The organism is Roseibium sp. RKSG952 (assembly GCF_009711355.1).
Window position 1 is genome coordinate 1 of record NZ_SMMF01000937.1, and the last position, 57,671, is coordinate 57,671.

Here is a 57,671-nt window from a genome sequence, read left to right on the forward strand (position 1 = left end):
AGAAAAATACCTGCTCCGATTGGGATCAGGGCATCCGGAAAATCGTAGTCTGGATTGTGCAGCTGAGGATGGTCCTTTCCAGAGCCTAACCAGAACATGGCTGATTTGGCACCTTTCCCGAATTGACCAAAATCTTCAGAGAACCTTTGAGGTTCTGAAACCATTTGGCACGGAACACTCTGTGCGGCACAGGCTTGAGCTAAAACCTCGGTAGCCTCGGCATTGTTGGTGCAGGCTTCGAAAATATCATCGTACGAAATGTCCACTGCCAATCCTTCAGATTTGGCAACAGACTGCACCAGGTTTTCGGCATCCTGAATCAGGCGAGACATGCGGTTGTCAGACACTGTTCTCAACGTCACCCAAAGCTCTGCGTGTCCCGGTGCAATTCCAAAGGTTGCTTCGCCCAAACTGGCGTGAGTGACTGTCGTCAGCGCAAAATCTGCGTCAAGCGCCCCACCCTTACCAAGATCTGCCAAAACAGGAATGAGCTGGGACAATGCACCCGCGGGCGAAACACCATCCTGGGGTGCCGCAGCGTGAGAGGTCTTGCCCTTCAACACAATTCGCATCCCACGCGATGCGCAATTGGCTGGCCCCTGGCACAGCTCAACCTCACCTAGGTCGAGTCCTGGCAGGTTATGCAGTGAAAACATGTAATCAGGTGCGATCTCAGCGAACTTAGGATCAGCACGATAAGCAATCGCTCCCTGCCCGGTTTCCTCGGCCGGTTGGAAAATCAGCACCACTTTTCCGTCTGGTGGCCGTGATTTCCCCAAGGCCTCGGCAACACCCAGCACCATTGTCATGTGACCATCGTGACCACACAGATGCCCCTTCCCGGGAATGCGCGAGACATAGGGTGCATCAGAGATTTCCTGAATCGGCAAACCGTCAAGCTCGCATCGGATACCAACCGTTGGCCCCGCCTGTCCGCTGTCAAACAGGACAGCAAGACCGTGGCCACCGATATCCTTCAGGATCCGGTCGGGTGAATGTTGCTCCAACAACTCCGCAATCTGCGCAGCAGTGTTTTTCTCTTCACCGGAGATTTCAGGTGATTGATGCAGCTTGTGGCGCAGCGATGTCAGCCGCGCCAGAGTTTCAGGGGTCACGCCTGACCCAGCTTCTTCTGCCGCGCCTCGCGCAAGCGCGCAAAGTCATCGCCCGCGTGATAGGAAGAGCGGGTCAGCGGTGTTGCCGAAACCATCAGGAAACCCTTGCCATAAGCAGCCTTTTCGTAGGACGCGAATTCCTCGGGCGTAACGAAACGATCCACTCCGTGGTGCTTGGGCGTCGGCTGCAAATACTGTCCGATGGTCAGAAAATCAATGTCCGCAGCCCGCATGTCATCCATGACCTGACGAACTTCCTGCTCTTGTTCGCCCAGTCCCACCATGATGCCGGACTTGGTAAAGATCGAAGGATCAAGCTCTTTGACGCGCTGCAACAGTCGCAATGAGTGGAAGTAGCGCGCGCCTGGACGAACTTCGGGATACAACCCCGGAACCGTTTCAAGATTGTGGTTAAAGACATCTGGCTTTGCATCAACCACGATTTTCAGAACCGACGGATCGCATTTCAGAAAATCTGGAGTGAGAATTTCAATCGTTGTTTTGGGCGAACGGTGCCGGACCGCGCGGATGGTCTGCGCAAAGTGTTCCGCCCCGCCATCCTTAAGGTCATCGCGGTCGACCGAAGTGATCACCACGTGATTCAGGCCAAGCTTTTCAACCGCATGTGCAACGCGACCCGGCTCAAACGCATCCAGCGTATCCGGGCGACCGGTGGCGATATTGCAGAAAGTGCAGCCGCGCGTACAAATCTCGCCCATGATCATCATCGTGGCGTGACCCTGGCTCCAGCACTCACCCACATTCGGGCAACCTGCCTCTTCGCAGACTGTCACCAGATTGTTTTCGCGCATGATCTTGCGCGTATCGGCATACCCTTTGCCGCCCGGCGCCTTGACGCGAATCCAGTTTGGCTTTTTCGGCTGAGCATTGTCGGGCCGATGGGCTTTTTCCGGGTGCCTTTGCTCCGGGATTTTCAGATCACGCACTGAAGAACTTCCTGACTTTGGGTCAATTCGGTTTACCCATAACATAAACTGATCAGGCTGATTACGCTACCCGTGCATACCTGCTATGCACACCCACCTTGCAATCGCAGAAATCAAGTCAAAAACAATAGACATTTGCCCGGTAAACTCATTGCGTTCCAACGGTTATTGGGAAATTTGCACACGCGGCATATCAGTCATTGAAGCACTTTTAGAATCCTTTTAAATCGCAACTCAAACGCATGTGATTCACAGGAGTTTGAACATGAAGACTGGCGCGAAACTGCCCGAAGTGACCTTCCACACCCGCGTACGCGACGCATCGATCGAAGGTCCCAACCCATTCCGTTGGGAAGACAAAACCACTGCTGACTATTTTGCGGGCAAGCGGGTAGTCCTGTTCTCGCTGCCAGGTGCGTTTACACCGACCTGCTCGACCTATCAGCTTCCGGGTTTCGAGAAGGGTTTTGACGACTTCAAAACTCAGGGCATCGATGAAATCTACTGCATGTCGGTCAATGACAGCTTTGTCATGAACAAATGGGCGCAAGATCAGGAACTAAGCAACGTCAAAGTCATACCCGACGGTTCGGGCGAATTCACCCGTAAAATGGGCATGCTGGTCGATAAAGACAATCTGGGCTTTGGCATGCGTTCCTGGCGTTATGCAGCCATCATTAAAGACGGTGTCGTCGAAGCCTGGTTTGAAGAGCCCGGCCTGATGGATAACTGCCCCGAAGATCCATATGGCGTTTCTTCGCCCGAAAACCTGAAGAAGTATCTGGACGAAGCCAAGGAACCGGCACTCGCCTGATCCAGTCGTTCAAATGTCAGGAAGGCCCGCATGATTGCGGGCCTTTTCTATATCTGTGTGCCTCCGACAATGTCTTCGCCAACCTGACGAATGACCTGAGCCAGCTTTTCAAACCAATCCTCATTTGCGGTCGATGCACGTCGCACAAGTCCAACTGTACGAGCAGGTTGCGGCGCGCCAAATCGCAACAAACGCAAACCCGGAACTGCGTCGGATTCGGACTGCGCGGCAATCTCTGGCATGAGCGTCAGCCCAAACCCTTCGGCCACAAGACGCGACAGCGTGGCAAGCGACGATGCCCCCATGTTGATCTGAGCACTGGTGCGGTCCTGACCGCACACTTCCAGCGCCTGGTCGGTCAAACAATGGCCGTCTTCCAACAGCATTAACTGTGCAGAACCCAAGTCGATCGGTCGCAACGCTTCGGGGCTGATTGACAATCGGCTCAACCGAGCTTCGCTTCCGGCCAGTAAAAATCTGTCCTCGAACAGAGGGAGCTCTTCCAGCTCGCTTCCACCTACTGGCAACGCTAATACTGCGGCGTCAATCTCCCCCCTGCGTAGCATCGACAACAGACGTTCGGTACGCGCTTCGCGTATCTGAACACGAAGCGAGACATCCGCGGCACGTAGACCAGCCAAAACTCCCGGCAGCAAATATGGTGCGACGGTCGGAATGACGCCAATTGAAAGAGATCGATGTCCACCCGAATGGTCACGAGCGAACCGGTCCAGGCGATCCGCCGCACCAAGAACACCCCGCGCGTGTTCAAGTACGTCACGCCCAAGTGGCGTGAGCAGAATATCCCGAGCCTGCCGCTCAAAAAGCGGCCCACCCATTGTTTGCTCTAAAGCTTTGATCTGCACCGAAAGAGCGGGCTGTGAGACATGGCAAACTTGCGCAGCGCGCCCAAAGTTACGCTGCTCGGCAACCGCTCTAAAGTACTGGAGTTGTCTGAGGGTGAAATTCATAACCCTTGATTATCACTCACCCACAAAATCGCAAGATCGGCAAATGAATGATTGGGCTAGATCAGCCGATCATTCGGTCTTTCTCAGCTTGATCCTCGTAATGCCGTTTTAGGCGTTGCAGTGCGATGCGCAGTACAATTTTCCCCGACCGGGCAGACCAACCCATTCGCTTTTCGGCTAATTCCAGGCCTTCAAGGTAGCAGCAACAACGCAATGCCACATCGCTCAAACCCGGACCTAGATCTGAAAGCGCATTCGCGACCCGATCCCGAGCGTCGGAGGATCCGCGCCCCACATGCGCATCCGCCACGAAACTACCCCGACCGCCCCCGGTGAGAAACTTGTCCCAGTTTTGGGTGACCTGAGGCCCAATCTGCGCGAGTTCAAAGTCCTCGCGCAACCGCTCGCCCGCTGCTACAAGCGCCTCGTCAAGAAATGGGTTCCCATCTCGATCCCGGCGACGAGACAAAGCAATCAGAGGACTTTCTGCGGCACTGTAGCGGATACGTCTTTGCCGATTTGGTTGTGCGCTAGCCCCCGCCTTAACCCTTTGATCTGCCTGAAAGGGTGTCTGCGCTTCGGCCATGCCAAACTCATTGCGAGCCCGCGCCCGGTTTTCTGCCTCGGCAATCAGTCGACCCAATGCAGATCGGCCCGTAGTCGAGATACGATAGCGAGAGATGCGCCCCGGGTTGTCGCAAGTAATCCAGTCTTGCAGCGCAAGCGCCTGCGCGATCTTGCAATCCACTACTGCTGTACGAGTTGCGCCAGCATCCCCGCTATCACGTACAACAACGGCTTTATCCATGTCCTCTGCAACGGCAAGTACCGAACCCGTTTCGCACAGCCTGCGCAGAACTCGTAAAGCTTCACGATCAAACTCATTGTCTTCGTTGCTCGGCTGCAGGACAAAGTCTTTGGTGCCTTGCGATGCGAAAACCCTCCTCCCTTGCTGATCTTCGGAAGGAAAATGGGTCTCGGCCAAGGATTGCAGCGCGGCATCAACCAGCGGGTCATCCCGACGCATTTCGATCCGCCTGATCTGTCTAAGAATTGTCGAGGCATGGCACCCGGCCGATCGCGCAAGATCTCGGATCGACCTACCAGCCTCGGTGTGGGCCAGATACCTTTGCGCGCCCTCAGGAACCCATGCCGGAACGGTGAAAGCCAAGCTGTTTTCCATATTTATTTGCCCTCGTCGACAACAACAAACTGTCAAATTTCGCCGTCAGATTTTTCGTTAACCAAATCTAACTAGAGCCGCTTTCGTTACTTGTTCGTTAACCACAAACGGCGTGAACCAGAATTGATTCAAAAAGATAAACAGTCGTGAAACCATCGTTCGGGGAGAACAGAAACAAGGCAACACCCGCAATGGTTGTGTGACAAATATCGCGTTCAATTCAGATAACAAGGAACGCTTTGATGCATGACCTGTCGACCATGATCGCCTCACTTCGTCGCCCTCGCTTGCTGACGCGAGCAGCCAGAATCGGGGCACAAGATTATGATCGGGAACGACATTTACAACGCATCCTTGGCTTTGGCGCTCTACCAAAACCAAGTGCGTCATTGATCCGCCTGATGGAGCTTGAGCGCGAGGTCAACGCCATGAGGAAGGAGTCAGATGCCGCATACTCATTGGTGCGGCATCTGGATTTGTTAATCGCAGTGATCGGTGAGGCGCAGCTGTACCGGGCCAGCCGAGCTTCACAATATCAGTGATCAGGTGAAGGCGTCTGGAACGGACGCCTTCTTTTCCGCAACATATGCGTTCAGTGCTTCGTTGACAGCAGGGTCGAGCTGCGGCTGCTGGTAATTTGCCAACAGATGTTCGACCCGTGACGTGGCCAACTGACGCGTGTCGCGGCCGCCCTCGTCTTCCCAAGTCTCGAAGGGTTTGTAGTCGAGAACCTCAGATTTCCAGAATGCTTCCTTGAAATTCGCCTGGGTATGCGCGCAACCTAGGTAGTGACCACCCGGACCAACTTCGCGGATCGCGTCCATCGCCTGCGCATTTTCGTCGTACGCAACGCCTTTGGCCAGACCGTGCAGAACACCCAACTGATCGGCATCCATGACGAACTTCTCGAAGTCGGCAACCAGACCGCCCTCGAGCCAGCCACATGAGTGCAACATGAAGTTTACACCCGACATCAGGCCCATATTCAGCGAGTTTGCGGTTTCATAGGCAGCTTGTGCGTCCGGCAGTTTCGAGCCGCAGAACGACCCGGCCGAACGGAAAGGCAGGTTCAGACGACGCGCCAGCTGACCCGCGCCATAGGTAACCATTGACGCTTCGGGCGTGCCAAAGGTCGGCGCGCCCGAGTTCATGTCGATCGACGAGACAAAGGCACCAAAGATTGCTGGTGCACCCGGACGGATAATCTGGCTGTAGGCAACGCCTGCCAGAACCTCGGCCAGAACCTGAGTCAAAGTCCCTGCCACCGAAACCGGTGCCATCGCGCCACCCACGATAAAGGGCGAGATGATGCATGCCTGATTGTTTGCAGCATATACTTCAAGCGAACCCATCATCACGTCGTCGAAAGTCATCGGCGAGTTGATGTTGGTCAGCGATGTCATGACAGTGTTTTCCTGCACGAACTCTTTGCCGAACAGGATCTCGCACATCTCAACCGAATCCTGCGCGCGGCTGGGATCGGTGACCGAGCCCATGAACGGCTTGTCCGACAGGGTCATGTGCGCCATCAGCATGTCCAGGTGACGCTTGTTCACCGGAATATCCGTCGGCTCACACACCGTTCCGCCCGAGTGGTGCAGCCACTTGGACATATAGGCCAGTTTCACGAACTTGTTGAAATCATCCATGGTCGCATAGCGACGGCCGCCCTGCGCATCCCGCACGAACGGAGGGCCATAGACCGGTGCCAGCACCAGATTGCGACCACCGATGACAACAGATTTTTCGGGGTTGCGTGCATGCTGGGTGAACTGGCTGGGTGCCGTCTTGATCAGTTCGCGGGCCAAACCGCGAGGAATGCGCACACGCTCACCGTCGACATCGGCACCAGCATCTTTCCAGCGCTGCAACGCACCGGGATTGTCAACAAAGTTGACACCGACTTCTGCCAGCACGGTTTCTGCATTTGCCTCGATAATCTCCAACGCTTCTTCGTTGAGGATCTCGAAGTTGGGAATGTTGCGTTCGATGTATTTCGCCGTTTCGATGCGAACCGCGGTGCGCTCGGCCCGGCGGGCGGCGCCACCGCCACCTCGTGCTCTGCGCCGGGTGTTTGCCTCTGCCATGAGATAATCCCGTCTGGATGGTTAGATTTGCAAGTTTGTTACAGGAAGCTCGGACCTGACCAAATGTAGATTACGTCGCAATAGGGGTAAAAGCGACATGAATAGCCTGACGTGCGCCAGTTACCCCGCGTTCGGTCAGTCCAGCGATTTGAACATCCAGACTTTGTTGCCCTCAGTTTCTTCTTCGCGCCACCCCAAATGACGATAAACTGCCCGCGTATCCTGCATCTGTCGATGGGTCGCCAACCGAAGTACGTTGCACCCCTGCTCTCGCCCAGTTCGTTCTGCAATCTCCAATAGCTTCCGCGCCACACCTTGCCCTTGGGTCTCTGTAGACACAGCAATATTAAAGACTATGATCGCCTGGTCGATCCGGGCAAAGACTATGACACCAACAAGAGCGTCACCTATCTCAGCGACACTCACCCAATGATCTCGAATATCCTCTTCGATGCCCGCCGAAACATCGGGCAAATCCGGAATGTCACGCCGTGCCGCGGCATAAGCTTGGTCGATACACTTCCTGATTGCTTGCGCATCACCCACACTTGCATTTCGGAAACGAATATCAGCCATTGCGCCTCTTCCCTTCGATTGACTGGGCCACATCTCCGCCAATTGGTGTCATTGCGCTTGCACATGCAAGGCTTGCAACCTAAGAGCCGGGTATGACCCAGACATCCCACGACCGCCTTCTGATCATCGACTTCGGCAGCCAGGTTACGCAGCTTATCGCCCGCCGCCTGCGCGAGCTGAATGTCTACTGTGAAATCCACCCTTACCAAAACGTCACGATGGACTTCGTGCGAGACATGGCACCCCGCGCCGTGATCTTTTCTGGCGGGCCCGACAGCGTGACGCGTGACGGATCCCCCCGCGCCCCGCAGGAGATCTTTGACTACGGTGTGCCCATACTGGGCATCTGCTACGGTCAACAGGTGATGATGCACCAGCTGGGCGGCAAGGTTGAAAGCGGCCACGGCACCGCCGAGTTCGGACGCGCTTTTGTCACGCCGAAAGGGCAACTGGATATTCTGAACGGCTGGTTCACGGATGGCGACGAACAGGTCTGGATGAGTCACGGTGACCACGTCAGCGAGATTGCACCGGGTTTTGAGGTTTTCGGAACCTCCCCGAATGCGCCTTTTGCTATCACTGCGGACACTGAGCGGCATTTCTACGCGGTCCAGTTCCACCCGGAAGTGCACCATACTCCCAAAGGTGCCAAGCTCTATGAGAACTTCGTCAGACTGGCGGGGTTCAAGGGCGACTGGACCATGGGAGCCTACCGTGAGCAGATGATCGAGAAAATCCGCGAACAAGTAGGCGATAAGAAAGTCATCTGTGGCCTGTCCGGCGGTGTCGACAGCTCAGTCGCGGCTATCCTGATTCACGAAGCCATCGGTGATCAGCTAACTTGTGTGTTTGTGGACCATGGCCTTCTTCGAAAGAACGAAGCGCAGGAAGTCGTCTCGATGTTCCGCGACAACTACAACATCCAGCTGATCCACGCAGATGAGAGCGAGTTGTTCCTCGGAGAACTGGATGGGCAAAGCGATCCGGAAACTAAGCGCAAGATCATTGGCAAGCTGTTCATTGATGTGTTCCAGAAACATGCGGACACGATTGATGGTGCCGAATTCCTTGCTCAGGGCACTCTATATCCTGACGTCATCGAATCCGTATCCTTCTCGGGCGGTCCCTCGGTAACGATCAAATCGCACCACAATGTAGGTGGCCTACCCGAGAAAATGGGCCTGAAGCTGGTCGAACCTCTTCGCGAGCTGTTCAAGGACGAGGTCCGCGCACTTGGTCGCGAGCTGGGATTGCCCCAGAGCTTTATTGGCCGCCACCCCTTCCCCGGACCAGGACTGGCGATCCGTTGCCCTGGCGAGATCACACGCGAAAAACTGGATATCCTGCGCGAAGCCGATGCGATTTACATCGATCAGATTCGCAAACACGGCCTGTATGACGAGATCTGGCAGGCCTTTGTGGCGATTCTTCCGGTTCGCACGGTCGGTGTAATGGGTGATGGTCGCACCTATGACTACGCTTGCGCACTTCGTGCCGTAACGTCAGTAGATGGCATGACCGCTGATTATTACCCTTTCAGCCATGAATTCCTTGGTGAAACGGCAACCCGGATCATCAACGAAGTTAAAGGCATCAACCGGTGTACCTATGACATTACGTCAAAACCACCGGGAACGATCGAGTGGGAATAAGTTGAAAAGCCGGGCTTTGTCCCGGCTTTTTTGTTGTATGTTCGGGCCAAAAAGAGATTACTCATCAATGCTATAGAACGAGACTTCATCGGAGTTCGGTGTGACCGAAAAGAAAGCTGAAATCGGTAAGGCCGCCCTCTGGATGACGGGTGCCATTGCATCATTCTCATCCATGGCGGTTGCCGGGCGTGAGCTCAGCCTTTCACACGATACCTTTGAAATCATGATGTATCGCAGCGTGGTCGGGGTTTTCGTAGTGTCCCTGATCCTGTCATTCACCGGAAACTGGCACCAGGTATCGACGAATAGATTAGGCCTGCACGCAGTCAGAAACACGCTCCACTTCACGGGGCAAAATCTCTGGTTTTACGCCGTAGGCGTCATCCCTTTGGCTCAGGTTTTTGCGCTGGAATTCACTCAACCGATCTGGGTCATCCTTCTCTCCCCACTCTTGCTTAAAGAGCGTCTGACAGCCCTGCGAATGACGTCGGCGATTATTGGATTTGCTGGAATTCTCATCGTCGCGCGCCCCGGGGTGACGGCGATTAGCCCGGGTGTGATCGCGGCAGCCGCATCTGCCATTTTCTTCGCTTTAACAACGATTTCCACAAAAACACTTACGCGTCATACCAGCATCGCCTGTATCGTTTTCTGGTTGACGGTGATGCAGGCCATTCTTGGACTTGCCGCAGCTGGATTGGATGGTCAGATTGCACTGCCGACAGTGGAAACTGCTCCGTTCCTGATCCTTGTTGGGCTGGCTGGTTTACTTGCACATTTCTGTATCACAAACGCTCTGGCCATTGCGCCTGCAACCGTTGTGATACCCTTCGATTTTGCACGCCTGCCTACAATCGCGATCGTCGGAATGATCCTGTATCACGAGCCATTGGATCAATGGACCCTGCTGGGGGCTGCTGTAATCTTTTCGGGAATATTCCTGAACGTCTGGTCTGAAAATCGTATCAATTCCGCAACACAGCCGCAGAACACTCGCTGAAACTAACGTTCGGTCACTGGTTGACGTTTTTTAAATGTCTACGCGATTATCAGGAACCTATAAAAAATAGCAGGGGTATGTCGGTCACTCTGACGCACCCGAGGCTATCGGATAGTGAAAAGGGAGGACGAAATGAAAAAAGCGCTGCTACAAGCGTGCGCGGTATGTGTCGGGGCGACGGCAGTACAGGCGGGCGGCCTGGACCGAAGCGGTCAGGGCGTCAATATCTTGTTCGAAGAAGGTTCGGTCGTGCAGTTCCGTTTGGGGTACGCAGACCCCAAAGTGAGCGGTGAGCAAAACGGCGTCTCTTCCGGTAACGTGGCCAAGAGCTTCTTCACACCACACCTAGCATACAAGCATTCGTTTAACGACAAGCTGGATTTCGCGCTCATTTATGATGAGCCGTACGGTGCTGACGTTGAATATCCGTCGAACTATCCGCTATCACAGAACCCCTTGGCTGGTTTTGGTGGTCGTACTGACGTTCTGCGCGCAAAGGCGGATGTTGATGCCATTACTGCCTTGGTGCGCTACAAATTTGATGGTGGCTTCAGCGCAATCGGCGGCGTTCGTGCCCAACGAGCTAAGGCGACTGTCTCAGTTCCAGTAGTTGCAGGATATCAGTTCGACTCCGGTTCCGAGATTGACTTCGGTTATGTTGTCGGTGTCGCTTGGGAACGTGCTGACATCGCTGCGCGTGTCGCGCTGACCTACAACTCGAAAATCACGCACGACTTCGACTCGACGGAATCCCTCAACCAGAGGCCTCCGCCAGTTCCGGCACCGATTGTGACCACGCAGTCTCCAACGGAAGTTGTTACACCTCAGTCGGTGAACCTGGATTTCCAAACCGGCGTCGCACCTAAAACGCTGTTGTTCGGGTCGATCCGCTGGGTTGACTGGCCACAAACTGTTCTGGCGCCGCCGGTTTATACAGCTGCCGCGAGACAGAACCTCGTTGACTACGCAGACGACACTTTCACCTACACTCTGGGCCTGGGCTACAAGTTCACCGAAGAGTTTTCCGGCGCGGTCTCTGCAGGTTATGAAACCTCCAGTGGTTCGCTTGTTTCGAACCTCGGCCCGACCGACGGCTTCTGGAGCTTTGGTGTCGGCGGCACCTACACCTTCGAACAGGCTCAGATTTCGGGCGGCATTCGCTACACCGATATCGGCGATGCAACCACGACTACTGGCGGGCGATTCACCGGCAACAGCGCCTGGAGTGTTGGCCTGCAGGTTACTTACGCCCTCAATTGAGCGTACCCTGATTTGAAAATCGGATTGCCCCGCCCTTTCGGCGGGGTTTTCTTTTCGCAAGAAACGGGTCGCATATCTGAGCCCAACGATGCGACACAGAGCCATGGCATTACAAAAAACCCTTTCCCCCCGCGCCTGGTTTGAACTCACTCTCTTAGGAGTTATCTGGGGCGCTTCGTTCCTGTCCATCCGCATTGCACTCGACACAATCCCGGTCATGACATCTGTGTTTCACCGCGTCTTCTGGGCGTCATTGGTATTGTGGACTGTAATTCTGATACGCGGTCAGAAAGTCCCCAGGAGCCTACGAATATGGGGGGCGTTTCTGATCATGGGGTTGCTGAACAACGTACTACCGTTCTCACTGATGGCATGGGGGCAGCTTTATGTGGACACCGGCCTGACCTCGATCCTGAATGCCGCAACCGCGATATTCGGGGTTTTGATCGCAGCCGTTTTCTTTCGGGACGAACGTCTTACCGGGCTCCGTTTGCTTGGTGTCGGGTTAGGATTCTCAGGCGTTGCCACAACAATCGGAATTGAGAATTTCCTGAGCTTTGATTTGCGCAGCGTGGCGCAGATCGCCATCCTGGCCGGTACCGTTTCATATGCGTTGGCCGCTGTCTGGGCGCGGTTTCACCTTTCTGATCTTTCACCTCAGGTTGCCGCAGCAGGGATGCTGACAGGATCGACCGTGATGATGCTGCCGATCATGCTGATCGTGGATGGGACCCCTTCCCTTTCATTACCGTTGGAGACCTGGTTAGCGATTGGATACTACGCGATCGTCGCAACCGCCGGTGCATATTTGCTCTACTACCGAGTGCTGGCCATTGCCGGCAGTGGAAACCTTCTGCTGGTGACTCTGGTCATCCCGCCGGTCGCCATACTGCTTGGCACTCTGTTACGTGGCGAGTCACTGCCTCCCAATGCCTATATCGGGTTCGCTATACTTGCAGTTGGCCTTGTTATCCTCAGCAGATCAGGACGGCGCAATTGACGCCGCCCTCGGGCCGATTTAGCTAGAGCAAAACAAGGGATAGCGGATCATGATCTACGGCTCGGCAAGGGATTGGCGCGATGCAGCGCGAAAAAAAGTGCTGTTTTTCGGCATGTCCGGGTTGGGCAAGACATATGTTTCAAATGTTCTGAGAGATTCCGGCGACTGGTTTCACTATTCCATCGATTACCGGATCGGCACCCGTTACATGGGCGAGTACATCACCGACAACGCCAAAGCCGAAGCGATGAAGGTACCCTTCCTGCGCGATCTGCTACTTTCGGATTCCATCTATATCGGATCGAACATCTCGTTCGAAAACCTCACACCTGTGTCCGCCTATTTGGGCAAGCCGGGCAACCCAGATCTGGGTGGTCTTGAGATTTCTGAGTACCGCAGGCGACAGGAGCAGTTTCGACTGGCGGAAATTCACGCCCTTCTGGACACAGAATACTTCATCGACCGGGCCAGACGTCTGTATGACTATCCTCACTTCATTTGTGACACCGGTGGGTCAATCTGTGAATGGGTCGACCCCGAGGACCCTGGTGATCAGGTCATGTCGGAACTGTCACGCCAGACACTCATGGTTTGGATCAAGGGCGACGAAGATCACACAGCCGAACTGATCCGCCGTTTCGACAAGGCCCCCAAGCCGATGTCTTATCAGGCCGAGTTTCTGACCAAAGTCTGGGACGAATACCTGACCGAGCACGACTGCTCGAGCGCCGAGGTTAACCCCGACTCGTTCATTCGTTGGACCTATGCGCGGGCATTGGCCCATCGCCAACCCAGATACGAAGCTATGGCTAGGAACTGGGGCATCACGATCACTGCTGACGATGTGAGCAAAGTACGGGATGCACGTGATTTCGATGAGTTGATCGAACGTACCCTTGAGACAAACCCAAAGCGCGCCTAAGTTCCAAACCTCCCTAGAAGCCTGAAAAGTCTGAACCAATGCCGATCAAGATTCCATCAAACCTGCCTGCCTTCGACGTCCTGACCCGGGAAGGCGTCATGGTCATGGCAGAGGATCACGCGGCCCGTCAGGATATTCGCCCTCTTCGGATCGGTCTCTTGAATCTGATGCCAAAAAAGATTCAGACTGAAAACCAGTTCGCGCGCCTCATTGGCGCAACGCCATTGCAGATTGAACTAACGTTGATCCGCATGACCGAGCACCGCACCAAGAACACGGCCGCAGAGCACATGAGGGATTTCTACCGGCCCTTTCAGGAAGTGCGGGATCAGAAGTTTGATGGTCTGATCATCACTGGTGCGCCGATCGAGCATCTCGAATTTGATGACGTCACCTACTGGAATGAAATTTCAGAGGTGTTCGAGTGGACCCAAACCAACGTGCATTCCACATTTGGCGTGTGCTGGGGCGGGATGGCGATGATCAACCACTTCCACGGCGTTAAAAAACACATGTTGGATGCGAAAGCCTTTGGGTGCTTTCGCCATCAGAACATGTCACCGGCCTCACCGTTTTTGCGCGGTTTTTCTGACGATTGCGTCATCCCAGTCAGCCGCTGGACGGAAATGAAACAAAGTGAGATCAGCGATGCTCATGGTCTGGTGACTTTGTTGGGCAGCGAAGATGTTGGACCTTGTCTGGTTGAAGATCCCGCGCACCGTGCGCTCTATATCTTCAATCACTTCGAGTATGACAGTGACACGCTGAAGCAGGAATATGACCGGGACATAGAAAATGGCACGGCTATCAATGTACCGATCAACTATTATCCTGACGACGATCCCTCTCAAACACCTCAGAACCGCTGGCGCAGCCATGCACACCTGCTTTACGGAAACTGGATAAACGAGATTTACCAGTCTACCCCATTCGACATGAGTAAAATTGGCGACTAAAATTCTGATATCCCTCGGCGTTGTTCTGGTTTGCCTTGCTTCGGTAACCGCATGGTTATCTGCAAGAAACGAGGCACGCGCCGAGACAGAATTTCCGCCCGAAGGACAAATACTCGATGTCGATGGGGTTCCCGTTCATGCAGTCGTCATGGGCGAAGGGCCTGACGTCGTCCTGATCCACGGGTCCAGCGGAAACACCCGTGATATGACCTTTGCCTTAGCCCCGATACTCGCTCAAAACTACCGGGTAATCGTTTTTGACCGTCCCGGGCTTGGATATTCCGGCAGCTTCAATCCCGACGGTGAAACTATCACCGAACAGGCGGAAATCCTGCAGCGTGCAGCAGCTTTGCTTGGGGCTGACAAGCCAATCGTTGCCGGACAAAGCTATGGGGGATCTGTGTCGCTTGCCTGGGCAGTTACCCGCCCCGACAACATTTCGGCTCTGGTCCTGATTGCACCCGCCGCGGTGCCTTGGGAAACGCCCCTTGATTCATTCAATACGATCGCGTCGACATCGGCTGGGAACACGCTCGCCCTGCCCCTGATCACGGCATTCACACCTGACTGGTATGTCTCGCAGGCTTTGGACTCTGTGTTTGCCCCTCAAAAAGCGCCCGAGGGCTACGCGCAGCACTTTGGTCCCAGCTTAACCATGCGTCGTGCGTCGATGCATTCGAATGCCAAGCAACGTGCCAATCTGCTGGATGAGATCACGCAACTTCAGCCCCGCTACGGCGACATCTCAGTACCCACTGAAATCGTCCATGGAACTGCCGATACGACAGTGGAGCTGGATCTTCATTCCGAGCGCTTGGTCGAGCAGATACCGGGCGCTGAGTTGATAGAGCTGAAAGGCGTAGGCCACATGCCTCAGGTTGTCGCCGCCGATGAAGTTGCTGCGGCGATAGATCGTGCAGCTCAAAGGGCAGGTTTGCGTTAGAGCCACGCGTAATCCATAGTAAGTTATGGATTTTATGGCGAGGCTCACATGACCCGATCAGAAAAAGGTTCGATCCAAAAGTACTTTAAGAACAGCGCCCCAAAAGAGGTTCGACAGGCCATCGAAAAGTCGAAGAAGGGTGACATTCTAAATCCTACTTATCCCTACCCTGAACGAATGAAGGGTAAGGACTATGACGAACAAATGGACGCCCTGCAGATCGAACTCGTCAAGATGCAGTCTTGGGTCAAGGAAACCGGACAGCGGATTGCCATCATATTTGAAGGCCGCGATGCCGCTGGCAAGGGTGGCACAATCAAACGGTTTAGGGAAAATCTGAACCCTCGCGGTGCCAGGAACGTAGCGCTCGGTAAACCCTCGGACTCAGAGCGCAGCCAATGGTACTTTCAACGCTATATCCCGCACCTGCCGTCTGCCGGAGAAATCGTGTTCTTCGACCGCAGCTGGTACAATCGCGGCGTTGTCGAAAACGTGTTCGGTTTCTGCACGAATGAAGAACGCGAGCGTTTTTTTCGCCAGGTCCGACCGCTGGAAACAGGCCTCGTGAATGACGGCATTCAACTTTTCAAATTCTGGCTGAATGTAGGGCGTGCCGAACAGCTTAACCGCTTTTTGTCGCGCGAGACTGACCCCCTGAAACAATGGAAACTCAGCCCCATTGATGTCGCAGGCCTGGATAAATGGGAAGAATACACGCAGTCGATTGCGGAAACTCTGACGCGATCACATGCGGAACACTGCCCCTGGACCATCGTTCGATCTGATGACAAGAAACGAGCCCGCCTAGAGGCGATCAAAACCGTTTTGAGCGCGCTGGACTATGACGAGAAGAAACCAAAGGCCATTGGCCCCATAGATTCAAAAATATGCGGCGGACCCGAGGTCTGGGACGCCTAGTGCACCGATTGTTCGCATTTCGTGGAACTGAGAAAACTGCTAAATTCACGGTGCAATTGTTGGACGATTGCACGGGGTTACTCTATGTATCTACTTCTAAAAACACTAAAACCAAGAGGCACCTGAAGCCGGGATGACCAAACGCGGCTATCACCACGGAAATCTCAAGCAAGCCCTGATCGAAGCGGCCTTGTCGTTGATCGAGGAAAAGGGGCCGACAGGCTTTACACTGTCTGAGGCGGCGAAGACTGCTGGTGTTACCCCTGCGGCTGTGTACCGTCACTACCATGGTCGCGAAGACCTGATCGCCGAGGCTGCACGACAGGGCTTTGAAATGTTCGCGGACCTGATGCAATTTGCCTACGACAAAGGTCAGCCATCAGCCTTGGCCGCTTTCGAGGCAACAGGACGCGCTTATCTGGCTTTTGCCCGCAAACATCCCGGCCACTATATCGCGATGTTCGAAAGCGGTATTTCGGTAAATCGTACGCCCGAACTGGCGATGGCTGCCAACCGGGCCAAAGACGTTCTGGAAAAGGCGGCCTCGGACCTGTCGCAGCATATCCCACCGGAGAAACGACCACCCGCCTCGATGTTCAGTGCCCACATTTGGGCTATGAGCCATGGCGTCGTGGAACTATACGCCCGAAACACTGGCGCAAGTTCTCCATTTTCACCCGAAGATTTGCTCGAGTCCGGGATAGGAATTTATCTCAGAGGTCTCGGTCTGGTGCCACCAGACGAATAGCACTGCTCAGAAATGTCTGCTTGGTTGTGGGACCGAAAGACCAGACGTAACGTTGATCAGGTTCATCTCACCCATGCCTTTGATGTCGACCGGCCCAAGGTCAGACACCTGAAACTCATCAATCAGAGCGTACTTCATCTCTTCTGGTGCAACGATGTTCATCGGGTTGGCAAACACCTGCAGGCGAGATGCGATGTTCACGGCTGGGCCAAAGACATCATAGACGTATTTCTGAATGCCAACGACTGACCCCACGGCGGCCCCCATACCCAAGCCGACCCGTGCCTGCCATTTATGTGGATGGCTCTCATTCCGCCGTTCGAGGTAACGCAGGAACCTGACCGCGCAGTGGGCTACTGCGGTCGCATGATCAGGAGTCGCGTCCGGCATTCCCGAAACCGCGAGGTAGGCGTCACCGATCGTCTTGATCCGCTCACAACCGAACTGCTCGACGATGCGATCAAAGGCGGTGAAGATATCGTTCAATTCGCTCAGCGTAACGGTTGGATCGGTTTGGGAAGCAAAATCGGTAAAGCCGACAAAGTCCAGCATGACCACTGAAACCTGCTCGTAAAGCTGCGGTGTGACAACGCCGAATGTTTTGAACTCCTCATAGACTGCACGAGGCATCAGATTGAGCAACAACCGCTCGACGCGCTCCTTTTCCCGCTCCAACTCGCGCGTATTGCGTTCAACCATGGTCGAATAACTGTCGATCATGCTTTCGAGTTCACGGATGCGCGTAATGTTCTGACACTCGACAACCAGAACCTGCTCCTCAAGACCATTGGCGAGAGAGATTGTCGTGGCAAATATCAGCGTTCGGCGTTTGGGCTTGATCTGCAACTCGGCCGAGTATCGCAAACCGGATTGCTTAACATCGTCCAGTTCGCGCTGATCAAGATCGGGCAGTAGATCCAAGAGCGTCTGCCCTTCGGCCGGAGTTCCAAACCATTCTGCAAACGGCCCATTGTGAAAGACAAAGGTCAGGTCCGAAGCGCGCAAGACAGCCACGCCGACCCCAATCGCCCGCAGCAGATGCTCATTGATAGCAAGAATGCTCATGCGGCATCCCGGGCGACGATGATCGCGCGCTTTCCCTCGATAGCAGACAATGCGATCTGAATATCGGCATCTGACATGCCATGCATGGCCAGAGCTTCGCCAAACAACTCAGCCATCTCATCAAAGTCGTCGTGGCTTATCTTCAGATGACGATGAACGGCTTCGATCCTTTCATCGCTGAACGATGCCGGTCCTCCCACCAGAGACGATACGAATTTTGTCTGATGGTCGATCAATCGAGGCATGTCGATGTCTTCGAAATGCACTCCGATCCCGTCCGAATCCAGTGCCATTTCGTAGAATGACATCACGATACGGCTGATGGTTTTGAACCCGCCGTACTTTTCATAGATCGTTTGACTCACAACACTAAACCAAATGCCGTTCAGCAATAACACTACAAGGTTATATCAAATAGATAGTTTTGTTAATGTTTATGATGATTAAGATGTCGAGGTCAAAGTAGATGGTCGACTACAATCGGTCCGTTCCTCACTAAGGCAAACACTTGCGATCAAACACTTGGCTAAATCTGCATGTACTCAGATTTGTGTACTAACTTCACGGTTTCCGGCAAAATGAGATGTCCGAGCATGATCGCATGAGCGGTGCATTCGTGTAGATACATCGCGACTTTGAAAAGCCTTAGGATGCTATGCTAAATTTTGGTGATATGGCGGAGAGACAGGGATTCGAACCCTGGAGACGGTTTCCCGCCTACACACTTTCCAGGCGTGCGCCTTCGACCACTCGGCCACCTCTCCGTGCCGGCGATATGTGAACCATCGAAACCAGATTTGCAAGGCCCGAAATCAGCGAAATTGCTCTGTTTCTGCGCAAATCTATCTGACGAGTATGAAAGCTCGCCGGTACTAGATTTGCGCTGACTGAATGGTCTTCACCAACATGCCTATCAGACCTCATCTCCGTTATCGGGAGACAGGTCAGTTTCGGTCATTTCGATCGGATCAGAGCTTTCCAAAGTTGCTTTTGGCGACGGATTGTCGGCATCAGGCTTGGTTGATTTAGGCTTATCACTACCCGGTGCCTGCAACGTTTCAGGATTTCTCAACCACACGTCACGCTGAGCGAACGGGATCTCGATACCTTCTTCGACGAAACGGCGATTGATTTCATGGTTCATGTCAGATTTGACTGACAACACCCAATTCACATCTCTCAGGATGGCTCGGATTTCAAAATCCAGTGAATCAGCGCCAAAACCCTGGAACACAACGCTGGGCGCTGGGTTTGCCAAAACCATTGGATGTCCGTTTGCAATCTCACCCAGAATAGTCTCGACCTTGCGCGTGTCCGTACCATAGGCCACGCCGACGGGGACAATCACCCGCCCAACTGTGTTGCCACGTGTATAGTTCGTTACCACGCCGCTGATCAGATCTGAGTTCGGAACAATCACATCCGTTCGGTCAAACGTCTCAATCCGTGTTGAACGCACCGAAATGTCTCGGACATACCCCATCATCCCGTTCACATCGATCCAGTCACCCTTGGAAATAGGGCGTTCGACCAGCAGGATGATGCCCGAAACAAAGTTGGACACGATAGTCTGCAGACCAAAACCGATGCCGACCGACAGAGCGCCCGCAACAATCGCCAGTGAGGACAGATCGAACCCGGCCACCGTGATAGCAACCAGCGCGGCCAGGAAAATCCCAACATAGCCTGTACCAGCAGCAATCGCGTTCTGCCCGCCCGGATCAATGCTGGTCTTAGGAAGCAGCGAATTCCGAAGGCCACTCTGCAACAGACGCGTCAGCATATAGCCGATTGCGAATATTGCGACGAATGTCAGGAAATTGCTGGGAGAGATTGTAACTCCACCAATATCGAAGCCAAGCAAAAGCCTTGACCAAGCTTCGCTCAGATCAGATTCACGTGCACCCCAGTAAATTGCCAACACCGGCAAGGACAGGATCGCGAGAACGAACCCTACAAGAACCGAAAAGAGTGAATCACGGGCGGCATCACCCTGCCCTGTAATCCATCCATAAATCAGGCTGATAAAACGCTGAACGATCACCAACGCTGCGATCAGAACAAGTGTCTTTACTGCTGGAAAGACGATTGCTTCGGCTGCGTTTGTATACCCAAAGATCGCAAGGATCGGGCTCGCGATGCCGAGAAAAAACAGAGCTTTACGCAGAACATCTATGAGTTGGCTAAAGCCTGCAGCACGCGTTGTGCTGGCTTCTGCCTTTTCCCCATCGGGTTCTATGCGCCGGATCTGGCGAACCCGCAACAGAAGGAGCGATGTTGCCACAATAACCGGGAAGCTCACCACAGCTTGCGTTGCGTCTGAGATGTTCTCTATCTGCTCGAACAAATTCGCCAGTTCATGCAGGATCAGCATAACGGCCAGCAGGTCAATGTAGACACGCAGTTCTTTGATCTTGTTCGATGAGATACTTGTGAAGTTCTGAGCCGCCCCCATCAGGAAAATCTGACGGCCAATCCAGTCATAGTAGAAAATAATCGCGGCCCAGTATGGGATCTCCTGAAACAGCAGAGCGCCACGTAACCCCAGAACACCCGTCAGTACGACTGCCTGAACCAAAAGTGTAACGCCAAGCCAAGGCAGAATGATCCGAAACAGCGAGATTATGAAGGTCCATACACCGCTGCCACTTCCTCCGAGGCTGCGCAGATAGTCTCCGCCCTTCTCGGACCATTGTCTCCCGTAAATCAGCAAAACCAGCGCAATGGCGACCAACACGAAGATGGCTAAGCCACGATCGCGCAACTCTTCCCGAACAACATCCGACCGCAAATTCTGTAAAGTTTCGTTGGCAAGACTGCGCGCGGCCTCGGTCAAATCGACCCATGCTGGCGCCCAATAGACCGGGTTTATGGGGGAAGGTCCGCGCTCTAGAAACTCTTTCTTCTGACGATCCCGGATAAGCTGATCGATTTCACTAATCAGACCATTTGCCCGGCTATACGCCTCTTGGGAAATGATACGAGGGACCCGTAAACTGTTCAGTTGGGTCTCCAGATGAGCGCGAAGATTAGCGATATCTTCAGGCTCGCTCGATCCTTCTTCGGGCTTGGGACCTAGCGCTTTGATCTGGGCTTCAAGGGTTTGGATCCGCTCGGTATTAGCGCCCCTGGCTTTATTGAAGTCCTCTCTGTAACCATTTATTTCTTCGCGTAAATTTTCCAGAGAAGCGTTCGAAGCCCGGTTGGCTTCGATGACTGCTTCGGCGCGGTTCGCCGTGCTTACCCACCCCTTGTAGTATTCGCTTTGACGATCTGTCAGCTGAGCTGATGCGACGCCAGCAAAACCGATCACGAGAACCGCGATCAGGGTAAGGAACAGGCGAACCTGCTGCAGCATCATACGTCCTCGAATACGCCAGGAATGCTGCGCGGCGCTTCGGTCATCCAATCAGGAACCGGTAGCTCTTTTTCACGCAGGAAATCGGGGTTGAACAGTTTAGACTGATAGCGGGTCCCGAAGTCACACAGAACGGTCACAATCGTGTGGCCTGGCCCCATTTCCTTGGCCAACCGCACAGCACCGGCCATGTTGATCGCCGTAGATCCACCCATAACCAGCCCCTCTTCGCGCAACAGGTCGAAGATGTATGGAAGCGCCTCGTTGTCGGTAATCTGATACGAGTGATCGGGCGTGAATCCTTCGAGGTTCTTAGTAATCCGGACCTGGCCGATGCCTTCTGCGATCGAGCCACCCTCCATCGCGATTTCACCGGTGGTGTAGTAGGAAAACAGCCCGGCCCCCATTGGGTCAGCCAGGCCAATCTTCACACCTTTAGGCTGCAGTGCCTCGGCGACACCAGCAAGTGTTCCACCAGAACCGACAGCACAAATGAATCCGTCGACTTTGCCATTGGTCTGTTCCCAAATTTCCGGACCAGTTGTCTCAACATGTGCCTGACGGTTTGCCACGTTATCGAACTGGTTGGCCCAAATCGCGCCGTTGGGTTCGCTCTGTGCAAGCTCCTCGGCCAAGCGACGAGAGTAATGAACGAAGTTGTTGGGATTACGATAAGGCGCAGCGGGTACCTGAACCAGTTGTGCACCCGCAAGGCGCAGCATGTCCTTCTTTTCTTCGGACTGGGTTTCCGGAATGACGATGACTGTCTTGAAACCCATCGAGGCACCAACCAACGCCAGACCAATGCCTGTGTTGCCCGCTGTGCCCTCAACAATTGTGCCACCAGGCTTTAGATCGCCGCGCGCAATCGCATCACGAATTATGTACAGCGCCGCCCGATCCTTGACCGATTGGCCCGGGTTCATGAACTCGGCCTTGCCGAGAATTTCGCACCCTGTCTCTTCACTGATGCGGCGCAGCCGGATCAACGGTGTTTTACCTACTGCGTCGGCCAGATCTCGTGCAATGCGCATAGCACCCTCATCTCATTGGTATTATCGCAGATGTACAGGCGCTCAGCCCTGACCACAAGCAGGGATAGCTATCCTCGCAGGCGTTCGCGATGCCTTGCAAGCCAATGCGCCAGCGACAAAAGCGGCAAATCCTTGAAGGTGTGGTTATCCACCATCTCCATGAATTCCTCGTAAGGCAGGATTCTGCTGCGGATATCTTCGCCTTCGGATGCAAGCCCACCGTTTTCCGTTGTTTCAATCAGATCGCCAAGCCCAACGTAGAGATAAACATATTCGGTCGAAGACCCACTCGATGAGTATGCACCACCCGCGTACTCCAGTGCCGTCAGTTCGATCTGCGCCTCTTCCACTGCTTCGCGCCGGGCTGCCTGCTCGGGTGTCTCACCCGGATCAATCATGCCGGCTACGGGCTCCCACATCCACGGCTCGGGGTCATCTATCAGGTACACCGGGGTCCGGAACTGCTCGACCAGCAGGACACAATCGCGGACGGGATCATAGGGCAATACAATCACGGCGCTTCCTTGCAGAAGCGCACTGCGATTCAGCACCGGCCCCATTGAGCCATCATACTGCCGGTACTGCAGCTCGATCTCTTCCATGCCGAAGTAGTTGATGTAGGCCCGCCGGTGGCTTTTGACGATCACGTCTCGGCTCAAGTCGTGCTGATCGCCGGTATGGCGCTGCTGCGCGGCCAATTTAGCCCAAGCCCGTGTGCGGATCGCAGGAAAGCTCCGCTGAATGCGGCTCGCATCAACCCGACCGTAATAGGCCATTACTTCTGACGCCGCCTGCAGGGTCATCGCCCCCCAAGCATCTTCCCACTTCTGCAGCGACCAAAGCGTATCGGGAACCCATGCATCCGGTGCCGGAAAAAACACCTGCGCTTGCGCAGTGGTACCGTCTTGTAATGTCAGCATATGGACATGCAGGTCATAGTCGAACCCGCCTTCGTAAAACGTCAGGCGGTCAAGATCTTGCTCGCTCAAGCCGCGCACAATGATGCCTTCGGCGGTACTTCCTGCTTTGTTGACGATCATGGGAAAGGCCTGCCCCTGGACCGCATAGACTGCGTGATCAGGCAACACTGCCTGTGTGAACGATATATCCGCGCTGCTGCGTCCCAGAACCAACTCAAGCAGTGGCACGTACCGCAACGTGCCGTAGAAAAACAAATCTGACAAAGATTACGTCTCGCTTTTTAATCGAATGAGCTTAGCGCCAGCGCCGGGCAGCCTGTTCAGTAAACACCCCCGCCACCAGCGCGCCGATAGCCAAAGTGATCAGAATCTCGGGCACCATAAGCTGTTTCCCGAACTCGACTCCAAGCTCAAAGATGGCAAGAACCGCCTCGAACGGACCATCATAGCGATGCCGCATTGCAAGGCGGAACATTTCGTAGGCTCCCTGCACGAACAAACCCCAGAACACCAAAGAGACCATCCCGGTCAATCCGTTGTTGAGGGCGGAAGTCCAGCCCCGGCCAGCCCGTTTGCCCATGATGCCCCAACCGCAGGCAAATCCTAGGGCCAGGTTTACAAACGTGAAGTAGCCATAGCTTTTGCCTTCTTCTCCGTTGTCGATAATCATGCCGGATACCAGAAAGGCCACCACCATCAGACAAATAGCGGCAACAAGCTTTGGAGCAGTAGGCATTCGTAGGATCCGTTCCTTAACTGGGTTTTGCTATAGTGATCTGTGTCACATCGCAATTACCCGTGTCAAAGGCTGCGCCACATGCGGTTAAATAATAATTCCACATGCGGCGAAAACGCTCATCAAACCCCATATCGGCAATCTGATCCCACTTGGAGTTGAACGTCTCATACCAGCGGCGCAGCGTCAGATCGTAGCTCTGCCCGAACTCTCGCGAATGCACGATATTCAGGCCAGCGCGAGCTATCTGTTCTTTGAGCACTTTCGGCGCGGGGAGCATACCACCCGGAAAGATGTATTTCTGAATGAAATCAACGCCGTTCTTGTACACGTCCCACCTGTGATCAGCCACTGTGATGATTTGCAGTGTTGCCTGACCACCCGGCTTCAAACGTTCACGGACCGTATCAAAGTATACAGGCCAATATTTTTGTCCGACGGCTTCGAACATCTCGATTGAGGCAATACCGTCATATTGTCCCTGCTCATCGCGGTAGTCTTGCAGCTTGAACTCGACCTGATCGGAAAGCCCTGCCTTTTCAATTCTTTGTCTGGCAAACTTCAACTGCTCCTCACTGATGGTCAGGCCCGTCACTTTCAATCCACGCTCTTTCGCAGCGTATTCGGCAAAGCCACCCCAGCCACAGCCAATTTCCAGAATGTGGTCGCCGGGCTTGGCTCCCATTTCGTCTACCATACTGGCGTATTTTGCGGTTTGGGCCTTCTTCAGGCTTTCCTGGCCCGTTTCAAAGATGGCACTGGAGTAGGTCATGGTGTCATCAAGCCAGAGACCGTAGAACTCATTCCCGAGATCATAGTGGTATGAGATATTCTTTTTGGCCTGCGCGCGATTGTTTCGGTGTAACCAGAACCGCAGTCGCTCATAAGCACGCACCAAGAACCTACCGGTGAAATCGTCATAGACCGCTTCGGTCCCTCTGTGCACAAGATCCATGAAGGATCGCAGATCAGGTGTGCTCCACTCGCCTTCCAGATAAGCGTCAGAAAAGCCTAACTCTCCCTCCCGGATCAGGCGGGCAAATACGTCCGGATCGTGAATGTCAACTTGTGCAACAGGACCGGACTTGGCCCCTTCGGCGCGAAACACGCGACCGTCTGGTAGCGCGATATCCAACCTGCCCGACTCCATTCGGGTCAGCATCTTGAAGACTTGCGAAAAATATCTCGGCAGGTTTTCCTGCCCTTCAGTAGTCGTCAGGATCATCCGCTCTCCCCTCTGCGGTCCTGAGTCAAAGCTAGGACGCGATTCTGTTTCTGGCAAGTTTTCAATTCCTTACTGGCGATTTTCGGGTTTCGTACGCTGTCAGAGCGCGGTTTCGACCAGCCTTCAATCCGACGATGGGTTGAGGGTAAATGTCACCGGCGTCTAATCCCCACGAGCGCGGCACTGCGTTGAAATACGCCAGAGAGGTCGCTGATGGGTCAGACTGACCTTCGGCGACCCACTGCCTGAGGTAGCTTGAATTAGGGTCAAACTTTTCTTGCTGCGTTTGGGGATTGAATATCCGGAAAAACGGAGCCGCGTCCGGACCTGAGCCAGCCACCCATTGCCAACCCATCGCATTGGCAGCAGGATCCCAATCTATCAGGCAATCGGCAAACCAATCCATACCGATCTTCCAATGTGTCATAAGGTGCTTGGTCAAATAGCTGGCGACCACCATTCGCGCCCTGTTGTGCATTCGACCCGTCACGTACATCTCACGTAGTCCGGCATCGACGACCGGAATTCCGGTTCTTGCCTGCTTCCAGGCGACAACCTCAGGCAGTTCGGGGTCAGTGTTCCATGGAAAGCCATCCCATTCTTCCCGCCAGTTGCGTGTCAGAAGATGGGAAAAATGGAACATCAGATGATAAGCAAATTCGCGCCACACCAACTGTCGCAGGAATGCTTCGGTCCCCGATGCGCCAGTTTGCCCGGCATTCTGTACCACGTGCCATATCGTACGCGGACCAATCTCGCCCAATGACAGGTATTCCGACAGGTTCGAAGTGGCGTTTTCTGCCATCTGGTCCCTTTGATCCGGGTAGTTTGCAACTCGATCCAAAAAACTAAAGAGATGATCATGCGCCGCCTTCTCACCCGGCTGCACAAAAGGACGCACAACTTCCGCTCCGCGGTTCATTGCAGCCCCCAACTTCCACGAAGCCAGATCTTCGGATGCGGGCCAAATCGACGGTGGAATCAGCTGATTTGGCGCAGGCTCAGGCGTCGGCACGGCTCTGTTTTGGACAGCACGCCACATGGGTGTGAAAACGCGGAACGGCTGTCCCGATTTTGTTTCTACGGTCCAGGGCTCGAACAAGAGGTGTCCGGAAAATGACTTTGCCTCAACACCGCCAGCTGTAAGCTGCGCTTTGATGTGCTTGTCGCGTTTGATCGCCTCGGGATCATAAGCCCGAGACCAGAAAACCGACCCGGCCCCGGTTTCAGCAACAAGGTTCCGCAGTGTTTCCAGTGCTTGGCCCCTACGGAGAATTAACGAGCTGCCAGTTTGTGACAACGCCTCTGAAAACGCATCAAGTCCCAGTGACAGCCTCCATTTAGGAGCCGCACCAAGCCCTTCAGCAAGTTCGTCCAGAATGAAAACCGGGATGATAGGCCGGCCGCTTTGAATGGCAGAACTCAAAGCCGGATGGTCCGACAGGCGCAAATCCCGTCGGAACCACAAAATGATCGGAGACCGCTCGTCTGTCATAATCGCCCTGTGTTTTCTTCCGTATACGGTACAGAGCGAAAACTGGATTACAAAACGCGGTCAAGTGCACCCAGTAATTGATCAATTTCCTGTCGGGACGTGTAATGCGTAAAGCTGAGACGCAGCACACCCTGATCTGGCTTTACTCCCATCGCCTGCAAAGCGCGCACAGCATAGAAATCTCCGCCGCCCGCCATCACACCCATTTCGGCCAATTCCGACGCGACCGGACCTGCCTCTCGATTAAGCGCAAGCGCGACAGTGGGTGCACGACGTGTGGCATCTGAAGGTCCGATCAGACGCAAGGCATTCCGATCTTTCACCGCATCAAGCACTGGCTGCAGCAAAGCAACCTCGTGCGCCCGCATCAGATCATGCACGAATGCACCGCGCTGAGACGCACCCCCATCAGGGCCACCGTGATGTTCGCACAGTTGATCGACATAGTCGGCCAAACCAGCACTCGCAGCGATTTGCGCATGGTCGGGCCCGGCTGGTGTGAACCTTTTGTACAGAACATCTGCGTTGAAATAATGTGCCTGATTGGGCAGCAGTTCACCCAAGGCGCGTCGAATGACCATACACCCCTGATGCGGACCATAGGTTTTGTAAGCCGAGAACAGATAAATGTCGGGCCCCAGATCACCCACATTCGGGAAACCATGAGGCGCATAGGACACGCCATCCACACAGACGAACGCGCCCGCTGCATGCGCAATCGCCGTGATCTCAGTAACAGGATTGATTTCACCAACAACGTTCGAGCAATGCGGAAAACAGACCAGCCGCGTTTTCTCATCCAGCAGGTTTTCCAGATCTTCCGGATTCAGCGAACCTGTATCCGGGTCAATCTTCCATTCCCGGATTTCTATCCCATCTTCTGCCAACCGACGCCACGGGCCGGAGTTTGCCTCGTGATCCTGATTGGTCACAACAATTGCCTCACCCGGCTTCATCCATTTACGGAAAGCCTGAGCAAGGACGTAGGTATTTTGCGTTGTGGACGGACCAAAGCTCAGCTCATCCGTGTCGACGCCCAGCAATGCGGCCATACGTACGCGCGCTTCATCCATTTCCTCACCAGCCAGACGGCTGGCGTCATACGGCGCATAAGGCTGCACCTTCCGCTGTGTGTAAAACCGGGTCAGCCTGTCGATGACGGGTTTGCAGGTATACGATCCGCCAGCGTTCTCAAAAAATGCCTGTCCCTGCAGGCTGGGTTCGGAAAACGCGGGGAATTGTGCCCGTACAAAATCAATGTCCAGCGTGCTCATCGGACATAGCTCCTCAATCAAGTCCCATACCGCGCCAAGGCCCAAAAAAGGCTTTCACCTCGGTTTTGTAGCCAACCGCGCGGCATCCTCGACAAAGGATTGAAGCATCACGGAAATTCCTTCAAGCGGAAACATCGATACTGACGCTTATGTAATATCCAGCATAGTCCACTGCCGACCAACAACCTGATGACGTATCTTGTCATCAGTGCATGAGATCGTTGCCGCATCCACAAATAACGAGGTTTCTCATGGACTACTCTCCCAAGGATTTTCTTGTCTGGGGCGAACTGCCCGTCAGCGACATGGACAAGGCAATGGCGTTCTATTCATCGGTCACAGGTGGTGATCTGCAGCTTGACCCGAACTGCCCCAGTCCAATGGCGGTTTTCAAACCTGCAAATCCCGAGATCGGGGTCGCTCTGCACATCTACCCCGGCAAACCCGCAACCAACGGCAATGGCCCTACCCTGCACTTGGCGGCCCAAGGTGTTTTGGAAGATGTCATGAAACGGGTGGAAAGCGCCGGAGGACAGGTTGTATCTGAACCCATCCAAATCCCAGCAGGGCGTTTTTTCTACGCCAAAGATCCGGACGGAAATTCGGTCGGTTTCTTTGAGAACCAAACCTGATGAAAAGGCCCCGGCAATCCGCCGGGACCCCTTCTTATTCACTGCATCACTTGCGACGCTTTTCGTTGGCCAGTCCGATGAAGATCGAAACGCACATCAGGACCAGAACGATCGCGAACGGGAAGCCCGTTGCGATTGCCGCAGCCTGCAGCGCACCCAAGCCACCACCCAGCAGCAGCACAACCGCGATTGCACCTTCCAGAATACACCAGAAGACACGTTGGGCTGTGGGGGCATCGGTTTTACCTCCAGCAGTGATGGTGTCGATCACTAACGAGCCCGAGTCCGAGCTGGTCACGAAGAACACTACCACCAGAATGATACCGATGAAGGAGAGCAGACCAGTCATTGGGAAGGCTTCGAACATCTTGAACATTTTCAGTTCAAGCGCAGCATCCGACAGACCCTGACCCGAACCGGACAGAACCTGATCCAGTGCCGCACCACCAAAGACGCTCATCCACAATGCACCAACGACAGTTGGGATCAGGATGACGCAGATTACGAATTCACGAACTGTACGGCCACGCGAAATACGGGCGATGAACATACCGACAAAAGGTGACCAGGAAATCCACCAGGCCCAGTAGAAGGTGGTCCAGCCCTGCATGAAGTTGGTGTCTTCACGACCAACCCAGTTGGACAGTGCGGGCAATGCAATGACGTATTCGATCATGCTGTCGAAGAAACCCGTCAGGATCGCGACAGTCGGACCAACGATCAGAACCAGCAACAGCAGTGCCGCAGCAAGGATCATGTTTGCCTCGGACAGACGCTTCACACCCTTGTCCAGACCCGCAATGACCGAAACCAGTGCAAAGGCGGTGATCAGGCCGATCAACAGCACTTTCATCCCATCTGTGATCGGAACATCAAACAGATAGTTCAGACCCGCCAACGCCTGCGTAGCACCCAGACCCAGCGAAGTTGCCAGACCAAAGATGGTCGCAAACACTGCCAGAACGTCGATGATATGCCCCAGCGGACCCCAGGTTGCCTCACCAAACAGAGGGTAAAAGACTGAGCGCATGGTCAACGGCAAGCCACGGTTGAAGCTGAAGAAGGCCAACGCCAGAGCAACCACTGCATAAACCGCCCATGGGTGCATGCCCCAGTGGAAGATCGTCGCGGCCATTGCCAACTTTTTGGAGGCTTCGGGATCTTCGAGACCCGCACCCAATGGCGCCCAATCGGTGCGAACGCCGTCCTCACCTACAGCGACACCACCCAGCGATGAACCGTAGTGCGAGATTGGTTCCGCGACACCCCAAAAGACCAGGCCGATACCCATGCCTGCGGCAAACAGCATCGAAAACCAGCCAGCATAGCTGTAATCCGGTTTTGCATCGTCGCCGCCAAGGCGGATCGAACCGTATGGTGTCACGATAAGAATCAGCGAAAACACAACAAAGATGTTTGCCGCAATCATGAACACCCAGTCGAAATTGCTGGTCAGTGCCGGACGAAGCCAACCAAAGAATTCGGCCGCCTGCTCGCGAAATACGAGCGAGAAGAACACGAAAGCAATGATGGTTAGACCCGAAACAGCGAAGACCGGATTGTGGACGTCCAGACCCATGATCTGGACATTGTCCTGACCGACCTCATAGTCGGTTTCCGAGTTATCGGACATTATCTCTTCCTCTCTGATTTAGTGCCTTTCTCATCAGGCAAGGAAGAAATATGCGTCACATCTGCAGAGACTGAGTAGGCGTCAAAAACGACATCCAGTTCGCTTTTCGTGCAAAAACGACACGCACTTTATCGACGTGAAATGCCGTTTTCGCTAACAATTTTTACGCAGTGTGGGTGGTGGGTGTCCGGTTTCGGATGCAAAGAATCACCAATGGCGAAGCAGCCGGAATACCGGTTTTAGCCCTGGACTTTGGTATAGGTGCCCTCACCCGCCAGAATGCCACGGAAGCCGCCGGGTTCATCCAGACCAAAGACGATCAAGGGCAAATTATTGTCCCGTGCCAATGCGATAGCTGATGCATCCATTACCCGCAAACGCTTGGCCAACACATCATCGTAGGTCACGGTGTCATATCTCACAGCGTCCGCATGGGCCTTTGGATCTTTGTCATAGATGCCATCCACACCGTTTTTGCCCATAAAGATCGCCTCGCAAGCCATTTCATTGGCGCGTAGGGTGGCTGCAGTATCTGTGGTAAAGTAGGGATTGCCGGTTCCCGCCGCAAAAATACAAACCCGCTTCTTCTCAAGGTGACGGACGGCGCGACGACGGATGTACGGCTCACAAACTTCGTCCATACGGATCGCTGAGATCACCCGGGTGAAAACGCCGACGCCTTCTAGCGCGGACTGCATGGCCAGCGCGTTCATAACAGTGGCAAGCATTCCCATATAGTCGGCCGTTGTCCGTTCCATCCCCTGTGCCGAACCTGAAAGACCGCGGAAAATATTGCCTCCGCCGATCACCATGCAGATTTCAACACCCAGATCATGAACCGACTTCACTTCCTGCGCGATGCGTTGAACCGTTGGAGGATGAAGCCCGAATCCCTGATCCCCCATCAGCGCCTCGCCCGAAATTTTCAGCATAACGCGATTGTACTTTGTTTTTGGGGCGTCGGTGGTTTCAGTGGTGGATGACAGGCTCATGTTGCGCTCCGGGCTGGCACGGGTTTATTTTCCGGCGCAAAATGAAGCAAAAGCCACGCAGGTTCAATGCGAATGGTACGGAACAAGGCAACCACAGATGCACGAAGATTCTGCGACCCGTATTTGTGACATGTTGCCATCTATTCCTGATGGCAAACCGGTGCTCATTGTCGGCCCTACCGCATCGGGAAAATCGGCGCTGGCCTTGCAGATTGCCGAGCGGCATGGCGGCGTGATCGTGAATGCGGACGCAAGCCAGGTTTATGATTGCTGGCGAGTAATCTCTGCCCGACCCTCGCTTGAGGAAGAAGCACAGGCTCCGCATAAGCTATACGGTCACATCACCTATGACCAAACCTACTCCACCGGCCACTGGTTGCGAGAGGTTACTCCGCTCCTCCAATCAGGTCAGCGCCCCATTATTGTAGGTGGTACGGGACTGTACTTTACTGCCCTTACCGAAGGCATGGCAGATATACCCGCAACGCCTGCAGAAGTTCGATCAGAAGCTGACAGTTTGTCGTTGGACGTCCTGTTGCAAGGCGTGGACCGAAAGACGCTTGATGGGATCGATGTGCAAAATCGGGCGCGGGTACAGCGCGCATGGGAGGTCCAGAAAGCGACTGGAAAATCTCTGCGCGATTGGCAGATGGACACCCCACCGCCGATACTGAAGCTGAGCGACGCTGTTCCGATTGTTTTTGACACAGACAAAGACTGGCTGCTGGATCGGATCAACCGCCGGTTTGACCTGATGCTGCAAACCGGTGCGCTGGAAGAAGTCGAGGCCATGCGCGGGTTGTATGATCCCGCGCTTCCTTCGTTTAAGGCAATCGGAGTGCCGGAGTTGATAGCCTATCTGGATGGGCAAGTTTCACTCGATCAGGCCAGAGAAAAGGCGACAATCGCGACGCGGCAGTTCGCCAAGCGCCAAAGGACATGGTTCCGGGCTCGCATGAAATCCTGGAACTGGATTGTCGCCTCAGCTTGATACTTTAATCCAACGACATTACCTGCGACCGGGAAGTTACCGCAAACACACGACAAATTGAATGCCGTGGTATGCAGTATCTTGCGGTCAGAAACATGTCGCGAATCCGGACAGAAACACCGTCTGCGGTTTTATTGATTACCAGTCAACTTTCGCCATCAATGTCGTTTTTGTATCGTGGATGACGATTTCGAACATTGACCTTGTGTAAATTCTGGTGCCGAATGTCGTGCATGGGGATGTTTAGAATCCAAAAAAGAAAACCCAAGGAATTACCGATCGGCTGCATCCGATCAGAGTAGTTCGAACGATCTTCAAGATAAAACTGTGTCACAGGGAGACATTCATGGAAAACACTACAATGACCGGAACACCGATTCATTGGGCAGCCGAGATGCATGCCCAAGAGTATCGGGACGGCAAACTTAATCGCCGTGAGTTCCTGACGCGCGCGACCGGCCTTGGTGTGTCGGCGGTAGCTGCTTACGGAATGATCGGTTTACCAGCCCCTGCAATGGCAGCAGGCGAAGACGTCAAGAAAGAAGGCGGTACTCTGCGCGTTCAGATGAGCGTTCGCGCCCTGAAGGATCCACGCACTTATGACTGGTCCGAAATGGGCAACCAGAGCCGCGGTACCTTGGAATACCTGGTCGAGTACAACTCGGACGGTACATTCCGCGGCATGCTGCTGGAAGGTTGGGAAATCAACGAAGATGCAACCCAGTACACGCTAAAGCTTCGCCCGGGTGTGAAGTGGAACAATGGCGATGATTTCACCGCCGATGACGTGGCGCGCAATATTGCCCGTTGGTGCGATAAATCCTCGGAAACAAACTCCATGGCGGGCCGCTTTGCAACTCTCGTGGATGAAGGCACCGGTCAAGCCATCGACGGCGCAATCCAGGTTGTCGATCCGCAGACCGTTCAGCTCAACCTGCCAAAATCGGACATCTCTCTGATTGCGGGTATGTCGGACTATCCGGCAGCTATCGTGCACAGTTCGTTTAATGAGAACGACCTGACTAACAACGTAGGCACTGGTCCCTATGTGATCGAAGAGCTGGAAGTTGGTGTTAAATGCTCACTGGCCCGTAATGAAAACCACACCTGGTGGGGTGAAGAAGTATTCGGTCGTCCGGCTCTGGATCGGATCGAGTACACAGACTACGGCACCGACCCGTCTGCATGGCTGGCGGCGTTGGAATCCGACGAAGTCGATATGCTGCATGAATCTGTTGGTGAATTCATCGACGTGCTGGATGGTCTCGGATACGAAAAATCCGAAGTGATCACCATGGCAACCCTCGTGATCCGTCCGAACCAACTGGCCGAAGTGGATGGCAAACAGCCTTATGCTGACAAACGCGTTCGAAAAGCGCTTCAGATGGCGGTCGACAACGAAGTCTGTCTGGAACTGGGCTATGGTAATCGCGGCTCGTCCGCTGAAAACCACCACATGGGACCGGTCCACCCGGAATATCCTGAACTGCCCAAGCAGCCTGTAGATGCCGCTGGCGCGAAAAAGCTGATGGAAGAAGCAGGCATGGCCGATTATGAGCATGAATTGCTCTCGATCGACGATGACTGGCGCCGCAATACAACCGATGCCGTCGCTGCGCAGCTGCGCGACGCAGGTATCAATGTTAAGCGGACGGTTCTGCCGGGTAACACCTTCTGGAACGACTGGGCGAAATATCCCTACAGCTCGACCAACTGGAACCACCGTCCTCTGGGCGTCCAAATTTGGGCACTGGCTTACAAATCGGGCGAAGCCTGGAACGAGTTTGGTTGGGCGAACCCTGAGTTCGACGCAATTCTCGACGAAGCTCTGGCCATCGCGGACGCGGACAAGCGTCGTGAGGTAGCAGCCCGTGGTGCCGCGTTGATCCAGGAAGAGGGTGTAACCGTTCAGCCTTATTGGCGCGCTCTGTACCGTCACATGAAAGACGGCCTGGTCGGAACGGATATGCACATTTCGTTCGAACACCACCAGTATAAGTGGGGTTGGGCCGCCTAAGCCCGATCAGTAATACAAGCTGGGGTGCCCTGAACGGGCACCCTTTCAAGCCGCAGACGCCCGGCAACCCTCCGGAAGTCCGAGGCCAGCGAATGGTCCAATGATCTGCGGAAACACCTGAACAACAGGGGCCATCATGGGACTCTTTATCCTCAGACGGTTCGGGGTGATGCTTTTAACAGCATTGTGCCTGACCTTTGTGGTCTTCTTTCTGACCAATCTCTATCCGAACCTCGAGAAGCTTGCCAAAACTCAAGGCAACCAACGTATGTCCGATGAGCAGGTGGAAACCTGGCTTGCGAACCGGGGATACCGAGAGCCCATGCTGCTCAAATACGGTCAATGGCTTGGCGTCGTACCGGGTTTCACCAATACCCTCGACGACGGTCAATTCGTTGGCACCTGTGTCCGCCCTGGCTCAACACCCGAAGACACCCCGCGTTATTGCGGCGTTCTTCAAGGTGAATGGGGATATTCGACTGTCTTCAAAGATGATGTTGGCACCATCGTGTCCAAGCGATTGGGGAACACAGGATACCTGATGTTCTGGGTTTTGGTACTGATGGTACCGTCGGCGTTGTTGGTCGGCGTACTGGCTGGTATGCGCGAAGGATCGGCACTTGACCGCTCACTATCTACATTCTCGATCATCACGACGGCGACGCCGGAATATGTATCGGGCGTGATCTTCATCGCTATCTTCACCTCGTCCACCGTCGGCCTGAAGTGGTTCAAAGGAACCGCGACACAGGCAATGGAGAACCCGACTTTCGAGAACTTCTTCCTGCCGGTTCTGACCATTGCCCTTTACGGGATGGGATATATCGCGCGGATGACACGCGCTTCGATGACCGAAGTTATGACCGCGCAGTACATCCGAACCGCCCGCCTCAAGGGCGTCTCGTTCTCGAACATCGTCATGAAGCACGCGCTGCGCAATGCGCTGATCGCGCCCTTCACAGTCATCATGCTGCAGTTCCCATGGCTGCTGAACGGCGTGGTGATCGTCGAGACCCTGTTTAACTACAAGGGCTTTGGCTGGGCGCTGGTTCAGGCTGCAGGGAACAACGATATCCAGCTCTTGCTGGCCATTTCGGTTGTCTCCGTATTCGTGGTTCTGGTCACGCAGCTGATTTCAGATATCGGCTACGTCTACCTCAACCCGCGCATTCGCATTTCGTAAGGGAGGATAGATCATGGAACCTCTTAGCTGGACCGGCTCTATCGCCTTTCTCAACCCAATCCTCATGATCGCGCTTGTGCTTCTGGCGCTGTCGATCGTGCTATGGATTTTGGCAAGTATCTTTCAGGCTGAAGCACCCGTATCAGTCAATGCCGATGGAACCCTGAGTTCCGGAGGTGGCTTCCGCGGGCTTGCACAAATGGCGCTGCGCTATTCCTTCATGGCTACTGTCGCAGCCGCTGTCGCTTATCTGGTACTGGGAGTATTGCTGGGTACAAGCGCAGGCATCGTGGGCGCCATTTCCCAGCAGTTTCTGCCTGTATGGGTGTCTCTGATCATCCTGTTTGCCATGTCCGTCGCCTTCAAACGGCGTCTCGGCCTGTATGGCAAGCTGTTTGATAGCCCGATTGGCATGATCGGCTTCGGGTTGGTGATGTTCTGGGTTTTCACCGGAATCTTCGGTGCGCTCGACCTCATCGTGACCCACGATCCCTTGGATCAGGTCTCCGGCATGAAAAACAAAGTGCCCGGCACACCCCTGCCCAATGCGGAAGAGGGTGAGTTCGCCTGGTACCTTTTGGGCGGCGACAATCTTGCTCGTGACGTATTCAGCCGGATGGTCAAGGGCGCATGGATTGTTGTGCAGATTGCCCCGCTTGCAACCCTGTTTGCATTCATGGTCGGTATCACCCTGGGCCTACCTGCGGGTTACTATGGCGGACGTCTGGATACTTTCCTTTCCTTCCTCGCTAACCTGATCCTCGCCTTCCCGGTCATCCTGTTGTTCTACCTGCTGGTGACACCAGAGATCGTTGCAACAGGCGTGCCGAACTATATGGCTGCGGTGTTGTTCATCTTCCCGATCCTGTTCATCGGGGTTTTGCTGAACTCGCGCTACTACACGCGTCCCAAATTCCGAACACCGCTTCTGATCGGAGTTCTCGGTATCGCTATCTGGCTCTATCTGTCGCTGATCTCGACCGGTGGATACATCGTCAACACCGAAACCTATCGCATCTGGGGGCTGCCCACCTATCTCGACCTGTTCGACATTCCCGGCGGTATTCTCGTCGTGTTCGTGTCGGTGGTCTTTGTGAACTCGCCTACGGTGTTCCGTATCGTTCGTGGTCTCGCATTGGACATCAAAACACGCGACTACGTGGCAGCGGCACAAACCCGTGGCGAAGGCCCATGGTACATCATGCTGTGGGAAATCCTGCCAAACGCACGTGGTCCGCTGATCGTCGATTTCTGCCTGCGCATCGGCTACACCACCATCCTGCTGGGAACCTTGGGTTTCTTCGGGCTGGGACTTCCGCCGGAAAGCCCGGACTGGGGTTCAACGATCAACGAAGGGCGTAAACTGCTCTCGATCTACCTGCACCCTGCCCTTCCTCCTGCCCTCGCTTTGCTGTCGCTGGTTCTGGGTCTGAACCTGCTGGCGGATGGCCTGCGTGAGGAAAGCTTGAAGGACTGATGTGATCAAGGCCGGGGGCTTTGCTCCCGGCCTCCAATGACATTTTAGCCAGATGATGGGATTTCCCTGACTCTCGCGAGGAGATGCAAAGATGAACAAACTGGCGGATTATGACGGCCCGATCCTTGAGATCGACAAGCTGTCCATCTCATTCTTCACCCGCCTTCGGGAAATTCCGGCCGTGATGGATTTCTCGGTTAGCGTACAACCCGGCGAGGCCGTTGGGTTGGTGGGTGAATCCGGTTGCGGGAAATCCACCGTGGCGCTGGGCGTTATGCAGGATTTGGGCAAAAACGGTCGTATTGTCGGCGGAAGCATCAAGTTCAAGGGCCGCGATCTGAGTGAGATGACGACCGAAGAACTGCGTGATATTCGTGGCAACGAAATCGCTATGATCTATCAGGAACCTATGGCATCGCTGAACCCGGCGATGAAAATCGGCAAGCAACTGATGGAAGTGCCGATGATCCATGAGGGCGTCGGCAAGGAAGAGGCTTACGCCCGAGCACTGGAGGTGGTCACTGACGTGCGCCTGCCTGACCCTGAGCGGATGCTGAACTCGTTCCCTCACCAACTGTCGGGCGGCCAACAGCAGCGGATCGTGATCGCGATGGCGCTGATGTCGAAACCGGCGCTGCTGATTTTGGACGAACCGACAACAGCGCTGGACGTGACCGTTGAAGCCGCTGTGGTGGAACTGGTCAAGGATCTGGGTAAAAAATACGGCACCTCGATGCTGTTCATCAGTCACAACCTTGGTCTGGTGCTGGAAACCTGTGACCGGCTGTGCGTGATGTATTCGGGTGAAGCGGTCGAGCGCGGCTCGATCCATGATGTGTTCGATGAAATGCAGCACCCCTATACACAGGCGCTGTTCCGTTCGATCCCACTGCCCGGAGCGGACAAGAACTCGCGCCCACTGGTGGCGATTCCGGGTAACTTTCCCCTACCCCACGAACGGCCGCCGGGTTGCAACTTTGGCCCGCGCTGTGACTATTTCGAAGAAGGCCGCTGTGACGCTCAGGATATCGTCATGGAGGCTGTTCCCGGGAATGACCGACATCACACGCGCTGCCTGAAGTTCCAGGAGATCGACTGGAATGCGCCGATCACCGTTGGCGAGCAAAAGGAAAAAGGCGAAATTGGCCGCACCGTCCTGAAGATGGACAATCTCAAGAAGTACTATGAGGTTGCGGCAAACGCGCTGTTTGGCGGCGGTGAGAAGAAGGTCGTCAAGGCGAATGAAACCCTGAGTTTCGAGGCACACGAGTCTGAAACGCTGGCGATTGTGGGCGAATCCGGTTGCGGTAAGTCTACCTTTGCCAAGGTTCTGATGGGGCTTGAAACAGCGACCGACGGCCAAATCCTGTTGGACAACCGCAACATCGAAGACGTGCCGATTGAAGAGCGTGACGCCAAGACAGTTGGCGAAGTGCAAATGGTGTTCCAGAACCCGTTCGATACGCTGAACCCGTCCATGACAGTTGGTCGCCAGATCATCCGCGCACTCGAGATCTTTGGCGTCGGCAATTCCGAGGCTGAGCGCAAGCAGCGTATGCTTGAACTTCTGGACCTCGTGAAACTGCCGAGGGCTTTTGCAGAACGCATGCCGCGCCAACTTTCAGGTGGCCAGAAACAACGCGTTGGTATCGCCCGTGCGTTTGCCGGGGACGCCCGCATCGTTGTTGCGGATGAACCTGTTTCGGCGCTTGACGTGTCGGTTCAGGCAGCGGTGACCGATCTGTTGATGGAGATTCAGCGCGAACAGAAAACCACGCTGCTGTTCATCAGCCACGACCTTTCGATTGTTCGCTATCTAAGCGACCGGGTCATGGTCATGTATCTGGGCCATGTGGTTGAGTTGGGAACAACCGATCAGGTCTTTGCACCGCCCTATCACCCCTATACCGAAGCCCTGCTGAGTGCTGTGCCGATCGCGGATACGTCGGTTGAAAAAGAGCATATCGTTTTGGAAGGCGACATTCCGTCGGCGATGAACCCACCTCCTGGATGCCCATTCCAAACACGGTGCCGCTGGAAATCAGAAGTGCCCGGTGGTTTGTGTGAAAAGGAAGTGCCCCCGGTACAAACTCTTGCCGGTGGCCATCAGGTCAAATGCCATCTGGCAGAAGACATCCTTGCCCGCATGGAACCGGTCATCAAGATCGCTGCGGAGTAATTTACCTCATCAGATCAGAAGGGGCCGGTCTTAACCGGCCCCTTTATTTGTGCTGAGTTCTTCCAATTGGGGGGAGGCTAAACTCATCCGCACAAACTGATCGTGAGTGGCGTCTTGGTGAGGCTGTTTAACCGGTCAGCACGTTGTTACCGAAATACATGTACTCTTCAGACATTCCTGAAATTTCCTCGGCATTCAGGCTCAGACTGGCGCTATCAAGCATCTTGTAACTCGACTGTCCCTTCACCCATTCATCAGCAGATTGCAAAGTCGTCAGCGTGTAAGAAGTCACGTCATTAAGATAATGCGTGGGGATGATTATCTTCGGCTTCAGTTTCGCAACGATATCATTGCCTTGCTCATAGCTCAGGATGTGTTGCGAGCCATCTACAGGCAGGGTCAGAACATCCACTTGACCAATCGCATCCCAGAATTCTTGTGGCGGGTTATGTCGATTGTCACCCCAGATCAGGGTTCGGATGCCACCTGTCTCCACTAGGTAAACGACCATATCCATATGACCGACGTTGTTCGGCGGGCAGGCCTCAACTCCAAATTCGGCCAGCGCATTTGTCCAGTCATACCAACCCGGTGCGACACAGGCGTGTTTGTCAGCAAATCCAGTGATTTTCAGATCGGCGAACTCAAATTTCCCTGCCATTCTATCCAGCACCATCGTCGAGCTGGGACGCTCAATAGCATCGTGATCAAAATGAGCGTGAGTGGACATCGTGATATCGACAGAGATCTGAGGGAACTCATTTCTGAACCACAGCCCCCAAGCCCCCGATGGATCATCCCTCCAGGGATCAAACAGAACCGTGGCGCCATTGGGTGACGTGATTTTGATAGCGCAGTGGCCGTAATAGTCGATCCCGACCGTTCCACTGCTTGCCTGACCGGTTGAGCCCTGCAGATCAATCACATGGTTGTTGTTACCGGGTTGCAGCCACGCTTGCGATTGCGCATCTGCGGGCTTGCTGCCAAGCAAAGACGCCCCTGCCCCGACACCTGCCGCGCCAGCTGCCATAAAGAATGAGCGTCGCGAAAGACCCGGGGCCAGAGAATCGCGATTGCCGTTAAGAATTGTGGGCTTCAGATCGTTTCGATCCATTATTGTACCTCCGTATTGGACAGGCACGGGTTCGTTCCGTACCACCAATTTCAAGGTAGCAATCGTTAGTCGCCTGGCTCAGGCCAGAAAAATCAGGGGGAAATATGGGGGAAAACCCCATATTCCGTTTTCACGAAATCGAGAGCAGATGGCTGCGCAGATTCTGATCACGCCCTTCCAACCCCAATTTTCGCCGAATGTTGTTGCGGTGAAAATCGATGGTCGAAGTTTCCCGTGACATAGCCCGCGCGATGTCTTTCGTTGTTTTGCCAGACATAACCAACTGTGCAATCTCGATCTCGGTCGGGGTCATTATCGAGAACGCATCGGACAGTTTGTCCGACATCATCGAGGTGATGTCCCTTAGATTGCTCTCAGCCAGATCCAGATAGGCATGAGATGCCTCTCCTTCGACCAACTGCCCGCGCAGTTTATCGAGATAAGGCAACACCATCGAGCGCACACGCTCTACGATATCCTGATCCCGGTCCTTCCGATCATCATCGAGACTGGTTAGCAACACGCGAAGAGCCGTATTGGTTTCTTGCAACTCCCGCGTCCTGGCCTGAACACGATTTTCCAGATGCATAAGCGTCTCGTTGAGTTTCTCTTCGAGCGCCCTTCGCAAGTAAACCTCTTGTATCAAAGCCAAATCTGACTCGACCATGCGTGCGAACTGGGCAAGCCCCTCTCGGAACAAAAGAGCGCGTCGGTTGCGGTGTCGATCCAGAACACAGATGGTTCCGAATACCGTGCCATCGGGCCATTTAAGGGGAAACCCAATGTAGAACGACATGCCATGCTCCAGATCCTCATTGTCACTCCACACCGGATCGCATTGTGCATCTTCAACCACCAACTCGCCATTACGCTCCAACACACCCTGGCAATATAGCTTGGGGTTCAAACGAAAGTTCATACCCACCGGGTACGGGTTTTCCGGATGATCGGACGTAATCAGAACCGCATGATCAGGCGCATCCGTTTTCATGATCAGGCTGGCTGGCACATCAGCAAGCTGTGAGACCAGATCAACCAGCTTTTGCCAATTGGCCATTGTATCCGGTGGAATCTCCGGGCGGTCGCGTGTCATCGGCAAAGTCACCGTCATCTGGGATTACCAAATCAGGTTAATGCGCCGAATGGTGGCCAATCAAGAAACAGGCTCTCTGCAGTGCAGCGCGCAGAACTTAGCCGCCCCAGATCACTTTCACATAGTTCTGGGTTTCCGCGTAGGGCGGGACGCCGCCATGCTTTTCTACGGCCTTTGGCCCTGCGTTATAGGCAGCCAGCGCAAGACGCCAGGATTTGAACTTGCGATACTGCCAGGACAAATACCGCGCGCCCCCTTCCAGGTTCTGCTTTGGGTCATGTGGGTTCACACCCAACAGCTGCGCGGTCTGAGGCATAAGCTGCGCGAGACCCAGCGCACCTTTGTGAGACTTGGCGTGTGGATTCCAGCCACTTTCCTGTTGAACCAGTCTGAGGAACAGTTCCTCAGGCACGCTGTGCAAACGGGCAGCTTGCCGGGCCATGGCCAGATATTCGCCACGGTACTTTCCGGTATAGCGCTTGCTGAATTTTCCCTGCGCGGTTTTCGGCTTAAGCCTGTCGGAATCGCGGTACTGAGTGGCCGCGCGTGTATCCAGAATCTTGGCTTGCTTGAGAAAGATGTCTTTCCGATTCTTTGTGGACAGCACATCAGCCTGCACAGGTGCAGATGCCAAAGCGAGGCAAAAAATCGAGAAACCACCAACCAGAAAACGCATTAAAGCCAATCCCGCTCGTTCAGCAATCAGACGGATTATAGGTATTCCAGTCAGAAATGAAAGCTTGGTTAAAAGAACCGCAAGAATTCCTGTCAAACCGCTGCATGATGAACTCTGTTTTAACCAAGACGCAGGCCGTATAGGGTCACGGATGAACACCGCCCAGATTCGGGCGCAACCAAATTACCAATGCACGGGGAAACATATGGCAGGTTCAGTCAACAAGGTCATTCTGGTCGGCAATCTCGGCCGTGATCCCGAGGTGAGGACATTTCAGAACGGCGGCAAGGTCTGCAACCTGCGTATTGCCACCTCGGAAACATGGAAAGACCGCAACACGGGTGAACGTCGTGAGCGTACCGAATGGCACTCGGTCGCCATTTTTAATGAGGGTCTCGTACGCGTAGCTGAACAGTATCTGCGCAAAGGATCCAAGGTTTATCTTGAAGGGCAGTTGCAGACCCGAAAGTGGCAGGATCAATCGGGGCAGGATCGATATTCGACTGAGGTTGTTCTGCAAGGGTTTGGCTCTACCCTCGTAATGCTGGATGCCCGCGGTGAAGGCGGCGGCGGAGGCTACGGTGGCGGCCAGGCAGGCGGCTACGGCGGTGGTCAGGCCGGCGGCGGATATGGAGATCCGTACGGTGCACCTTCCGGTTCACCGGCACCAGCATCAGGCGGGATCGACGACGACGAGATTCCGTTCTAAGCAAAACGGAGAACAAAGATGACATGGTCCTTCCCGGTTGGCCGCTTGCTCGGCTCAGAGCTGAGGGTCCATGTCACGTTCTTCCTACTATTGGCTTGGGTCGGATTCGCGGCCTATTCCAATGGTGGATGGCCCGCAGCCATCGACAACCTTCTGTTTGTTCTGGCACTTTTTGCCTGCGTCGTTGCGCATGAATTCGGTCATGCGCTCATGGCGCGGCGGTATGGCATTCGAACACCCGATATCACGCTGCTGCCAATTGGCGGTCTTGCCCGGCTGGAACGTATGCCGGAAAAGCCGATGCAAGAGGTTCTGGTAGCGCTTGCCGGACCTGCTGTAAACATCGTGATCTGGGTGGTGCTTTTGATCCTCGGCGCCAGAATGCAGATCGAAACACTGACACAAATCGACTCGGCACAGTCCGATCTTCTCAGCCGATTGGCCTACGTCAATTTGTTCCTTGCCGTGTTTAACATGATCCCCGCATTTCCGATGGATGGGGGTCGCGTTTTTCGCGCTTTGCTGTGCCTGAAAATGGATCGGGTCAAAGCCACTCGCGTAGCGGCGCTGGGTGGCCAGATGGTTGCGGTTGGATTGGGCTTTCTGGGGCTGACCTCGGGCAATCCGATCCTTGTATTGATTGCCGTATTTGTCTTCATCGCGGCCAATGCAGAAAGTCAGGATGTCGCCATGCGTTCGATTGCGCGGCGTGTATTGGCCCGCGATGCGATGATTACTGAATTTCAGTCACTGTCGCCAAACGATACACTCAACACCACGGCTCAAGCCGTAATCCACACGACGCAGCACGAGTTTCCAGTTCTGGAGACCGATGGCAGCTTGCTGGGTTTTGTAACGCGTGAGCGCCTGTTTGCTGCGCTGGCAAGCGATCACCCCCGATCTGATCCCGCAACTTCTGTCATGGATACAGACATCCCCCGCGTTTTGCTGACTAGCGGATTGGAAACAGTACTGGACAAGCTACACCACGGGGCACCTGCCATAGCTGTATGTACCGAAGGCGGTCGAATGATCGGTTATATCACCCGCGAGAACATCGGCGAGTTGATGGTTATCAGAGGGCGCTGATTTCCCTATTTATCAGCAGGTTGCCAACGCATCCTCAAGCACAGACAAGACGGCATCGTGCGGGACATCAGAGGTTACAAAAGCGTTGCCAATTCCACGCGCCAGAATAAAGCGCAACTGACCGTCCACGACCTTTTTGTCCTGACCCATCAATTCAACCAAAGCCTCCGCCCCAGGTAGGTCACCCGGAATGTCCGCCAGATCGGTTTTCATACCCATCGCGCGTAGATGCGCACGCACACGGCTGGGATCTTCTTGCGAGCACAGGCCCAAACGGGCTGAGAGCTCAAAAGCCAGCGCGCAGCCAATCGCGACCCCTTCTCCATGAAGCAGTCGATCCGAATAACCCGTCGCAGCCTCGAGTGCATGACAGAACGTATGTCCCAGATTTAGCAGGGCCCGATCACCCTGCTCGGTCTCATCACGGGATACGATATCCGCTTTCATCTGTACTGAACGCGTTACGGCCTGGACGCGCGCCGCCATATCTCCGGATGACAATGCCGGTCCATTCTCTTCCAACCATTCAAAGAAGGATGCGTCACCCAGCAGACCATATTTGACGACCTCGCCGTAGCCCGCCAAAAAGTCCCGCGCCGTCAGCGTACCCAATACAGAGGTGTCTGCCAGAACCAGTGAAGGTTGATGAAAGGCACCGATCAGGTTCTTGCCCTGAGGTGCGTTGATGCCTGTTTTTCCGCCAACTGAACTGTCCACCTGCGCCAGCAACGAGGTCGGGATCTGAACAAACCTCACTCCGCGCCGCAGAACGGCTGCGGCGAAACCCGCCAGATCACCGATGACGCCGCCGCCAAAGGCCACCACTACATCACGGCGTTCGATCTTTTCCGCCAACAACCACTCGACGGCGCGTTCAAAATGCGGCCAGCTTTTGGTTGCCTCCCCCGCAGGCAGGGCAAGCGCTGTCATTTCGATGCCAGATGCAGCCAAACCAGACCGCAATCCCTCAAGATGAATGGACGCAACAGTTTCATCTGTCAGAACCGCAACCCTTGGGCGCGGCAGCAGCGGTGCGATCCGTGCGCCCGCCTGAGCCAGAAGATCAGGACCAATCTCAACATTGTAGGATCGATCACCCAGGTCTACGAAAACAGTCTGATGCATTTACTTCTGTTCCAAAACATCGGGACGCGTTGCCAGTTCGGCCAATACACGATCCACCATATCCTCAATCGCTGTCTCAGCGTCCGAGTCCGCCACAAGATCAGCCTGCGCATAAATCGGAACACGCGCCTCGTACAACGCGCGCAAGGTCGCATGGGGGTCTGAGGTACGCAGCAGCGGCCGTGTATCCTTGTGCCTCACCCGGCCCCAAAGCACTTCCAGATCCGCCCGCAACCAGACGGAAACACCTCGGTCTGAAATCATCTGGCGGTTTTCGCCGGATAAAAAGGCGCCACCTCCGGTGGACAGGATACCTTTTTCTTCGTCCAACAACCTGCCGATGACCTGACTTTCCTTCGAGCGAAAAAACGGCTCGCCGTCGCGTTCAAATATCTCCGGGATCGTCATGTTGGCCGCCGATTCGATCTCGGCGTCGCTGTCCAGAAACGGAACCGACAGCCGCGCAGCCAAAGCACGCCCCACCGCTGTCTTACCAGCGCCCATCATACCAACCAAAACAACGGTTTTGTGCAGATCAAAGCTCTGCGCGTTGCCCGGATTTGACGTGTTATGCTTAATTTCGCTCATTTCACCGTGAATGACGTGATCTTGGGAAAAATGCCAGTTATAACTTGGGCAAAAGCGAAAATTGAGGCAGCGTTAAACCATGGGCCGTCTGATCAAGTTCCTGATATACCTTATTTGCCTCGGCTTCATCGGGCTGGTGGCGTATGCCTATGTCGGGCCATTCTTTGGCGCAGATTTCTCTGCGCCTCAAAGTGAAATCCGAGAACCGGTTATCCTGAATGTTGACTAGAACCGCGCTGCTTGCGCTTGTTCTGGCAGGAACAGCTCAGGCCCAGACGCAGGAACCACTTTCCGTCATCGACTGGCTGGACAACCCACCCGAGAACCTTCCGGGTACCGTCTTGCTGGAACCACCGGTGACCCAGACCGGGTTGCAGCCGGATGTTCAGGTCACGCCTCTCGAGGCTCTTTCACCGCCGCTTGGCCTTGTGTCTTCATCGGTAACCGGCCTTCCTGTCGATCTGTGGCAAGGCAGTGATCCGGAACGCCTCGCCGAGTTGATCAAGCGTGTCCCGGTCAAATCCAATCCAGCTATGCAAAAGCTGTTGTTCACACTGCTGCTTTCTGAAGCGCGCGCGCCCACTGGCACGGGAAAGCAAGACGTGCTTCTGATGGCGAGGCTCGATCGGCTCATGCAACTCGGGGCTTCGGATCCGGTCCAATCGCTTGTTCAATTGGCTGGACCAACCGACACGCCAGAACGCTTTAAACGCTGGTTCGATGCGACGCTGCTTACAGGTGACGAGGATCGCAGCTGTACGGCATTGATCGCCCAACCTCATCTGTCGCGCGACTACTCGGCCCAGATTTTCTGCAAGGCTCGTAGAGGTGACTGGTCCTCGGCTGCACTGACGCTCGAAGCTGCGCACGCATTGCAGGTGATGTCCCAGGAACAGCTCGATCTTATGGATCGTTTTCTCAGCCCCGAGATGTTTGAAGGGGCAGCGTACCTTCCCCAACCCGATAACCCGGACCCCCTGACGTTTCGCCTTTTCGAAGCGATTGGTGAACGGTTGCCGAGCGCCCCGTTGCCTCGGGCCTTCGCAAACGCCGATCTGCGCGATGTCGCGGGCTGGAAAGCCCAGATCGAAGCTGCAGAGCGTTTGACGCGCATTGGGGCACTGACCCCTAATCAATTGCTGGGCCTCTACACCGAGAGGTCTCCGGCAGCGTCGGGGGCAGTGTGGGATCGGGTCGCTGCAGTTCAGCGATTTGAAACCGCGCTGGAAACACGTAATTCCGAAGCTATCGCCAAAACACTTCCGGTCGTCTGGGAACAAATGCGAAGCGTTGGCCTTGAGGTGCCTTTCGCCGAACTGTTTGCAGCGCGACTGGTCAACATAAAGCTACCGACAGCCTCAGCTGAAAATCTTCGTTGGAGAACTCTGCTGCTATCCGAGCTTTATGAGAATGCAGCGCTAAAGGTTCCGGACAATTCACAGGAAAATCAGTATCTGGCCGCACTGGCACAAGGTGATCCGGGACGCGCGCCCTCCCCATCCCCACTCGCAGATGCCATTTCTGAAGGGTTTGTCTGGGCCGCACCCGTTCCATCAGATATCAATGCAATGCTGGACAATGGTCAGCTTGGCGAAGCCATTCTGGAGGCGATGCACCTGTTTGCGCATGGCGCGCGTGGCAATTTGGTAGACCTGACAGCTGCCATCGCAGCATTCCGTCGCGTTGGGCTCGAGGATACAGCAAGACGGGCAGCGCTTCAGCTTATGATCCTGCAGGGTACATGAGTATGACTGCGCCAGCGACGCAAGACCTTTGGATTTCAACGTTTCTGGAGGCGCAGGCGGCAGAGCTTGGGGCTGCGACCAATACCCTGCTGGCCTATGGTCGCGACCTCAAGGATTTCTCATCTTGGCTGGAACGTCATAAATCAGGCTTTGCTGAGACTGACCGCGATCAGATCGAAGGTTATCTGATTGATTGTGATGCGCAGGGGCTGTCACGGTCTACGCGTGCGCGGCGTCTTTCGGCCATCAAACAACTCTATCGCTTTGCCTTTGAAGAAGGTTGGCGCGACACCAATCCCGCAATCCAGATAAAAGGTCCAGGCCGCCAAAAGCGGCTACCCAAAACTCTGGATGTTGTTGAAGTAGATCGTTTGCTGGATGCAGCACGACAGACAGGCCGAAGCACGGCAGACAAGATACGCAACACGTGCCTGATGGAAGTCCTCTACGCGACCGGGATGCGCGTCACTGAACTGGTATCGCTGCCAGTTTCATCTGCGCGTGGTGACCCACGGATGTTGCTGGTTCTGGGCAAAGGTGGAAAAGAGCGGATGGTGCCGCTGTCCCCACCCGCTCGCGATGCGTTGGCGGCGTGGCTTACAGTCCGGGATGAGGCTGAGGAAGAAACTGTTTCCAAAGGCGGACAACGATCCCGTTTTCTATTTCCTTCGCGCGGCAAATCAGGTCATCTCACGCGGCACAGGTTCTTTCTTCTTGTGAAAGAGCTGGCGGTTCACGGCGGTGTTTCACCCGAAAAGGTCACCCCGCATACGCTGCGCCACGCATTTGCGACGCATCTGTTGGCAAATGGCGCTGATCTGCGCTCGATCCAGACGTTGCTTGGCCATGCCGACGTGGCAACAACCGAAATATATACGCATGTTCTGGATGAACGCCTGTCCGAACTGGTCCTTCAGCATCATCCGTTGGCTAAGGACGATGAGAAGAACAAGGGCTAACCCCTTGATTGGGCGGGGCCGCGGCCCCATAACGGATGCAACAACACTAATATTCAAGGAACGATGGAACCCAACCCTTCTCTGATTGATGGTGCCTTCTGGATTACGACCGGCTCTATCTTACTATTGCTCGTGCTGTCGGGCTTCTTCTCAGGCTCAGAAACTGCGCTTACCGCGTCTTCTCGCGGCAAGCTTCGGGCACAGGCAGACAAGGGATCGCGGGGGGCACAAAAAGCGCTCGACATCACCGACGACAACGAGCGCCTCATTGGGTCTGTCCTTCTGGGCAACAACCTCGTCAACATCCTGGCGGCGTCGCTGGCGACAGCTTTGTTTACGCGCTTGTTCGGCGAAAGCGGTGTGGCGCTTGCGACTTTGGTGATGACCCTGCTGGTTCTGATCTTCGCTGAAGTCCTGCCCAAGACATATGCCATTACGAACGCGGAAAAGGCTGCTGCGGCTGTTGCCCCGGTCATAAGCGTTGTCGTAACAGTGTTTTCCCCGGTCGTTGCGGCTGTACGACTGTTGGTGCGTGGCGTACTGCGCCTGTTCGGGGTGAAAATCGACCCGGACAGCAACATCCTTGCGGTGCGTGAAGAAATCGCTGGCGCCCTGCAACTGGGCCACTCTGAAGGTGTCGTTGAAAAAGAGGACCGTGACCGTATCCTTGGTGCATTGGACCTTGGTGACCGCGCGGTCGAGGAAATCATGCTTCACCGCTCAAACATCGAAATGATCGACGCCGATGCCGAGCCTGAAGCGATCCTGAAACAATGCCTGGAAAGCCCGCATACGCGCCTTCCCGTCTTTCGAGATGAGCCCGAGAACATTGTCGGAGTGGTCCATGCCAAGGATTTGTTCCGAGCAATGTACGCTCAGGTCGGTGGCGCCGACGGCGATACAGAGAAGCTGCGGTCGTTCGACATCTCCAAAGTTGCGAATGACCCTTATTTTGTGCCTGAAACCACGACCCTCGACGATCAGATGCGAGAGTTCCTGCGCATGCACAGCCACTTCGCCCTTGTGGTCGATGAATACGGCTCGCTGCGCGGCTTGATCACGCTCGAGGACATTCTGGAAGAAATCGTGGGCGAAATTGCTGACGAATTCGACATCGACGAAGAGGTCCCGGTGACCCGCACCGAGGATGGTCAGTTTCTTGTTGAAGGCGCCATGACCATCCGAGACGCGAACCGCGCGCTGGACTGGTCACTGCCGGATGAAGAAGCAAATACCCTTGCGGGTCTCGTAATTCACGAAGCGCAGATGATCCCGATTGTCGGACAGGTGTTTTCGTTCCACGGCTTCCGTTTCGAGGTCACGGCCCGCGAAGGAAACCGTATCACGGGTTTGAAGGTCAGACCCCTCTGACTCAACTCCGAATGTTGAAAACGACACAGTCGGTCGTTTTTTCGACAGATAGATATCGCACTGCCACGCACCTTCGCTTCAAACAAGGAGGTGTGAATGAAAAGCTCGTGTCAGGTTGTTGTCATTGGCGGCGGTGTAGTCGGTTGTTCTGTACTATATCATCTGACCAAGCTGGGCTGGTCAGATGTGATGCTGCTCGAGCGTTCGGAGTTGACCAGTGGTTCAACCTGGCATGCTGCCGGTGGCTTTCATACGCTGAACGGCGACACCAACATGGCTGCGCTGCAGGGCTACACGATCCGTCTCTACAAAGAGCTGGAAGAAATCACCGGCATGTCGTGCGGGCTGCATCACGTGGGTGGCGTCACGCTGGCCGACAATCAGGATCGGTTCGACATGCTATTGGCGGAACGCGCCAAGCATCGCTTCATGGGGCTTGAGACAGAGATTGTTGGTCCGGAAGAAATCAAGAAGATCGCCCCGATCACCAACACCGACGGTATCATAGGGGCGCTGTACGACCCGCTTGACGGGCATCTCGACCCCTCGGGTACGACGCATGCCTATGCCAAAGCAGCGCGGATGGGCGGCGCGACGATCGAGACCCACTGCATGGTGCGCGAAACCAATCAGCGGCCAGATGGCACCTGGGATGTGGTTACCGACAAAGGTACGATCCATTCCGAGCATATCGTGAACGCAGGGGGCCTGTGGGCGCGTGAGGTCGGCGCAATGGCCGGTATCTATTTCCCACTGCACCCAATGGAGCACCAATACCTCGTCACGGATTCGATCCCTCAAATCGAGGCAATCATAGATGCCGGTGGTGAGCATCCGCACGTGATGGACCCGGCTGGCGAAAGCTATCTGCGTCAGGAGGGTCGCGGTCTGTGTATCGGGTTCTATGAGCAACCCTGTAAACCTTGGGCAGTCGACGGCACGCCATGGGATTTCGGGCACGAACTGTTGCCGGATGACTATGACAAGATCACTGACAGTATCGAGTTTGCATATAAACGGTTCCCCGTTCTGGCCGAGGCTGGCGTAAAATCGGTTATCCACGGACCCTTTACCTTTGCACCTGATGGAAACCCGCTGGTTGGCCCCGTTCCCGGCGTTCGAAACTACTGGTCCGCATGCGGTGTGATGGCAGGGTTCAGTCAGGGCGGTGGCGTTGGTCTGACGCTGGCACAGTGGATGATCGAAGGTGAACCCGAACGAGACGTCTTTGCCATGGACGTGGCGCGCTTTGGCGACTGGATCAGTCCCGGCTATACACGCCCCAAAGTGATCGAAAACTATCAGAAACGTTTCAGCGTGGCTTATCCGAACGAGGAACTGCCCGCCGCGCGGCCCAACCGCACAACGCCGATGTATGATATTTTCTCGGACCTTGGCGCTGTCTGGGGGCAGCAATATGGGCTTGAGGTTCCGAATTACTTCGCAAAAGGCGATGAGCCCACATATGAAACACCCTCATTCCGTCGCTCGGACACATTTGACGCCACAGGGCGAGAGGTGCGCGCCGTGCGCGAGGGCGTTGGCATCAACGAAGTCCACAACTTTGGAAAATACCTCGTAACTGGCGCAGGCGCGCGCGCTTGGCTCGATCGGGTCATGGCAGGTCGCATCCCCAAACCCGGTCGCCTGACCCTGACACCCATGCTGTCACCCAAAGGAAAACTCATCGGAGACTTCACCGTCTCATGCCTGAGCGAGACCGAGTTCCAACTGACCGCATCGTATGGCAGCCAAGCCTTCCACATGCGCTGGTTCCTGCAACATCAGGAAGCCGACGTGTCAGTCGAAAACATCAGCGACAGAAGGAATGGTTTCCAGATTGCAGGCCCGCTTGCCGCTAAGGTTCTGGCGGCATGTACACGGGATGATGTCTCGAGCCTCAAGTTTCTGGATGTACGCCGCCTGACTGTCGGTATGAACGAGTGCATTGTCCAAAGGGTCAGCTACACTGGTGATCTGGGATATGAAATCTATTGCGATCCGATGGCGCAGCGGCAACTCTGGCATACGCTTTGGCAAGCCGGTGAACCGCATGGCATGGTTCCATTCGGCATGCGCGCGATGATGAGCCTGCGGCTCGACAGGTTTTTTGGTTCGTGGATGAGGGAGTTCTCTCCTGACTACACGGCCGCGGAAACCGGGCTGGACAGGTTCATTTCGTTCTCCAAAAACACTGACTTCATAGGCCGCTCAGCCGCCGAAGCAGAACGCGCCGAAGGCACCCAGCGCAAGCTGGTGGCATTTGAGGTCGACGCGGATGATGCCGATGTGAATGCCTATGAGCCGATCTGGCTGAACGGCGCCGTCGTTGGTTTCTGTACCTCGGGCGGATATTCGCACTTTGCAGAGAAATCCATCGCAATGGGATTCTTGCCATCTGACCAGACTACGGACGGGTTGGAAGTGGAAATCGAGATACTGGGCCAAATGCGAAAGGCACATGTGATCTCCACCCCTTTGTTTGACCCGGACGGGGAACGTATGCGGGGGTGACACTGCTTGCTGGTGGCGGCAAGGTGGCGGGATGAAGAAGATACCCATCATTTTGTTGGCTGCCGGTCAATCCAGCCGTATGGGCGATGCGGACAAGCTGATGCAGCTTATTGAAGGCATCCCGCTATTGCGCCGCTCAGCAATGACGGCGCTGGCAGCTGCCCCAGTGTATGCAGCCCTGCCCCCGGCCCCACACCCGCGCTACAGGGCTCTTGATGGGTTAGATGTGCAAAAGGTTGAGATCCCTGACGCGGCTGAAGGTATGAATGCCAGCCTCCGAGGGGCATTGAAACACATTCCCGCAGATGCACGCGCGGTGATGGTTTTGCTTGCCGATTTGCCTGAACTAACGACCAGCGACCTACAATGCGTCTCGGCCTCGGTTGCGGCCAACCCGGACAATCTGGTCTGGCGTGGGGCCACCGAAACCGGAAAGCCTGGCCATCCAGTCATTTTCGACCGTTCCCTGTTCGACCAGCTATCGAACCTGACAGGAGACGCCGGCGCACAATCTGTGGTTCGCCAGCACGCAGACAAGGTGCATTTGCATCGGCTTCCCGCCGATAATGCGTTGCTGGATCTTGATACGCCCGAAGACTGGGCAAGCTGGCTTACGCAAAGAAAGTCCCAAACGTAACGCGGCCCGGTCGTTGTCGACCGGGCCGGTTGCCCAAATTATAGGACTACCACTTTCACCAACACCGAAAGCGCAGTCTGGTCGTCATAAGACGCCGACTATTCCGCTGCCGAACCGAAACAAGACCCCCTCGTTAACATGCCGCTCAGCGCTTCCGGTGACTGAGATAAACCCTTCAGCACCCCCTTGTGCCTTTGGGTTCCCCCTCACTTGGGCAAGATCATCGTCACCGATCAGGTCGTTCCAAACAATGTAAAATTGGAAGAAACGGTTAATTTTGTGACATTTGGAATGGTTTTTGCGCAACAACGCAGAACGCGATTTTCAACCCTTGGTTGATCTTCACGTAGCGGCAACTTTCACAGAAACAGAGGTTACAGCAGACATATTCTCAAATATGACAATTCAACAGAGACCTAAGGGCCATTTGTCGGCCAATTTGTCACTCTGCCCGCAACCCAAGGAAGATCGAATTATCAAGCGAAAAGGCGCCGGATTTTTTGTTAACAAAAATGATTCAATTCAACCCTTTTCACCCTTTGACCACTATTCCGGCAACAATCCACCGATTCGTGGACGTCTTTCGCCAGCCGATTCCTTCGTTTCGACGGACGGTTCGGCGGCATACAACATCGGGAATAAGGCAAAATTAAGATTTATTAATTGATCAGTCAGAAAACGCTCAGGCTGATGCGCCATCTCTTGTTTCAACGCGCGTACGCAAGCGTGCCGTATACAGGAGACATAATCAGAATGAGCATTCGCAAATCCTCTCGCCTTTATCCTCGTACAACAAACTGGATCGGTGCCAGTGCACTGGGCGCAGCTTTGCTTGCCGGGACAGCAATACCTTCATTGGCAGACGAAGCTCTGGCTGACCTAGTCGAAACCGTATCGCCTTCGGTCGTGACCATTGTCGCAGTACAGGACGCTGCCCCCGTCCCGGCTCAGGGACAGGAATTCGATTTCGAAGGCCACCCGTTCGGTGAGTTCTTCAAACGCTTTGGTGGGCCAGAAGGCTTCAAGATGCCTGACCGTGGCCCAAGCCAAGGTCTGGGCTCGGGCTTTGTTCTCGATGAAGACGGTTATATCGTCACCAACCACCACGTCGTAGATAACGCCAGCACCATCACGGTTCGTCTCAGTGACGATCGTTCGTTCGAAGCAGAAATCGTGGGCACCGACCCGCTGACTGATATCGCCGTGCTCAAGATTGACGCCGGCGAAGCACTGCAGCCGGTGAAACTTGGTGACAGCGACGTTATTCGCGTGGGCGAAGATGTTGTCGCAATCGGTAACCCCTTTGGCCTGAACGCTACAGTCACAACTGGTATTGTATCGGCCAAGGGTCGCAACATTTCCGAAGGCCCCTATGCCGAGTTTATCCAAACCGATGCCGCCATCAACAAAGGCAACTCGGGTGGTCCGCTTTTCAACATGGAAGGTGAGGTTGTTGGCGTAAACTCAGCGATCTACTCGCCAAGCGGCGGATCCGTGGGCCTCGGCTTTGCCGTAACCTCGAATATCGTCGATCACATCACCGCCGACTTGCGCGATGATGGTCAGGTCAGCCGAGGCTGGCTGGGTGTATCGATCCAGAACGTCAGCCCCGAACTGGCTGCGGCTATGGGTATCGATACTGCAACCGGCGCGCTCGTGTCAGACATTGTCAGCGGTAGCCCAGCGGACGGTGTTCTGCAGCAAGGTGACGTGATCCTGACATTCAACGACGAAACCGTTGATTCCAGTAGCGATCTGCCAATCTTGGTCGGCACGACTAAAGTGGGCACCGATAGCGTGATCACTGTCCTGCGCAACGGTCAGGAAGAGCAGCTTGAACTGACCATCGGTCAGCATCAGGCGGCCTCAGCCGAGGCAGATGTCACTGTAGATGACAAGGTCGCCGGTACGTCGCTGGGCGTAACGGTCGCACCGTTGACTGAGACCGCGCGTGCCGAAATGGGCGTTGGTGAGAACGTTGATGGCGTCGTCGTGACCGGATTGAAACCGGATAGCCCTGCCGCCAAAGCAGGCCTGCAGCGTGGCGATGTGATCGTCAAACTGGGGGAACTGGAGACCGTGACCCCAGATGATCTGAAAGCTGCGCTGGAAAGCGAGAAAACGGATCCGGCTCTGGTGCTGATCAATCGTGGCGGAAATCAGATTTTCGTCGCGGTCGAGATCGCCTGATCTGAAACCCTGCGCGAGCCACATGATGGGGATATCTGGCACGCGCTATTCCTGGCTGACACGATTTGTCCACGTGCTGTCGGGACGGCCGGGTGCGTAAACCGCACCCGGCATGTTTTTTTAAATCTATATCCGTGCTTATATCGTGATTGAAAGGAAACCCTACAATGAGCAGACGCCTCCTGATCGTCGAAGATGATACCGACACACGCGACTTCATTGCCAAAGGGTTTGGCGAAGAAGGTTACGTTGTAGAAACCGCAGCCGATGGCCGCGAAGGTCTGTACCATGCGACAGATGGCGGTTTCGATGCAGTCGTGCTGGACCGGATGCTGCCCGGACTGGACGGCCTGTCGATGATCAAGTCCATGCGGGCCGCGGGTCTGAATACTCCTGTGCTGATGCTGACCGCGATGAGCGCGGTTGACGAACGGGTCAAAGGCCTGCGCGGGGGCGCAGATGACTATCTGGTCAAGCCTTTTTCGTTTCAGGAATTGCACGCGCGGATCGAGGCGCTGTTAAGACGACCACAGGAATCGGAGGAGACTCCTACTCTGACCTGCAAGGACCTCGAAATGGACCTGCTGACCCGCAAAGTAACACGTGGCGGTCGCGACATTACGCTGACACCGCGCGAGTTTCAGATCCTTGAGTTTTTCCTGCGTCGCAAAAACCGGGTAATCTCACGCACCATGTTGCTTGAAGGCGTCTGGGACTACCATTTCGATCCCAATACCAATGTTGTCGATGTACATATTTCCAAGCTACGCAGGCAGCTTGATGAAGGGGGTGCAGAACCCTTGATCGAAACCGTACGCGGTGCCGGATACATGGTATCTGATGGCTAACCTACGACTGTCGTTCAACAATTCTCGAACGCGGTTGGTTCTGGCAAGCATGGTGCTCAGCACCATGCTGACTGCCGCTGTGCTGGCATTGGTTTATGTCACGGCCAACCGGACCATCGAAGGTGAAACGCGCTCAGTTGTGTCCGCTGAACTCACCGGCCTTGCAGATGAATACGAGAGACGCGGATTGCTTGGGCTTATGAATGCCATTGAGCGGCGCATTCCATCTGCGTCCGAACGTGACGCGCTTTATCTGCTGACGGATCGTTTCGGAACCAAACTGGCGGGCAATCTGCGGCAGTGGCCGGAAGGGATCGCAGCAGGTAGCGGCTGGGTCGATCTTGAGCTTCGAAAGGCCGAAGACGAACAATATGTCCCGATATCTGCCGCATCGATCAGATTGCCAGGTGGTGAGCGGCTGTTGGTTGGTCGCGATGCCCTCGCCCGTCAACAATTCGACCGGGTTCTATTCCACTCGGTCGCCCTGGCGCTGGCCATCGCATTAGCCTTAAGCATGTTGACCGGCTGGCTGCTGACCCGGCTGGTTTTCTCGCGCCTCAAGGACATAGCGGATACTGCGGATCATATCGTGTCGGGCGACCTCACTCAGCGGATGCAACAACGAGGCTCCGGTGACGAGTTCGATCAGGTCGCCGGCACTCTTAACAACATGCTTGATCGGATAGAGGAGTTGGTCAGCAACCTTCGGACGACCTCAAATTCGATTGCACATGACTTGCGCTCACCCCTGTCCAGATTGCGGCAACGAGTGGAAACACTGTGCGATCCCGAAAAATCCGATCTGGACCGAGAGATCGACGTTGCCCGGGCAACCGGAGAAATCGACCACGTACTGAAAGTACTCAGCCAGTTGACTGATATTTCACGTGCTGAAGCAGGCCTCGGACGTGAGCAGTTCGAACAGGTTGATCTGCAGCAGCTCGTGGGTGATGTTGTTGAACTCTACGAGCCGGTCGCTGCTGATCAGGGTATCGAGCTTGAAGTCACAGGCACAGCGAAACCTATCCAGGGGCATCGGCCTTTGCTGTCACAGGCGCTTTCAAACCTGTTGGAAAACGCCATGCGTTATGCCCCGCAAGGTACTGCGATTACAATTGAAATTGCTCAGGAAGGCCCCTTTGCACTGCTTAGCGTACGTGATCGTGGCCCCGGCGTACCAGAGGCTGATCTGGCCCGACTGCAGTTGCCCTTTGTCACGCTTGACCCGGCACGAACCGAGCGCAATTCAGGCCTTGGTCTGGCACTGGTCGCTGCGATTTCCCACATGCATGGAGGAGCATTCCTTGCACGCAACCGGGATCCGGGCTTGGAAACAACCTTGAAGCTGGCACGGCGATCCTAAGACGGGATGCCGTTGATCGCCATGTTCTTGTTCTTATAGCGTTTGTCTTCGGTGACATCCGCGCCAAACCACTCGGGCGGAACAAACTCATGCGCATCAGTTTCCGAGGCAAACTCGACTTCAACCAAGCGCAGCGGTGACAGATCTCCCTGAAACACATCTAGTTCAAAGCTCAGGCCACCGGGCAGTCTGCCCGTGAAACGCTCTTTCTCGACCCGACGTCCCTCTGTCTCGGGCCAAAATGTCTCAAATTGCTGTTCTGAGATTTCGGCTTCACGCTCGACACGAACCAAGCCACCACTGCCTTTGAGGGTTAGAAAAAAGCTGTCGTTCTTTTGGCGTAGGCG

At 54.8% G+C, this 57,671-nt stretch carries 52 protein-coding genes and 1 tRNA gene (1 of these 53 running past the window's edge); 29 read left to right on the plus strand and 24 right to left on the minus strand.

Going from position 1 to position 57,671, the window contains the following annotated elements; all coding sequences use genetic code 11:
- Both E1297_RS26795 and lipA read right to left on the minus strand, forming a co-directional pair.
- Nucleotides 1–1,115 (minus strand): amidohydrolase (locus E1297_RS26795; RefSeq protein ID WP_368669689.1); only part of this gene is annotated, 1,115 nt, incomplete at its 3' end.
- Nucleotides 1,112–2,062, minus strand: a complete 951-nt coding sequence (lipA, locus tag E1297_RS26800; RefSeq protein WP_170333038.1) for a lipoyl synthase — start codon at nucleotides 2,060–2,062, stop codon at nucleotides 1,112–1,114. The genes E1297_RS26795 and lipA, both read right to left, overlap by 4 nt.
- A gap of 265 nt (nucleotides 2,063–2,327) precedes the next feature.
- Here lipA and E1297_RS26805 point away from each other — a divergent pair, with 265 nt between their 5' ends.
- Complete coding sequence (locus tag E1297_RS26805) at nucleotides 2,328–2,876, plus strand: peroxiredoxin (RefSeq protein WP_155143698.1); 549 nt, start codon at nucleotides 2,328–2,330, stop codon at nucleotides 2,874–2,876.
- A gap of 47 nt (nucleotides 2,877–2,923) precedes the next feature.
- On the opposite strand, the gene E1297_RS26810 is transcribed toward E1297_RS26805, so the two are convergent.
- Nucleotides 2,924–3,847: a hydrogen peroxide-inducible genes activator gene (locus tag E1297_RS26810; protein WP_155143700.1), complete on the minus strand. Its 924-nt coding sequence runs from the start codon at nucleotides 3,845–3,847 to the stop codon at nucleotides 2,924–2,926.
- Nucleotides 3,848–3,908: 61 nt separating this feature from the next.
- A complete protein-coding gene (locus E1297_RS26815) occupies nucleotides 3,909–5,030 on the minus strand; it encodes a DUF6456 domain-containing protein (protein ID WP_155143702.1) in 1,122 nt (373 codons plus the stop codon).
- Between the two features lie 242 nt (nucleotides 5,031–5,272).
- Between E1297_RS26815 and E1297_RS26820 the strand changes: the two genes are divergently transcribed.
- The gene (locus E1297_RS26820) at nucleotides 5,273–5,572 is read left to right on the plus strand and encodes a DUF6477 family protein (protein ID WP_155143704.1); all 300 of its coding nucleotides are present in this window, start codon (nucleotides 5,273–5,275) and stop codon (nucleotides 5,570–5,572) included.
- Here E1297_RS26820 and E1297_RS26825 read toward each other — a convergent pair whose 3' ends face one another.
- Nucleotides 5,573–7,117, minus strand: a complete 1,545-nt coding sequence (locus E1297_RS26825; RefSeq protein ID WP_155143706.1) for a trimethylamine methyltransferase family protein — start codon at nucleotides 7,115–7,117, stop codon at nucleotides 5,573–5,575. It lies immediately after the preceding gene.
- A gap of 135 nt (nucleotides 7,118–7,252) precedes the next feature.
- Entirely contained in the window at nucleotides 7,253–7,693 is a 441-nt protein-coding gene (locus tag E1297_RS26830; RefSeq protein WP_155143708.1) for a GNAT family N-acetyltransferase, read from the minus strand.
- A 92-nt stretch (nucleotides 7,694–7,785) separates the two neighbouring features.
- Between E1297_RS26830 and guaA the strand changes: the two genes are divergently transcribed.
- The 9 genes from guaA to E1297_RS26875 all read left to right on the plus strand — a co-directional run bounded on the left by guaA (nucleotide 7,786) and on the right by E1297_RS26875 (nucleotide 17,092).
- Nucleotides 7,786–9,345 carry a glutamine-hydrolyzing GMP synthase gene (gene guaA, locus E1297_RS26835; protein ID WP_155143710.1) on the plus strand — a complete coding sequence of 520 codons (1,560 nt, stop codon included), beginning with the start codon at nucleotides 7,786–7,788 and terminating at the stop codon, nucleotides 9,343–9,345.
- 100 nt (nucleotides 9,346–9,445) lie between these two features.
- Nucleotides 9,446–10,345, plus strand: coding sequence for a DMT family transporter (locus tag E1297_RS26840; protein WP_368669690.1), 900 nt, complete (start codon nucleotides 9,446–9,448; stop codon nucleotides 10,343–10,345).
- 132 nt (nucleotides 10,346–10,477) lie between these two features.
- Entirely contained in the window at nucleotides 10,478–11,605 is a 1,128-nt protein-coding gene (locus E1297_RS26845) for an OmpP1/FadL family transporter (RefSeq protein ID WP_155143712.1), read from the plus strand.
- Nucleotides 11,606–11,708: 103 nt separating this feature from the next.
- The gene (locus tag E1297_RS26850; protein WP_155143714.1) at nucleotides 11,709–12,605 is read left to right on the plus strand and encodes a DMT family transporter; all 897 of its coding nucleotides are present in this window, start codon (nucleotides 11,709–11,711) and stop codon (nucleotides 12,603–12,605) included.
- A 49-nt stretch (nucleotides 12,606–12,654) separates the two neighbouring features.
- Nucleotides 12,655–13,527 carry an ATPase gene (locus tag E1297_RS26855; RefSeq protein ID WP_155143716.1) on the plus strand — a complete coding sequence of 291 codons (873 nt, stop codon included), beginning with the start codon at nucleotides 12,655–12,657 and terminating at the stop codon, nucleotides 13,525–13,527.
- 38 nt (nucleotides 13,528–13,565) lie between these two features.
- Entirely contained in the window at nucleotides 13,566–14,483 is a 918-nt protein-coding gene (gene metA, locus E1297_RS26860; protein ID WP_155143718.1) for a homoserine O-succinyltransferase, read from the plus strand.
- Nucleotides 14,473–15,426: an alpha/beta fold hydrolase gene (locus E1297_RS26865; RefSeq protein ID WP_155143720.1), complete on the plus strand. Its 954-nt coding sequence runs from the start codon at nucleotides 14,473–14,475 to the stop codon at nucleotides 15,424–15,426. Before metA ends, E1297_RS26865 begins: the two co-directional genes overlap by 11 nt.
- A gap of 48 nt (nucleotides 15,427–15,474) precedes the next feature.
- Nucleotides 15,475–16,344 (plus strand): polyphosphate kinase 2, encoded by an 870-nt coding sequence (gene ppk2, locus E1297_RS26870; RefSeq protein ID WP_155143722.1) that lies wholly within the window; start codon nucleotides 15,475–15,477, stop codon nucleotides 16,342–16,344.
- Nucleotides 16,345–16,477: 133 nt separating this feature from the next.
- Nucleotides 16,478–17,092: a TetR/AcrR family transcriptional regulator gene (locus E1297_RS26875; protein WP_155143724.1), complete on the plus strand. Its 615-nt coding sequence runs from the start codon at nucleotides 16,478–16,480 to the stop codon at nucleotides 17,090–17,092.
- A 6-nt stretch (nucleotides 17,093–17,098) separates the two neighbouring features.
- Here the strand turns inward: E1297_RS26875 and E1297_RS26880 are convergent, their stop codons facing one another.
- From E1297_RS26880 to E1297_RS26925, 10 genes are all read right to left on the minus strand, one after another.
- Nucleotides 17,099–18,157, minus strand: coding sequence for an adenylate/guanylate cyclase domain-containing protein (locus tag E1297_RS26880; protein ID WP_155143726.1), 1,059 nt, complete (start codon nucleotides 18,155–18,157; stop codon nucleotides 17,099–17,101).
- Nucleotides 18,154–18,522, minus strand: coding sequence for a group 1 truncated hemoglobin (locus E1297_RS26885; RefSeq protein WP_209016014.1), 369 nt, complete (start codon nucleotides 18,520–18,522; stop codon nucleotides 18,154–18,156). Before E1297_RS26885 ends, E1297_RS26880 begins: the two co-directional genes overlap by 4 nt.
- A 309-nt stretch (nucleotides 18,523–18,831) precedes the next feature.
- A tRNA-Ser gene (locus E1297_RS26890) sits at nucleotides 18,832–18,921 on the minus strand.
- Nucleotides 18,922–19,070: 149 nt separating this feature from the next.
- The gene (locus tag E1297_RS26895; RefSeq protein WP_155143804.1) at nucleotides 19,071–21,515 is read right to left on the minus strand and encodes a DUF3772 domain-containing protein; all 2,445 of its coding nucleotides are present in this window, start codon (nucleotides 21,513–21,515) and stop codon (nucleotides 19,071–19,073) included.
- A complete protein-coding gene (locus tag E1297_RS26900; protein ID WP_155143727.1) occupies nucleotides 21,515–22,549 on the minus strand; it encodes a cysteine synthase A in 1,035 nt (344 codons plus the stop codon). The genes E1297_RS26895 and E1297_RS26900 overlap by 1 nt, the downstream gene beginning before the upstream one ends.
- A 68-nt stretch (nucleotides 22,550–22,617) precedes the next feature.
- Nucleotides 22,618–23,733, minus strand: coding sequence for an NUDIX domain-containing protein (locus tag E1297_RS26905; RefSeq protein ID WP_155143729.1), 1,116 nt, complete (start codon nucleotides 23,731–23,733; stop codon nucleotides 22,618–22,620).
- A 31-nt stretch (nucleotides 23,734–23,764) separates the two neighbouring features.
- A complete protein-coding gene (locus tag E1297_RS26910; protein WP_155143730.1) occupies nucleotides 23,765–24,205 on the minus strand; it encodes a TrgA family protein in 441 nt (146 codons plus the stop codon).
- A gap of 16 nt (nucleotides 24,206–24,221) precedes the next feature.
- Nucleotides 24,222–25,430 (minus strand): cyclopropane-fatty-acyl-phospholipid synthase family protein, encoded by a 1,209-nt coding sequence (locus E1297_RS26915; protein ID WP_155143732.1) that lies wholly within the window; start codon nucleotides 25,428–25,430, stop codon nucleotides 24,222–24,224.
- Nucleotides 25,431–25,491: 61 nt separating this feature from the next.
- Complete coding sequence (locus E1297_RS26920; RefSeq protein ID WP_155143734.1) at nucleotides 25,492–26,925, minus strand: deoxyribodipyrimidine photo-lyase; 1,434 nt, start codon at nucleotides 26,923–26,925, stop codon at nucleotides 25,492–25,494.
- Nucleotides 26,926–26,972: 47 nt separating this feature from the next.
- Entirely contained in the window at nucleotides 26,973–28,199 is a 1,227-nt protein-coding gene (locus E1297_RS26925) for an aminotransferase class V-fold PLP-dependent enzyme (protein ID WP_155143735.1), read from the minus strand.
- A 251-nt stretch (nucleotides 28,200–28,450) separates the two neighbouring features.
- On the opposite strand from E1297_RS26925, the gene E1297_RS26930 reads away from it, so the two are divergent.
- Entirely contained in the window at nucleotides 28,451–28,831 is a 381-nt protein-coding gene (locus E1297_RS26930) for a VOC family protein (protein ID WP_155143737.1), read from the plus strand.
- 46 nt (nucleotides 28,832–28,877) lie between these two features.
- Here E1297_RS26930 and E1297_RS26935 read toward each other — a convergent pair whose 3' ends face one another.
- Nucleotides 28,878–30,464 carry a BCCT family transporter gene (locus E1297_RS26935; RefSeq protein ID WP_155143739.1) on the minus strand — a complete coding sequence of 529 codons (1,587 nt, stop codon included), beginning with the start codon at nucleotides 30,462–30,464 and terminating at the stop codon, nucleotides 28,878–28,880.
- Between the two features lie 239 nt (nucleotides 30,465–30,703).
- The gene (gene pyrH / locus E1297_RS26940; RefSeq protein ID WP_155143741.1) at nucleotides 30,704–31,456 is read right to left on the minus strand and encodes a UMP kinase; all 753 of its coding nucleotides are present in this window, start codon (nucleotides 31,454–31,456) and stop codon (nucleotides 30,704–30,706) included.
- A 97-nt stretch (nucleotides 31,457–31,553) separates the two neighbouring features.
- Here pyrH and miaA point away from each other — a divergent pair, with 97 nt between their 5' ends.
- The 5 genes from miaA (at nucleotide 31,554) to E1297_RS26965 (ending at nucleotide 39,303) form a co-directional block, all read left to right on the plus strand.
- Nucleotides 31,554–32,447, plus strand: a complete 894-nt coding sequence (gene miaA, locus E1297_RS26945; RefSeq protein WP_244327902.1) for a tRNA (adenosine(37)-N6)-dimethylallyltransferase MiaA — start codon at nucleotides 31,554–31,556, stop codon at nucleotides 32,445–32,447.
- A gap of 346 nt (nucleotides 32,448–32,793) precedes the next feature.
- Nucleotides 32,794–34,464 (plus strand): ABC transporter substrate-binding protein, encoded by a 1,671-nt coding sequence (locus E1297_RS26950; RefSeq protein WP_155143744.1) that lies wholly within the window; start codon nucleotides 32,794–32,796, stop codon nucleotides 34,462–34,464.
- A 136-nt stretch (nucleotides 34,465–34,600) separates the two neighbouring features.
- Entirely contained in the window at nucleotides 34,601–35,647 is a 1,047-nt protein-coding gene (locus E1297_RS26955; protein ID WP_155143745.1) for an ABC transporter permease, read from the plus strand.
- A gap of 13 nt (nucleotides 35,648–35,660) precedes the next feature.
- Nucleotides 35,661–37,124, plus strand: a complete 1,464-nt coding sequence (locus E1297_RS26960; protein WP_155143747.1) for an ABC transporter permease — start codon at nucleotides 35,661–35,663, stop codon at nucleotides 37,122–37,124.
- Between the two features lie 91 nt (nucleotides 37,125–37,215).
- Complete coding sequence (locus E1297_RS26965; protein WP_155143749.1) at nucleotides 37,216–39,303, plus strand: ABC transporter ATP-binding protein; 2,088 nt, start codon at nucleotides 37,216–37,218, stop codon at nucleotides 39,301–39,303.
- 127 nt (nucleotides 39,304–39,430) lie between these two features.
- Here the strand turns inward: E1297_RS26965 and E1297_RS26970 are convergent, their stop codons facing one another.
- The 3 genes from E1297_RS26970 to E1297_RS26980 form a co-directional block, all read right to left on the minus strand.
- Nucleotides 39,431–40,333 carry an MBL fold metallo-hydrolase gene (locus E1297_RS26970; RefSeq protein ID WP_209016015.1) on the minus strand — a complete coding sequence of 301 codons (903 nt, stop codon included), beginning with the start codon at nucleotides 40,331–40,333 and terminating at the stop codon, nucleotides 39,431–39,433.
- A gap of 214 nt (nucleotides 40,334–40,547) precedes the next feature.
- Nucleotides 40,548–41,510 (minus strand): LuxR C-terminal-related transcriptional regulator, encoded by a 963-nt coding sequence (locus E1297_RS26975; protein WP_155143753.1) that lies wholly within the window; start codon nucleotides 41,508–41,510, stop codon nucleotides 40,548–40,550.
- Between the two features lie 97 nt (nucleotides 41,511–41,607).
- A complete protein-coding gene (locus E1297_RS26980) occupies nucleotides 41,608–42,186 on the minus strand; it encodes a lytic transglycosylase domain-containing protein (protein ID WP_155143754.1) in 579 nt (192 codons plus the stop codon).
- Nucleotides 42,187–42,391: 205 nt separating this feature from the next.
- Between E1297_RS26980 and ssb the strand changes: the two genes are divergently transcribed.
- Both ssb and E1297_RS26990 read left to right on the plus strand, forming a co-directional pair.
- Nucleotides 42,392–42,895: a single-stranded DNA-binding protein gene (ssb, locus tag E1297_RS26985; RefSeq protein WP_155143756.1), complete on the plus strand. Its 504-nt coding sequence runs from the start codon at nucleotides 42,392–42,394 to the stop codon at nucleotides 42,893–42,895.
- Between the two features lie 18 nt (nucleotides 42,896–42,913).
- On the plus strand, nucleotides 42,914–43,984 hold the full coding sequence (locus E1297_RS26990; protein WP_155143758.1) for a site-2 protease family protein: 1,071 nt from the start codon (nucleotides 42,914–42,916) through the stop codon (nucleotides 43,982–43,984).
- 12 nt (nucleotides 43,985–43,996) lie between these two features.
- Here the strand turns inward: E1297_RS26990 and aroB are convergent, their stop codons facing one another.
- Together aroB and E1297_RS50455 are read right to left on the minus strand one after the other, a co-directional pair.
- Nucleotides 43,997–45,109, minus strand: a complete 1,113-nt coding sequence (gene aroB, locus E1297_RS26995; RefSeq protein ID WP_155143759.1) for a 3-dehydroquinate synthase — start codon at nucleotides 45,107–45,109, stop codon at nucleotides 43,997–43,999.
- Nucleotides 45,110–45,697, minus strand: a complete 588-nt coding sequence (locus E1297_RS50455) for a shikimate kinase (RefSeq protein WP_155143760.1) — start codon at nucleotides 45,695–45,697, stop codon at nucleotides 45,110–45,112.
- Nucleotides 45,698–45,776: 79 nt separating this feature from the next.
- Between E1297_RS50455 and E1297_RS49245 the strand changes: the two genes are divergently transcribed.
- From E1297_RS49245 to E1297_RS27045, 10 genes are all read left to right on the plus strand, one after another.
- Nucleotides 45,777–45,926, plus strand: coding sequence for a hypothetical protein (locus E1297_RS49245; protein WP_170332981.1), 150 nt, complete (start codon nucleotides 45,777–45,779; stop codon nucleotides 45,924–45,926).
- Complete coding sequence (locus E1297_RS27005) at nucleotides 45,916–47,442, plus strand: hypothetical protein (RefSeq protein ID WP_155143761.1); 1,527 nt, start codon at nucleotides 45,916–45,918, stop codon at nucleotides 47,440–47,442. The genes E1297_RS49245 and E1297_RS27005 overlap by 11 nt, the downstream gene beginning before the upstream one ends.
- A gap of 2 nt (nucleotides 47,443–47,444) precedes the next feature.
- On the plus strand, nucleotides 47,445–48,401 hold the full coding sequence (locus E1297_RS27010) for a site-specific tyrosine recombinase XerD (RefSeq protein ID WP_155143762.1): 957 nt from the start codon (nucleotides 47,445–47,447) through the stop codon (nucleotides 48,399–48,401).
- A 63-nt stretch (nucleotides 48,402–48,464) separates the two neighbouring features.
- Entirely contained in the window at nucleotides 48,465–49,772 is a 1,308-nt protein-coding gene (locus tag E1297_RS27015) for an HlyC/CorC family transporter (protein ID WP_155143763.1), read from the plus strand.
- Between the two features lie 96 nt (nucleotides 49,773–49,868).
- Nucleotides 49,869–52,286, plus strand: a complete 2,418-nt coding sequence (locus E1297_RS27020; protein WP_155143764.1) for an FAD-dependent oxidoreductase — start codon at nucleotides 49,869–49,871, stop codon at nucleotides 52,284–52,286.
- 31 nt (nucleotides 52,287–52,317) lie between these two features.
- Nucleotides 52,318–52,923, plus strand: a complete 606-nt coding sequence (locus tag E1297_RS27025) for an NTP transferase domain-containing protein (RefSeq protein ID WP_155143765.1) — start codon at nucleotides 52,318–52,320, stop codon at nucleotides 52,921–52,923.
- Nucleotides 52,924–53,221: 298 nt separating this feature from the next.
- Nucleotides 53,222–53,590: a hypothetical protein gene (locus tag E1297_RS27030; RefSeq protein WP_155143766.1), complete on the plus strand. Its 369-nt coding sequence runs from the start codon at nucleotides 53,222–53,224 to the stop codon at nucleotides 53,588–53,590.
- Nucleotides 53,591–53,676: 86 nt separating this feature from the next.
- Nucleotides 53,677–55,113 (plus strand): Do family serine endopeptidase, encoded by a 1,437-nt coding sequence (locus E1297_RS27035; protein ID WP_155143767.1) that lies wholly within the window; start codon nucleotides 53,677–53,679, stop codon nucleotides 55,111–55,113.
- 167 nt (nucleotides 55,114–55,280) lie between these two features.
- A complete protein-coding gene (locus E1297_RS27040) occupies nucleotides 55,281–55,961 on the plus strand; it encodes a response regulator transcription factor (protein ID WP_155143768.1) in 681 nt (226 codons plus the stop codon).
- On the plus strand, nucleotides 55,954–57,324 hold the full coding sequence (locus E1297_RS27045) for an ATP-binding protein (RefSeq protein ID WP_155143770.1): 1,371 nt from the start codon (nucleotides 55,954–55,956) through the stop codon (nucleotides 57,322–57,324). Before E1297_RS27040 ends, E1297_RS27045 begins: the two co-directional genes overlap by 8 nt.
- Here E1297_RS27045 and E1297_RS27050 read toward each other — a convergent pair.
- Nucleotides 57,321–57,671: the 3' portion of a CYTH domain-containing protein gene (locus E1297_RS27050; RefSeq protein ID WP_155143771.1), read on the minus strand. It continues 117 nt past the right edge of the window; the window shows 351 of its 468 coding nt (coding positions 118–468); the start codon falls outside the window, past its right edge — the gene reads right to left on this strand; its stop codon occupies nucleotides 57,321–57,323. The genes E1297_RS27045 and E1297_RS27050 overlap by 4 nt on opposite strands.

What these genes read in the sequence shown, in the direction of transcription:
- E1297_RS49245 (WP_170332981.1), top strand. Translation starts at nt 45,777, where the DNA reads ATGGGCCGTCTGATCAAGTTCCTGATATACCTTATTTGCCTCGGCTTC.
- E1297_RS27045 (WP_155143770.1), top strand. Translation starts at nt 55,954, where the DNA reads ATGGCTAACCTACGACTGTCGTTCAACAATTCTCGAACGCGGTTGGTT.
- E1297_RS26970 (WP_209016015.1), bottom strand. Translation starts at nt 40,333, where the DNA reads ATGGCAGCTGGCGCGGCAGGTGTCGGGGCAGGGGCGTCTTTGCTTGGC.
- E1297_RS26855 (WP_155143716.1), top strand. Translation starts at nt 12,655, where the DNA reads ATGATCTACGGCTCGGCAAGGGATTGGCGCGATGCAGCGCGAAAAAAA.
- E1297_RS26825 (WP_155143706.1), bottom strand. Translation starts at nt 7,117, where the DNA reads ATGGCAGAGGCAAACACCCGGCGCAGAGCACGAGGTGGCGGTGGCGCC.
- E1297_RS26920 (WP_155143734.1), bottom strand. Translation starts at nt 26,925, where the DNA reads ATGACAGACGAGCGGTCTCCGATCATTTTGTGGTTCCGACGGGATTTG.
- E1297_RS27005 (WP_155143761.1), top strand. Translation starts at nt 45,916, where the DNA reads ATGTTGACTAGAACCGCGCTGCTTGCGCTTGTTCTGGCAGGAACAGCT.
- E1297_RS26930 (WP_155143737.1), top strand. Translation starts at nt 28,451, where the DNA reads ATGGACTACTCTCCCAAGGATTTTCTTGTCTGGGGCGAACTGCCCGTC.
- E1297_RS26980 (WP_155143754.1), bottom strand. Translation starts at nt 42,186, where the DNA reads ATGCGTTTTCTGGTTGGTGGTTTCTCGATTTTTTGCCTCGCTTTGGCA.
- E1297_RS27015 (WP_155143763.1), top strand. Translation starts at nt 48,465, where the DNA reads ATGGAACCCAACCCTTCTCTGATTGATGGTGCCTTCTGGATTACGACC.
- E1297_RS27040 (WP_155143768.1), top strand. Translation starts at nt 55,281, where the DNA reads ATGAGCAGACGCCTCCTGATCGTCGAAGATGATACCGACACACGCGAC.
- E1297_RS27035 (WP_155143767.1), top strand. Translation starts at nt 53,677, where the DNA reads ATGAGCATTCGCAAATCCTCTCGCCTTTATCCTCGTACAACAAACTGG.
- E1297_RS26845 (WP_155143712.1), top strand. Translation starts at nt 10,478, where the DNA reads ATGAAAAAAGCGCTGCTACAAGCGTGCGCGGTATGTGTCGGGGCGACG.
- E1297_RS26965 (WP_155143749.1), top strand. Translation starts at nt 37,216, where the DNA reads ATGAACAAACTGGCGGATTATGACGGCCCGATCCTTGAGATCGACAAG.
- E1297_RS26950 (WP_155143744.1), top strand. Translation starts at nt 32,794, where the DNA reads ATGGAAAACACTACAATGACCGGAACACCGATTCATTGGGCAGCCGAG.
- E1297_RS26935 (WP_155143739.1), bottom strand. Translation starts at nt 30,464, where the DNA reads ATGTCCGATAACTCGGAAACCGACTATGAGGTCGGTCAGGACAATGTC.
- ppk2 (WP_155143722.1), top strand. Translation starts at nt 15,475, where the DNA reads ATGACCCGATCAGAAAAAGGTTCGATCCAAAAGTACTTTAAGAACAGC.
- E1297_RS26875 (WP_155143724.1), top strand. Translation starts at nt 16,478, where the DNA reads ATGACCAAACGCGGCTATCACCACGGAAATCTCAAGCAAGCCCTGATC.
- E1297_RS26895 (WP_155143804.1), bottom strand. Translation starts at nt 21,515, where the DNA reads ATGCTGCAGCAGGTTCGCCTGTTCCTTACCCTGATCGCGGTTCTCGTG.
- E1297_RS26975 (WP_155143753.1), bottom strand. Translation starts at nt 41,510, where the DNA reads ATGACACGCGACCGCCCGGAGATTCCACCGGATACAATGGCCAATTGG.
- E1297_RS26830 (WP_155143708.1), bottom strand. Translation starts at nt 7,693, where the DNA reads ATGGCTGATATTCGTTTCCGAAATGCAAGTGTGGGTGATGCGCAAGCA.
- E1297_RS26805 (WP_155143698.1), top strand. Translation starts at nt 2,328, where the DNA reads ATGAAGACTGGCGCGAAACTGCCCGAAGTGACCTTCCACACCCGCGTA.
- guaA (WP_155143710.1), top strand. Translation starts at nt 7,786, where the DNA reads ATGACCCAGACATCCCACGACCGCCTTCTGATCATCGACTTCGGCAGC.
- E1297_RS26880 (WP_155143726.1), bottom strand. Translation starts at nt 18,157, where the DNA reads ATGAGCATTCTTGCTATCAATGAGCATCTGCTGCGGGCGATTGGGGTC.
- E1297_RS26960 (WP_155143747.1), top strand. Translation starts at nt 35,661, where the DNA reads ATGGAACCTCTTAGCTGGACCGGCTCTATCGCCTTTCTCAACCCAATC.
- E1297_RS26820 (WP_155143704.1), top strand. Translation starts at nt 5,273, where the DNA reads ATGCATGACCTGTCGACCATGATCGCCTCACTTCGTCGCCCTCGCTTG.
- E1297_RS26850 (WP_155143714.1), top strand. Translation starts at nt 11,709, where the DNA reads ATGGCATTACAAAAAACCCTTTCCCCCCGCGCCTGGTTTGAACTCACT.
- E1297_RS50455 (WP_155143760.1), bottom strand. Translation starts at nt 45,697, where the DNA reads ATGAGCGAAATTAAGCATAACACGTCAAATCCGGGCAACGCGCAGAGC.
- metA (WP_155143718.1), top strand. Translation starts at nt 13,566, where the DNA reads ATGCCGATCAAGATTCCATCAAACCTGCCTGCCTTCGACGTCCTGACC.
- aroB (WP_155143759.1), bottom strand. Translation starts at nt 45,109, where the DNA reads ATGCATCAGACTGTTTTCGTAGACCTGGGTGATCGATCCTACAATGTT.
- E1297_RS27025 (WP_155143765.1), top strand. Translation starts at nt 52,318, where the DNA reads ATGAAGAAGATACCCATCATTTTGTTGGCTGCCGGTCAATCCAGCCGT.
- pyrH (WP_155143741.1), bottom strand. Translation starts at nt 31,456, where the DNA reads ATGAGCCTGTCATCCACCACTGAAACCACCGACGCCCCAAAAACAAAG.
- E1297_RS26910 (WP_155143730.1), bottom strand. Translation starts at nt 24,205, where the DNA reads ATGCCTACTGCTCCAAAGCTTGTTGCCGCTATTTGTCTGATGGTGGTG.
- E1297_RS26900 (WP_155143727.1), bottom strand. Translation starts at nt 22,549, where the DNA reads ATGCGCATTGCACGAGATCTGGCCGACGCAGTAGGTAAAACACCGTTG.
- E1297_RS26990 (WP_155143758.1), top strand. Translation starts at nt 42,914, where the DNA reads ATGACATGGTCCTTCCCGGTTGGCCGCTTGCTCGGCTCAGAGCTGAGG.
- ssb (WP_155143756.1), top strand. Translation starts at nt 42,392, where the DNA reads ATGGCAGGTTCAGTCAACAAGGTCATTCTGGTCGGCAATCTCGGCCGT.
- E1297_RS26925 (WP_155143735.1), bottom strand. Translation starts at nt 28,199, where the DNA reads ATGAGCACGCTGGACATTGATTTTGTACGGGCACAATTCCCCGCGTTT.
- E1297_RS26815 (WP_155143702.1), bottom strand. Translation starts at nt 5,030, where the DNA reads ATGGAAAACAGCTTGGCTTTCACCGTTCCGGCATGGGTTCCTGAGGGC.
- miaA (WP_244327902.1), top strand. Translation starts at nt 31,554, where the DNA reads ATGCACGAAGATTCTGCGACCCGTATTTGTGACATGTTGCCATCTATT.
- E1297_RS26955 (WP_155143745.1), top strand. Translation starts at nt 34,601, where the DNA reads ATGGGACTCTTTATCCTCAGACGGTTCGGGGTGATGCTTTTAACAGCA.
- E1297_RS26915 (WP_155143732.1), bottom strand. Translation starts at nt 25,430, where the DNA reads ATGATCCTGACGACTACTGAAGGGCAGGAAAACCTGCCGAGATATTTT.
- E1297_RS26810 (WP_155143700.1), bottom strand. Translation starts at nt 3,847, where the DNA reads ATGAATTTCACCCTCAGACAACTCCAGTACTTTAGAGCGGTTGCCGAG.
- E1297_RS27010 (WP_155143762.1), top strand. Translation starts at nt 47,445, where the DNA reads ATGACTGCGCCAGCGACGCAAGACCTTTGGATTTCAACGTTTCTGGAG.
- E1297_RS27020 (WP_155143764.1), top strand. Translation starts at nt 49,869, where the DNA reads ATGAAAAGCTCGTGTCAGGTTGTTGTCATTGGCGGCGGTGTAGTCGGT.